A 57671-nucleotide genomic window follows, 5' to 3' on the forward strand; every position below is an offset into this window, starting at 1 on the left:
GGACGGCACGCGCGTGCAGCGCCAGCCGATGATGTTGCGCCCGATGGATGGCCAGGAACTAACCCGGCTGGGCTTTGTGCTCGGTGCAGGGATGTTCATGGCCGCTATCGATTCCGGCCAGGACGCGCATCGTTTCGGTGCGTTTGATGGACTCGCGGTTGCCGTGACAACGGTCTGGGGCGTGGCCCAATTGCTGTTCGGGACCAACGCAAATCCATGGCGGCGCGGCGCGGAGGCGCGGATCATGCTTGGCGAGGACATGAAGGAACTGCCGCGTTCGAAACTCGGAGATCCGGCAGCACGGGCCCTGATCTTCATGTCGACAATGACCAAGTTTCCGGCCGGGATTAGGCCTTTCGGGGATGCAGGCGGGCCCATCCGGCTCGCAGTCATCGATACCATGCGCAGGCGCGTCGTTGCGCAAGCGCCCTGGCTTCTTAGTGGCAAGCATCTGGGCGACATGGATAAGCTTGGATTGCACCAGGTAGGCACCGACCGTATCGAGCTCGATCTGGGCGATCGCTTTATCCTCGATGGTGAAGTGTTCGCGCCCGGTCGATACTGTGTCACGCCAGGTCCGATGCTCAATTTCGTGGTGCCATGAATACGGGGCTAGGCCAGCGCATCGCCGTCCAGTTGCGGCAAGACGTAAGGCCCGAAGTCGCTGCCTATGCCCAGGCCTTGGCGGAAGAAGCAGGCGCAATGGCTGCGTTGTTCTACGGGTCAAATTTGCGCACCGGCTCGCTGGAAGGTGTGCTTGATTTCTATGTGCTGTTGCCGGGTAAGCAACAGGAGAAGATCTGGCCCAAAGTGAGCTATCACGAGTGCGATCTGGGCGGGGCAGTCTTGCGCGCCAAAGTTGCGACATTGAGCTTCGAGCAGTTTGCCAAGGCCTGCCGCGGTGAAAGCCGCGACACCACAATTTGGGCCCGGTTCGTACAGCCGAGTGCGTTGGTATGGCTGGCAGGGGAGCCGTTGGTCGACGGGGTGGTAAATGCCATTGCCCAGGCCGCGAGGACGGCCGCGCGGCTGGCGGTTGCGCTCGGGCCGGACAGCGGGGTGGCCGAAGACTACTGGCGTGCACTCTTTCAGGCGACCTACCAAGCGGAATTCCGGGTCGAAAAAGCAGGGCGAGAGGATTCCATCCTGTCAGCCAATGCGGAGCATTTCGCGGGCCTCTTGCCGTTGGCTCTGGAGGCCGATGGCATCCGCTTCACACAAGAAGGCTCGGTGCTGACGCCCGAGCTCGGCCCAGGGCAACGCAAGGAAATTCGGCACTGGTGGGCTCGCAGGCGCCGCTTTGGAAAGCCGCTCAACCTGCTACGGCTGGCCAAGGCCACCACGACATTCGAGGGTGCGGCCAGCTATGCTGCCTGGAAGGTCGAGCGGCACACAGGAGTGAAGATTGAAGTGACGCCATTTCGGGAGCGTCATCCACTGATGGCTGCTCCAGGGGCGCTGTTCGAAGTGCTTCGGGCGCGGCGCAAAGCCGGGTGATTATCCGAAATAGCGCATCCGTACCCGGATCGACTTTACCCCTGGCCCCACCGAAATACGGGTCTTTTTGTAACTCGGCTTGCCAAGGTTGAAGATGTTGATCGAAGGGTTGTTCGACATCGCACCACCATCTTGGCGGATATCGGTGCTGCCATTGCCGTTGGCATCATGGCGTACGGCGATGCCGTAGATGCCATTCCGGGGTACAGGCATGCAAAAGGTCATCGTGCCAGCACGCGCCGGAGCTTCGATACGGTTGATCCAACGCCCCTTTTCAAGCCAGTCAGCCTTGGTTCCGCGATAGGATTGTACGCGTACAGAACCGGTTGACGACCGAACACCGTCAATCGTGACGAGCACCGATGGCCCGGCACCCGAATGGCACTTGGACATGTCGTTGCCGATTTTCTGGCGATATTGGGCATGCGCCGGCGCCGCGATACCGGATACGGCGAGCGCGAGCAGAGCGGCGGCGGAAAATGCCTTGGTGAAATGTGTCATCTAAAATGTTCCGGCAACAAATATGCTACCGATCCCTGATTGCTGTGATTTGGCGGTTTTGCCCCGCGATATGACGCCTGAATAGGTCAGAGCGGCTGAATTGGCCCTGAATTGCCATGTTCGTTGCCAGACAGCTTTCCTTCAGCGCACGCTTTCGTCGCTCGCGATCCGGCCATTGACGAGTGTCACTTTGCGAGGGGCAAGGTCGGTCAGCGCACCACGGTGCCCGATCGCCAAAATCGTCAGCGTGCCGCGCAGATCTGCCACCGCCCGAGCTACGGACTGGTCTGCATTGGAATCAAGTGCGCTGGTTGCCTCGTCGAGGATCAACAAGGCGGGGTCGCGCAACAGTGCCCGCGCCAGCACAATCCTTTGCCGTTCCCCACCGGAAAGCTGGCGCCCTCCTTCTCCGACGTGACAATCGAGCCCGCCGGGCAAGTCTGCGACGAACCCTGCCGATGCTTGTTGCAGCGCTCTTTCAAGCGCGGCTTCGCTGGCCTCGGCATCGGCCCAGGTCAGGTTTTCCCGGATCGTGCCGTGAAACAGGATGGGTTGCTGATCGACATAGGCGACGCGGCGGCGCCACGATTGACGCAAAGCCGGATCCAAAGCCACCCCATCGATCAACACTTCGCCCTGGTCTGGGCTCAACAGGCCGCCGGCTATATCCGCGAGAGTGCTCTTGCCCGCGCCTGATGGTCCGACCAGGGCGACAAACTCACCCGCCGAGATGGAAAGCGAAACGCTCTGCAACGTGGCGGCATCCTCGCGATGAGATAGGCCCACATTCTCGAAGGCAATCTCGCGCGTGAACTGGGGTGGATGCGCCGCCACGAGCCCGGTGATTTCGGCCGCGCCTTCTGCCTCGCGTATCAGCGTGTCAGCCGCGATCACTGCTGGTGCCGTGTGCGACCACATTTGCCACGCATCGAGGAGCGCACCGAGCTGCGGCAGCGCGCGCGCAAACAGTGCAACCAGCGGCAGGACGAGCAAGGCAGGGTAGCTCCACACCTCGAAGGCCAGCCAAACCAGAATTGCGACGAGCAAGGCCGCGCAGGCTTGGAGCATTCCGCGCGCCCGGGCATTATCGATGGCAAAGCGAAGCCGCACACGTCGCAGCGACTGGAACCCTTCGATCATCTGTTCTTCAGCAAAACGTTCCTTGCCGAAGCTCTTGACCACACGGGCTGCATCCAGGTTTTCCTCCAGGCGGCCGTAAATCACACGGTATTTCTCGCCCATGGCCTGCCCCAGCCCGCGGGCGCGGCGGCGAAGGCTACCGTAGAGCGCAAAAACCAATCCGCCGGCGACAAAGCCCGCCAGGGCCACGATCGGCGAAATCGTCAGAGCAGCGAGGCCAATCGCAAGGATGCCGATCACCAGCCTCACCAGGCCAGCCAGTTGGTCGAGGGCGACAGCTGACCGGTCGACTTCGGAAATTAGCAATGCGCGATTGTCGCTTTGGCGCATCCTTGAAAGAGTGCGCCAGTCGGCCCCCAGCAACGCGGCGAAGGCGCGCTGGCGCAATCCATCGACTATTGCGATATTCTGTTTGAGCGAGAGGATCGTGCGCGCATATTCGGCGGCTGCGCGCAGAATAATCAAGCCAGCAAAAATGGCGAGAATCTCGGCAAGTCCCGGCTGCCAGCCGAGTGCAGCCAAGCCATCCTGGACGGGCGAAAACGCGCTTTGTGCAGAAGTATCGACAATAGCGCCCAATAGAGGGACCAGGAGCACGAAACCGACGCCTTCGGTGATAGCGGCGAAGGCCGAAAGCCCCAGAATGATGGTAAGCCGCCGTTTGTCTGCAAGGCGCAGCAAGATCTGGATCGCATGCCCAATCATTGTGAATGGGAAGCTAGCAGCGCAAAGCAGCTGTGTCCCACTTCTATTTCACGGCCTTGCCCAGCCTGCGTCAGCGATTCTTGCCTTCGATTATTCGCTTGTAACGAGCGGTGAGGACAGCGCCGCCGATAGCGTGGAAGTGCCTCTGCATCGTCGGCAAATCATGGCTTGTGTTGGCGGGCCAATTGTCGATCCTTTCCAATCCGCGCTCAACGTCAATGAGAGCGTCCAATTCCTCGTCTTCCTTGATGGCAGACAGCTCAGCGCGCAGTTCGGGCAGGCGGCGGCTCATCCGCAGGTGCCAATCCGCATGATGCATGCCGTAATTCGTATTGTGGCGCTGATCCTCGGGAAGTCGCCCTTGCGCCATGCGCCGCGCCAGCCATCGTTGCCTCCCGGCACGCACAAATTGTTCGGTCGGGATGCCCGCGCAAAACTCTATCAGGGGGCGGTAAGCCGTGACGTCGCGCATGCGCAGGCCATAGACCTCTTCGCAGGCAGTGTGCATTTCGGGGGCGTAGTCGCAATTGCGCCAAACGAATTCGAGCCATTGCTCGCGCGACCGGAACCATTCGCCCGTCCGGCTATCTCCACGGCGGCGCGCCAGGTCTTCGAGGCAATAGTCCCGTATGGCGTCCTTGCGCAAAAGGCTGAAATCGCGCGACAGGCTTTGCGGCTGGCCATGCACAGCGATACGCGCGGCCTGCCGAAGCTTTTCGGGAAGCAACATAAGAACGGACCGCGCTAGGAACCGGCGTGGCATAGAACGCGTGTCGCCAGGCTGATCACGCAGCATTGCCCATAGCTCGCGTAACTTGCCCTGCTTCAGGAACTCGACATAGGCCCATCGCCCGTCATTGCTGAATGTGTTGTTGCCCAATCCAGCATCGAACAGCCAGTCGCATCCGGCCTGCCGGGCTTGCAGCGCCGGCCCGTCGAAAACGCTCGATATCATGGTCGAAGGCCGGAAGATGCCCGATGCGAGCACAAGTTTTTCCATCAGGGAATCGAAATCGTGCCCGTCATTGTCGCAGAAGTGCGGATTGAGTTGCGGGCGCGTCGCGGCGAAGCCTTCAACCCATGGACGGTCATCGGCAAACAGCCCCTCCGGCGCGTGGCCGCGCCAATCCCGGTGGGGGGTGAATGTGAAGCTCTCGAGAAATTTTCCCGGCTGAAGCTGTTGGAGCATTTCCTCGGCAACCAGAGATGAATCAAGGCCGCCACCCAACAAAATCCCCGGCTTTTGTGAGGGCGCAAGGGAGGCCCGGACGGCGTCCGACAAAAGGCCACTCGCTGCCTCGACATACTCCCGATCATCGGTGAGCCGGACTTCAGGCAGCGAAGCAGGAGTGTACCATTGGTACTGTCTGTCGCACTCGCCGCTCAAATGGATGATCGTGCCCTGCGGGCATTTGTGCAGGCCCTCATACCAATAAGCACCCGGGTCAGGCTCGATCCAATAGAGCATTTCGGCATAGCGACCGGCTGCCAAACGCTTGGGATAACCCGCCGAAAAAATGAGCCTGGGCGAAGCGGAAACCAGCAAGCGCCCCTTCTCGCGCGTCCAGAACAAGGGCGGAGCCTTCCAAGGACTACGACTGATCCGGATGCCTGTTGTGCCTTCGCGGATAATCGCAGCATAGGTTCCTATGATGCGGGTATCTGCCGCGTCCCCCCACGCTTCGACCGCCGAGAGATAAGTGGCTGCATTGCTCGCATCGCGGGGCAGGCCCAATTGTGCCTGAATCTCTTGAGCATTGTCGATCGCCCCGTAGAGCAGCACCCGCGCGTTGGCCTCGATAGGGACATTGCCCGGGCCCCACTGGCACAGGACGGCGCCGTCAGAAGTCAACAATTGCGCGGAGTTCGGGGCGAAGATCTCAGCGCTTGTTCGCCAGCGCCTGACATCGATAGGTGTTCCACCGGATAGCGACAGAGCGGCCGCTATCATACAATTGCGATCACGAAATTGGCGGACCCTTGTTGGCTGCGCCTTGCGTTGTCGATGGGCCAGGGCCAGCCACATCGCCAACCGAGCCGATGTGAATCAGCTCGGGCTTGCGCCATTCCCTTTTGCTCTTTTGCAGACCCATTGTTGTTATCCTGGTCGAATTTACGCAGCAGTCCCGCTGCCAATCCTTTCGCACTTGCACAATATAGCTGAATTGGCGCTGTACGCAATTCTGCGTAGCCGTAGCTAGTAATGTTTGGTTTACCTTTAGTTACGTCCGTTCCCTTCAATGAAGCCTGCCGCGCTGACCTGCGCCAAAAACGCGTCGAGATCCCGGGCGAGCACTTCAGACGCGGCATCAAATTCTGCTTCGAGCTCTTGCAGGATGGCATTTCTGTCGCGCGCACCGTCAATTTTCTTCCAGATCGAGTGTCCCGTTTCTTTGAGCGAGAAGAACTGGCCGTCCTCAAGACTTACGATGACGACTTCGTCATCGACGTCGGTCTCGATAAAGGCAGAGTTGCATTTGCGGATTGCGTTCATGGCCCCGTGCAATATCGCACTGCATCATCGAAGGCAAAGCGCGTTACCGGGCCTCCGCCCGATGTGGATAAGGGGTAAGCGATCCCTGTGCGTGATTCGCGCAGGCCGCTAGGGGTGGGTCTCCTTTTACAGGACGATTGCACGCCAATACGCTCGATATGGCCGAACCGCTCATCTCCCCCTCCATCTTGTCCGCCGACTTCGCGCGTCTGGGAGAGGAGGTGCGCGCGATCGATGCAGCAGGTGCAGATTGGATCCATGTCGATGTGATGGACGGGCACTACGTGCCCAACATCACCATTGGCCCGGCGGTGGTGAAGGCGCTGCGTCCCCACACCGACAAACCGTTTGATGTTCATTTGATGATCTCTCCGGTCGATGCATATCTGGAGGAGTTTGCAGAGGCTGGTGCAGACATCATCACGGTGCATCCCGAGGCCGGGCCGCACACACATCGTACGCTCCAAGCCATCCGCAAGTTGGGCAAGAAGGCAGGTGTCGTGCTCAATCCGGGCACACCGGTTGAAGCGCTCGATTACCTGATGGATCTGGCGGATCTGGTGCTGGTGATGAGCGTCAATCCGGGTTTCGGCGGCCAGAGCTTCATTGATAGCCAGCTGCGCAAGGTCGAGGCCATAAGGAAGCGAATCGATGCGACGGGTCGTGAAATCCATCTCGAAGTCGATGGCGGGGTCAATCCCGAAACGGCGCGACAATGTATTGCGGCTGGGGCTGATGTGCTGGTTGCCGGGTCGGCGACGTTCAAAGGCGGGCCGGGCCAATATGCTGCCAATATCGCAGCGCTGAAGGGACGGTCGGCATGATCGATGCGACCACCTCGCGCGATATAACAGACGCACCTGGCACGTCGGCTGACGAGCAACTCGCGATACCGCTGGATGACGGGCCAGAGCAAAGCTCGCTGCAAGTCTCGGCCGAGCATAAGATTGCCGAGCGCGTGCTTGAGCCATCGCGTGCGCTGGTTCCCACAGACCTTGCTGCGCCCGCGCTGAGTCCTGCCGAACGTCTCATGCGGATGGCATACCGGATCGGTGTTCCGGGCCACACGCTGACTACTCCTTTCAAGAAGCAGGCCGGCAAGCGCTTGATGGCCACTGTCGAAACGCCACTGGCAGGCGAGCGGATGGCCGGCGTCGCGCTGCGGGCCGGGCACTTCCTGGTCTATGGCGTGAAGGCGCCGATCGGGCAGATTGATTTTGGGTCGGCCAGCGCCAAGTTGACGCCTCCGTTTGAGCGCGTGGTGCATGGCTATAGTTGGTTGCGTGACCTGGCCGGTTGTGCCCCGCGCGAGCAGGCTGCACCCGTGGCGCAGCGCATCCACAAGCAATGGCTCGATGCCAATCCGAAGCCGGGCAAGGCGGCGGCATGGGAAGTTGAAAGTGTTGGTCTCAGGCTCATGGCCTGGCTCGTGCACGCTCCGCTCCTGCTAACGGAAGATCCCCTGCGCGCTCGCTCGCTGGCGGCAATGGAAGAAACCGCGCGCTGGCTCGATCGCAATGTCAGCAAGGCTCAAGACCGGATGGGCGAGGTGACCGGCTGGACTGCGATTGTGGCTGCCGGATTGCTGCTTTCTGACGGGAAGCCTCGCCGTCTCTTTGGCGAGTCTGGCCTGGCCAAGGCGCTTGGCGAATTGGTGGCCGAAGATGGCGGTGTCTTGTCGCGTAGCCCATTGGCTCAGATGGAGGCACTGGCGCTGCTGGTCGAGCTTACAGCTTGTTATCGGGCGCGCGACCTTGATCCGCCCGAGGCTCTGGCAACGATGATGGAATTGCTGGTTCCGCCCCTGCTGACACTGATGCATGGTGAGGCCGGTATGGGTAGCTGGCAGGGCGCCGGTGCGGTGTCAGCCGAGAAAGTCGCCGGCCTGATCCGTGCAAGCGGAGTGCGCACACGGCCACTCAAAGATGTGCGCCAATGGGGTTATCAGCGAGCCCGCGCGGGCAAGACGATCCTGCAATTCGATGCTGCGCCGCCTCCGTTGCCACGGCATTCGCGCTCGGGATGCGCCTCGACACTGGCATTTGAACTGTCGGCCAATGACCAGCGGATCATTGTCAATTGCGGCGGCGCCGCCTTTGGCGGTGGCCAGGTGCCGCACCGTATCGAGCAGGGTTTGCGGGCGACAGCGGCGCACTCCACTATGGTGCTGGATGATGCCAACTCCACGGCAGTCCTGATCAAGGGCAAACTGGGTAGCGGCGTCAACGAAGTCGAAATTGACCGCCGCCAGATTGGAACCGGTCGCGGCAGCGCGACGCGGCTGGAGGCCAGCCATGATGGCTATGCTGCGCGCTATGGATTGAATCACCGACGCATCCTCGTGCTGCGCGATGATGGCACCGAATTGCTTGGTGAAGACGTGCTGTTGCCGGCCGGCAAGAAAGGCAAGCGCGGCAAGATCGGCTACGCCATCCGGTTCCATATCGGCCCGCGCATCGAGCTGCGCCTGGCTGAAGACAAGAAAGGCGCCGGTCTGGCGCTGCCTGACGGGACGTATTGGCAATTCCGTGTTGCCGGCGACTTTGCCGGTGAAGTGGCGATCGAGGAAAGCCTGTGGGTCGATGGAAATGGTCGCCCGCAGCCAATCCAGCAATTGGTAATCCAGGGCATGACGTCCCGCAGCGGAGGCGTTTTCTCCTGGCTGCTCAAACAAATGGGGTAATCGCGTGACCGATGTGACGATCAAGCGGGCATTGCTTTCAGTGTCCGACAAAAGCGGTTTGGTCGAACTGGGGCAGGCGCTGGCCGGGCATGGCGTCGAATTGGTCTCGACCGGAGGAACCGCCAAGGCACTTCGCGAGGCCGGCCTCGAGGTGAAAGACATCTCGGATCTGACCGGTTTTCCCGAGATGATGGATGGCCGGGTGAAGACACTCCATCCCAAAGTGCATGGAGGCCTGTTGGCGGTGCGGGATAATCCCGAGCATGCGGCTGCAATGGGTGAGCATGACATAGGCGCGATCGACCTGGTGGTGGTGAATCTCTATCCGTTCGAGGCAACGGTGATGCGCGGTGCCGAGCGGGACGAGATCATTGAAAATATCGATATTGGCGGGCCAAGCATGGTGCGCTCCTCGGCCAAGAATCACGCCTTCGTGACAATTGTTACGGACCCTGCGGATTATGAGGCCTTGCTGGGTGAGATGGTGGATAGCGGCGCGACTTCGCTCGATTTCCGCAAGAGCATGGCCGCAAAGGCTTTTGCCGCCACTGCATCCTACGACTCTATGATCAGCCAGTGGTTTGCTTTTGCCGACCAGGGGCAGATGTTCCCGGACATGCTCGCCATTAATGGCCGCGCTCCTGTGGAGCTGCGCTATGGCGAAAATCCCCACCAGATGGCTGCGCTTTACGCGCCGGTCGGGCCCCATGCGCAGGGTATTGCCCAAGCCGAGCAGGTGCAGGGAAAGGCGCTGAGCTACAACAATTACAATGATGCCGATGCAGCCCTGGAGTTGTGCGCGGAATTCGCCGACGGTGATCCGGCTGTCGTCATTGTAAAACATGCCAATCCGTGCGGTGTTGCGCAGGCGAGTTCGCTGCTCGCTGCTTGGGATGCCGCGCTTTCCTGCGACAGCGTATCTGCCTTCGGCGGTATCGTGGCCGTCAATCGCACCCTCGATGGCCCAACCGCCGAGGCGATTTGCAAGATCTTCACCGAAGTCGTCGTTGCGCCCGATGCCGATGCCGACGCGCGCGAGGCATTTGCGAAGAAAAAGAATCTGCGCCTGTTGCTGACCGGTGACCTACCCGATCCGCGCCGCGGTGGGCTGGCCGTGAAACCCATCACAGGCGGTCTGTTGGTGCAAAGCCGCGACAATGGTGCGATCTCGGAAAGTGACCTCAAGATCGTCACCGATCGCGCTCCGACCGAGCAGGAACTGAAAGACTGTTTCTTCGCCTGGACCGTTGCCAGGCACGTCAAATCGAATGCGATCGTCTATGCCAAGGATGGCGCTACGGCCGGCATCGGCGCGGGCCAGATGAACCGCCGGGACAGTTCCCGCATTGCAGCAATGAAAGCGGCCGAAGCCGCCGAGAAGTACGAATGGCCGCAGTCAAAGACGGTCGGCAGTGCAGTCGCATCGGACGCGTTTTTCCCGTTCGCCGATGGGTTGCTTGCGGCTGCAGAGGCCGGGGCGACTGCCATCATCCAGCCTGGCGGATCGATCCGCGATGATGAAGTGATAGAAGCGGCCAACAAGGCGGGTCTTGCCATGGTCTTCACGGGCATGCGTCACTTCCGCCACTAGACAATAGCGGGAACCACCGCCTTCGGTCCAGATTGTAACCAAACAGGCATCCCCCACGTATTGCCTGTTGCTGACACCTCCATTCACCCCCTCGCAAGCGGTGGGAGAGCATGGATCCAGCACCGGAACAACAATGTCGAAGACCCCTGCCATGCGCCTGTTCAAAGCTGATCTTTATCGCAATTTCGCCATCGGATTCGTGATTGGCGCTCTCGTCATCGGTGTCCAGATGTCGCCGGAAGAGCTCTCGGCGATCCCGCAGGCGATGGCGGCGACGGTTCGATGAAGCGTCGCCTAATCCTGATCGCGGCAGCCGGGCTGGCTCTGGCAGGCTGCAACCAAGCCGCCGAAGCCCGTGAAAACCATGTTCGCGCACCTGCACCTACCGTCACCGCGAATGAACGTGGTGGTCTGAAAACGGCCATTTTTGCTGGCGGATGCTTCTGGGGCATCGAGGGCATTTTCAGCCATGTGAAAGGCGTGAAGAGCGCGGTTTCCGGATACCATGGCGGGACCCGACGCCAGGCCAGCTATCGCATTGTCACGTCTGGCGTTACCGACCACGCCGAGAGCGTGAAAGTGGTCTATGACCCGAAGGTGGTCAGCTATGATGAGCTGGTGCGGATATTCTTCTCGGTCGGCGCTGACCCAACTTTACGCAATCGTCAGGGCCCCGACGTCGGATCTCATTATCGCGCTGCACTGGTCCCGATGAATGGCGAGCAGCGCAAGGTTGCCGCAGCCTATCTCCGGCAAATGGAGCGTTCGGGCGTATGGTCCCGGCCGATCATGACTCGCATAGAAAGCTATAGGGCTTTTTACCCCGCCGAAGGCTATCATCAGGACTTCATGGCGAAGAATCCCAACCACGGATATATCCGCCGCTGGGACGCGCCGAAGGTGCGGGCCTTGCGCGAGTTCTACCCCGAGCATTTCCGAGCGACCTTCAAGCGCGGCTGACCGAGCGGGGATGAGTGGTAATGCCACGCCACCACCGCTATATTGCCGTAGATGAACGCTCACGCCCATACCGAACATGCCGGCGAATCGCTGGTGGATGCCGCCCGATCTGCGCTCGAAGCCAAAGGTGAACGCTGGACCGGTATGCGGTCCGAAGTTTTCGAAGAGCTCGCGCGTCATCAAAGCCCGGCCAGCGCCTACGACATTGCAGACAATCTATCAGCGCGTCGGGGCAGCCGGGTCGCCCCGAACAGTGTGTACCGGATCCTGGACCTGTTTGTGCGCAACAATCTGGCCAATCGGATAGAGAGCGCCAATGCCTTTCTGGCCAATACCCATCCTGGCTGTCGCCACGATTGCATCTTCCTGATTTGCGATGATTGCGGCACCGCCAGCCATCTGGATGACGATACACTAACAGGCGCTTTGCGACAGGCAGGCCGCAAGGCAGGCTTTTCGGATGTCAGGCCGGTGGTGGAGCTGCGCGGATTGTGTGCCAACTGCGCCTGAACTTTTCGGAAAACCCGCATCGAAATCTGGTTCATCGACAAGCAGGTAACGAGGGTGTAACCGCGTTGGCATGAGTGCACGACCAGACACCCCGCTTCTCGATACGATCCACTATCCTGCCGACCTGCGCAAACTGGCGCCGGAACAGCTGCGCCAGCTGGCAGACGAGCTGCGAGCGGAGATGATCAGTGCGGTCGGCACCACAGGCGGCCATCTTGGCTCGGGCCTCGGCGTTGTCGAGCTAACGGCTGCAATCCACTATGTCTTTAATACGCCGGACGACCGGCTGATCTGGGATGTCGGCCATCAATGCTACCCGCATAAGATCCTGACCGGGCGTCGCGACCGGATCAGAACCTTGCGCCAGGGCGGGGGCCTTAGCGGATTCACCAAGCGTAGCGAAAGCGAGTATGATCCGTTCGGCGCGGCGCACAGCTCTACTTCGATATCGGCAGGTCTTGGCTTCGCTGTCGCGAACAAGCTGAACGACAAGCCGGGCAAGGCGATCGCGGTGATTGGCGATGGCGCGATGAGCGCGGGCATGGCCTATGAGGCGATGAACAATGCCGAACAGGCCGGCAACCGCCTGATCGTGATCCTCAATGACAATGATATGTCGATCGCGCCTCCGGTTGGGGGTTTGTCCGGCTATCTGGCGCGCCTGATCTCCAGCAGCGAGTATCTCGGCTTGCGCAGCCTTGCCTCCAAGATGACGGCCAAGCTGAGCCGCCGGGTCCACAAGTCGCTCGGCAAGGCCGAGGAATATACCCGCGGGATGGTCACCGGCGGGACATTGTTTGAAGAGCTCGGCTTCTATTACGTAGGCCCGATTGATGGCCACAATCTCGACCATCTGATTCCGGTCTTGGAAAATGTGCGCGACGCCGAAGAGGGCCCGATCCTGATCCATGTCCGTACGGTGAAGGGTAAGGGTTACGAGCCAGCCGAAGCCAGCGCTGACAAATATCATGGTGTCGCCAAATTCGACGTCGTGACAGGCAAGCAGAACAAGCCCAGCGGTGGTCCGCCGGCTTATCAGAACGTGTTTGGTGAAACGCTGGCCAAGCTGGCCGATACCGATCCGCGCATCTGCGCGATTACGGCGGCAATGCCGAGCGGGACGGGCGTCGACAAATTCGCCAAGGCGCATCCTGATCGTGCCTTCGACGTGGGCATTGCCGAACAGCATGGCGTGACGTTCGCGGCGGGCCTTGCTGCGCAGGGCATGCGGCCATTTGCTGCGATCTATTCGACGTTCCTGCAACGTGCTTACGATCAGGTGGTGCACGATGTCGCGATCCAGAACCTGCCGGTCCGGTTTGCAATTGATCGTGCGGGCCTCGTCGGGGCGGATGGTTCGACCCATGCGGGTTCGTTTGACATCACGTATCTTGCCACCTTGCCCAATTTCGTTGTCATGGCGGCAGCTGACGAAGTCGAGCTGGTCCATATGACCTACACCGCTGTCGAGCATGATGAGGGGCCGATCGCCCTGCGCTATCCGCGTGGTGGCGGGATCGGCCTCGATTTGCCGGAGACGCCTGAGAAGCTGGAGATTGGCAAAGGCCGGATCGTGCGCGAGGGATCGAAGGTTGCCATCCTCAGCCTTGGCACGCGTTTGGAAGAGGCGCGCAAGGCAGCAGATCAGCTGGATGCCAAAGGCCTCAGCACTACTGTTGCCGACCTGCGTTTTGCCAAGCCTCTCGATACAGACTTGATTGATCGCCTGATGAAGACCCACGAAGTCGTCATTACAGTCGAGGAAGGCAGCATTGGTGGTCTCGGTGCGCATGTGTTGACCCATGCCAGCGACACGGGGCTTACCGACGGCGGGCTGAAAATCCGTACCTTGCGCTTGCCCGACAGTTTCATCGAACAGGATTCGCCGGACAAACAATATGACGAAGCGGGCCTCAATGCGCCGCAGATTGTCGATACGGTGCTGAAGGCGTTGCGGCACAACAGTGCAGGCGTGGAAGAGGCGCGCGCCTGACGGGAGCAAGGCCGTGGCCAAGTTTCTCCTGATCCCGCTTATCGCATATTGCCTGATTGTAGCAGCGCTTGTCCTCTCCCAGCGTCATTTCCTCTACCCTGCTCCTCCCGCAGGCGGCGGTGTGCCCATCGGTTTCACGGCGATCGAGTATCCTACCAGCGACGGGCTGACCCTTCGGGCGGGATACCGTGCAGCGGCTCCGGACAGGCCAACGATCGTCTATTTCCATGGCAATGGAGCGGACTGGCAGTCCAGTGTCGTTGCAACCGATCGCCTGGTTCCCGCCGGCTATGGTGTGCTTGCTGCCGAATATCGCGGCTATCAAGGCAATCCGGGCAACCCCAGCGAAAAGGGGCTATACTCTGACGGACGCGCTGCGATTGCATGGCTACAACAGCAAGGCGTCGACCGGAGCAATCTGGTCATGATCGGCAATTCGATTGGCGGCGGTGTTGCAACGCAAATGGCGAGCGAGGGCGCGGCAGCAGCCCTTGTGCTGATTTCTCCCTTCAACAGTCTCAGCCAGCTGGTAGCTGAGAAGATGCCTTGGTTGCCGACATCATTGCTGCTCCGGGATCACTACCGCAACGACCAAAAGCTTGCGGAGATCGATGCTCCAATTCTTATCCTGCACGGGGATGCGGACACTCTGATACCGGTCGGTCACGCCAGGCAGCTGGCGGCGACGAACAACGCGGCGCAGCTCGAGATATTTCCTGGCGCCGGACACGATTTGGCATGGCAGGACAGTGCGGAGCGCCGGGTCCTGGACTTTCTAAACGGGAATGCTGGGAAGCTTACTGCCCTGGAGAACCCGTCGGAATAACCGTCGCCTGAGCGACCGCGACCCGCTTTGGAGCGTCCCCTTCGCTTTCACTCCAGACGTCCGCGCGCACGATGACCTGTTTGCGCCCTGCTTTCACCACCGTTCCCTTCGCGCGCAATTGCTCGCCCACGGCAGGGGCAAGGAAATTGATCAGATAGGAACCGGTCACAACGTCGCCCGCCGCGCTCGCTGCGGCCCAGGCGCAAGCATTGTCGGCCATCAGCCCCACCACTGCCCCATGTGCGAAACCATGATGCTGGGTCAGTTCCTCTCGCAGGGGGAGCAGCAATTCGGATTCGCCCTCCCAGACAGTAATCGGTTCGACCCCAAGCCAGCGGGTGAAGCCGGATTTCCGGACAGCAACCCGTTTCATATATTCGATGGATTGTTCGGGGCTTTGGAAGCGTTCGTGGGGCGTTGACATGGTGATCTCCTAAAGTCTGTAAAACAGACTAATGCATCTTGCCATGTGCCTTGGCAAGCGCGATATGCTGAAGAGCCTATGAAATCCTACACGCCCTCCCGCTCTCCATGCCCGATTGGCCGTGCGTCACGCGTGTTGGGCGATCGCTGGGCGATCCTGATTGTGCGAGAGGCCTTCCTGGGGGCCGAACGCTTCGAGCATTTCATGGATCGGCTGACCGTGAGCCGGGCCTCGCTTACATCGCGATTGACGATGCTGGTGGAGGCCGGTGTGCTGCAACGGGAGCCGCCTACCGGCAAACGGGCGCTGTATCGATTGACGGAGGCAGGACGGGCCTTGGAGCCCGTTTTCGGTGCAATGGCACTGTGGAGTGGGGAGCACTTGTTCCCCGAAGGACAGCCTCCCAAATCCTGGGACCAAGCCTGATCAGCCCATCCAGCGCCATAGGCCTGCCGCCACGTTGCCCAGGGGCATATGCAACCAGGACAATCCGAACCACGCGATTGCGCCGATCAGCCAGGTGACGAATCCAACGCTGGCAAAACCTGAGATGCGCGGCCAATAGCTCGTCTGGCCCTCCCACACATGCCAAGCCTCACCCATCAGTTGCTCTTTCTTCGCATCTTGCAGCTTTGCCCCGACCAGCGCCATTACCAGCACCGCGAGCGAAACCACGACGGTTCGTTCCGTGGGAGCCGCGACAATATGGGCGATGGCCCACAGAGCGAAGGCCCACATCATCGGATGGCGGGTGATGGTGAAAACCCCTTGCGGAGCCGCGCGTGCCGCGTCCTCGGCCCCTGGTGCGCCCAGGGCGGGGTTCTTGGGCGTCATCGAACCAACCAGCAATACCATCGCGATCAGGGTGATCGCAGAAGCAACAATCCAGCTCGGGCCGGTAAAGCCGCCCGCCCATAATACGCTGGGCGTTTCGATCGCGGTGAATGCAAAATACATCCAGACCATCGAGGCCAGCACAATAACGCTGTAGACAGCCTGGAAGCCGGTCTCGCCAAGAATGCCGACCATCGGCGCGCGTAATGGATGCGACATCACGAAATGCGCGCCAACAAAGGTCACGCTTGCAGCGATCAACGATAGCAATGCAGAATCCATCACACCTCTCCCTCAGCGATGAATTTAAGTAGCATATTGCAACTTATCTGCAAGACTTATTCGATATCGAGCAGTTCCACCTTGAACATCAGCGTCGCTCCTCCCGGGATAGGGCCCTTGCCGCGCGGGCCGTAAGCGAGATCGGCCGGAGCCGCGATTTCAATCGTATCGCCCACAGCCATTTTGGGAATCGCAACCTGCCACGCCTTGACCAAGCGCCCGAGTGGGAAGGTAACCGGCTTGCCCGAAGCATAGGAGCTGTCGAACTCGGTCCCGTCGATGAAACTGCCGGTGTAGTGAACGGTTACCCGGTCCCGCAGGCTGGGGCGCTTCCCGGCGCCGCTCCCGGAGATATAGCGCCAGCGCAGATTACGTGCCTCATGCCGCCAGCCATCGCTTTGCTTGAGGCTGGCCAGCGCAGCCTGCTGGCGATTGTGCCACGCGGTGTCCTGCGAATAGTCGGGCGGAGCCTCCTGCGCGAATGCAGCGGCGGCGACCGCGACACCCGCCAGGCCCAGCGACACAAACACGCTCGTGGGAGGTTTACCAGTCATAGGCTTTGGGCAGCTTGCTTTCGTCCAGATTTCTGTAGCGCTCGCGCAGGCGGGTCTGGTGATTGTCACGCGGTTGCTCGACTCCGTCGATGAACACCCGGACGGGCGCAGAAGAAAGCTCCAGCGGATCACCATCCCAGATGACCACGTCTCCGGCAGCGCCCGGTGCAAGCACGCCAAAGCGGCCGCCGAACCCGGCAATCTCGGCCGGTGCGGATGTGATGGTTGCCAGTGCCTGGCCCCACGAGAGGCCGGCTGCCCCCGGGATCTTTCCCAGAGCGACAAAATTGCCTGCAAATTGCGGGGCATTGCGCGGTTGTTCGATCCCGTTGGTCAGCCCGCCAATCGCCACCTTAACCCCGGCCTTCACCATGCGGCCAACATTGCTTTGTGTCGCGGCGAGCTCTTCGAAGCTCTCTGGCAAGTTGTCGATTGGATCGGCAATGACCGGCACGCCGGCGGCAGCGATTTCGTTCGCCACCAGCCAGCCTTCGCTCGCACCCACCAGCACCAGCTTGAGGCGTGAATACTGCGTCTTCAGCTTGAGGGCGTTGCGAATGTCCGAGGCACGCTCGACCGCGAGATACAGGGACTGTTCGCCTGACAAAACCGCCCCCAGTGCCTTGGCATCGGCGGATGTCAGCTGCGCATCATCGCCATCCCACCGGCCGGCTGCATAGTTGCGCGCCTCGCGGAATGCATTGTCGAGCTCGGCATAGGTTGCTGTACGGCTGCTACCCGCGATGCGCGCGCCGAATTCACCCAGCGCCACCATCTGGAACGCACGTGGCTTCACGACCATATCGGGGTCGGCCCCCAGATCGACGATGGCGCCCTGGCCGCCAAAGATCGTGCTGGAAGGGCGCGAGAAGATGCTAGCCCGCGTCACCCCGCCTGCGCGATTGATGGCGATGTGTTGAGAGGAGGGGTTGAGGGCCCGTGTCACATCCAAAGCTGCGCTGAAGGCGCTGCCGCCAGCGGCCTGGTCGTTGCTCGATCCGACCGCGCCCACATCCCACAGGCCAAGCGTGGTTGCTGCAGCAAACATGCCTGGTGTGACCCATGTGCCGGTACCGTCGATGACAGGCATACCCGCCGGGGCCTCGACACCTGCACCAGCGGCAACCACACGGCCACCGCGGACCACAACGCTGGCATTCTGGATCGGCTCGCTGCCGTCGCCGGTCGCGACGGTGGCGTTGGTGATGACGACGTCTTGCGCAGCCGCCGGAACCGCAGCCAAAGCGAAAGCGGAGACTGCAAGGGATAGAACACGCTTCATTTCACGTCTCCTTCACCGGGCTGGCCGAGCTCGAAATCGCTTACCGGGCGGCGCTTCCGGTCCAGTGCATCATACATCAGCGCGCCATCGATCCAGACCTTCTCGGGCCGCGAATAGACACTCAGCGGATTGCCGTTCCACAATACGACATCGGCCATCTTGCCGTTCTCGAGGCTGCCGGTCATGTCGTCGATGCCCATCGCCTTTGCCGCGTTGAGCGTGATCCATCCGATTGCGGTCGCATCGCTAATCTCGATGCCCATCCGGCGACCTGCAGCAAGTGCCTTTGCCGCCTCCTGGTTCAGGCGCTGGATTTCCTTGTCGCTATCGGAGTGGATGACAACGCAGGCGCCTTCTTGCTGGAGCAGGCCTGCGTTCTCGGGAATGCCATCATAGCTCTCCATCTTGAAGCCGTACCAATCGGCCCAGATTGCACTACACACGCCATTTGCCTTGAGCAGATCGCCGATCTTGTAGGCTTCTACAGCGTGGTGGAAGGCCGAAACCTTGTATCCCATCTCCTTGGCCATATCCATCACCAGCGCCATCTCGTCGGCGCGATAGCAGTGATTATGGACGAGGATTTCGCCGTCCAGGACACCCTTGAGGGTTTCTTTGCCCAGATCGCGTTTCTTGCCATCATAGGCTTGGGCATCAAGCCATGTCTGTCGGTTGACTGCAAAATTGCCCATCCGGGTCGATGGCTTGCGTCCGCGGTTGCCGTAGACTCTCTTCGGGTTTTCGCCGCAGGCCATTTTGAAGCCATAGGGCGCCCCGGGGAACTTCATGCCCTGAACCGTCCGGCTATAGACATTCTTCAGCGTGACCGCGCGACCGCCCATCAAATTGGCGGAGCCGGGCAGGATTTGCAGGCTGGTGATGCCACCATTGGCTAGCGCGCGGCTGAAACCGGGATCCTGCGGCCAGACCGAATGCTCGGTCCAGACATCAGGCGTTGTCGGCGCGGTCGCTTCGTTGCCATCGCCATGGGCAGGAACGCTCGGCGAGGGATAGTCGCCCAAATGGCTGTGGATGTCGATGATGCCGGGCGTCACGAACTTTCCGGTGCCATCGATGCTCGTATAGCCTGCAGGGATCGGCAGGCTTGCATCGCCAACACCGACCACTTCGCCATCGGTGAACAGCACAGTCCCATTCTCGATCCGGCCGCCTTTGCCATCAAAAATGGTCGCTCCGACCAGCGCTGTTGGCACGCCCGGATAGCGTTCATAGGTCGACGGGAAGGGCACCCCCGTATCCGCCCGTTCGCCGGATACGCTCGAAGACGCGCTCTTGGTCTCTTTCGCTGTACCGGTGGTTGCAGAACATGCGGCAAGCGCGAGAGCGCCCCCGCAAATCAGAAACGCTCTCAATCGCATAGTCGATGCCCCTACATCATCAGCCGTTTGGACGGATGCCCGCTTCCTGCGCTTCCAGGCCTGCTTCTGCAAGCCCTTCCAGCGGTGCATCATCCTTCAGCGTGTCGAGATGCATCAGCTTCTTCACCAGCGGGCTGACCACCATGACAACCACGCCGATACCGACCGCATACCAGCCGACGGTAGAGTAGACGTCGAGCACCAGCTGCTTGCCGGCTTCTTCGCTCACACCTTCCGCGCCCGTTGCCGCGGCGATCAGGCCAGCAGCAAAGTTGCCGGTGGCCGAAGCGAAGAACCAGGTGCCCATGATCAGCGAGGCCATATGGCCCGGGCTGAGACGGTTCATGGCCGAGAGGCCAACCGGGCTGAGGCACAGTTCGCCAGTTGTGTGCAAGAGGTAGATCAGGAAAATGAAGATCACCGGCGTCGGCACATTCACCCCGACACTTTCCGCGCCCCACACCAGCACCAGGAAGCCGAGGCCGACCTGGATAACCGCGAGGCCGAATTTCATCGGTGTGCTTGGCTCTGCGCCTTTGCGCGCCAGCCCCTGCCACAGCATGGCAAAGACTGGAGCCAGCAGCACGATGTAAATCGCATTGATCGACTGGAACATCGATGCGTTCACTCCGGCGGTATCGACGTGGCGATCAGTGAACAGGTTGAGCGAGGAGCCCGCCTGCTCGAACAGCGCCCAGAAGACGATCGAGACAAGGATCAGGAACATCGCGGCGAAGATGCGGTTGCGCTCTTCAGGCTGCAGCTTGGTCACGGCAATACTGAGCACATAGAGCACCAGGCCGCCACCGAAGACTCCGAGAACGGTGCCTACCAGTTCCTGATACTGGATCGCCGCCCAGCACAGCGCGACCATGGCAAGACCGGCACCATAGATGCCCCATTCCTTGCCGCCTTTGATCTTTGCGGGATCTTTCGGTTCACCCTTGCCGAGCAGCAGGGGCTTGCCGATCACAAAGAAGATCAGGCCAACCAGCATCCCGACCCCGGCGAGGCCGAAGCCGTATTCCCAACCATAGGTCTGGCCAAGATAGCCGCAAATGATCGAGGCGGTCGCGGCGCCGACGTTAATGCCCATGTAGAAGATGGTGTAAGCCGGATCGCGGCGGATGTCGGTGCGTGAATAAAGCTGCCCGACGATTACCGAAATATTGGCCTTCAGGAAACCGGAGCCAACGATGATCAGTGCCAGCGCGAGCCAGAACACGTTGATCATGGGGTCATTCTGACCACCACCGCCTTCAAACGCCATAAAGAAGTGGCCGAAGGTAAGCAGGACGGCGCCAAACAGCACTGCCTTGCGCTGACCGATATAGCGGTCAGCCAGATAACCGCCGACAACCGGCGTAATGTAGACCAGCGCTGTATAGGCGCCATAGATGATCGAGGCCTCACTGTCAGAAAACAGCCAGTGCTGCACGAGATAGAAAATCAGCAGCGCGCGCATCCCGTAATAGGAAAAACGCTCCCACATCTCGGCCATGAACAGCAGGAACAGTCCCTTTGGATGGCCGATCACTTCCGGCTCTGGTCGCGTGACGAGGAAGACCCCGCCCAGCAGGAATGCGGCGAGTGCCACTACGGCAATCCAGAACGCCCACAACTCGTAGAGCGAATCGAAAGTGAAGATAAATTCGTGCATTGGCCTGCGGCCCTCCGACAATTCTTATCGAGCCGCTTGTCCCCCGGCCCTTCCCTGGCGGCGCACCCTAGCGCCGGATTTCGCGATGTGAAGATATTGTTGCAGTCGAAACCACCTTTATCGAGGCTGAAGCGCGTTGCCTGTCCTTGACCTGCCACGCTGTATTATGGCACTGACGCACCTATGAACACATCCAATCGCCCGGTTTACCTGCGTCTGCGGGATATGATTGCCGCCGCCATCATCGATGGACGTTATCGGGAAGGCGAAATGTTGCCTTCCGTCAGAGCCTTCGCCGCCGAACAGGGTGCCAACCCCCTGACAGTCGCGAAAGCGTATCAGCAGTTCCAGACGGATGGCCTGGTCGAAGTCCAGCGCGGTGTCGGCATGTATGTCGTTGACGGCGCAGCGGACAAGCTGAGGCAAGCCGAGCGCGACAGTTTTCTGGCCGAGGAATGGCCTGAAATCATGGCAAAAATTGTCCGACTCGGCATTGATCCGGCGCAGCTGCTTACAAAACAGCCAGCCGAAACTGTTTGACCTCAAAGGGTTAGTCACTTCTCGTATAGATGTTTGCGCAATCTGCGGAATTCTGCCACATTTCCAGCTGTCTAGAGGGCGATTCCACGCCCCTCGGGCTAATGGGGGTGGGCCCGCAACATACTGGCTGCTGCCGCTTGAAGGGGCCGTCGGGAGAGAAAAATGATCCGTTCGGAATTGCTTCAGGAACTGGCGCGCGACAATCCGGAATTGCGCAGCGAAGAGGTCGAACAAGTCGTCGACGTCTTTTTCGAAGAGATCGCCCAGCGCCTCGCTGAAGGGGGCAGGGTCGAATTGCGGGGCTTCGGGGCATTCTCGACCCGAGAACGTGAAGCCCGCAAAGGCCGCAACCCGCGCACCGGAGAGCCGGTCGACGTGCCGGCCAAACGAGTTCCCTATTTCAAGCCTGGCAAGGATATGCGCAACGCTCTGAACGAGTGACGCTGCTCCTTTTGGCGTCTTTTGCCGCCGAAATCCGATTGCCGTTCTGTCGAGCGCAGCGTTGACGCTCGCTCATGGTGTTTCTGCATCTCGGAATATCGCGCCTGCATCGTTGCGGCAGCGGGACGTTTGTGGCTAGGACGCAGCCGGATTGGCCAAAGCGGGTGTGGCGGAATGGTAGACGCCGGGGACTTAAAATCCCCTGATCCTGTGATCGTGTGGGTTCGAGTCCCACCACCCGCACCATCCGATCCCCGGGGTACCAGCAAAATTTACCCGGAATTAGGGCCAACTACATAGGGTTTGGCTATCCCTTTTCTGCCAATTGCGCCGGTACGAAGAGCATCACCTTTCCGTTGATGCCGGAGCCCGCACTACATGGCTATTCCCAGCCCGAGATCTGATGACCTTACGCCGAGCTTGGGGCTCCCGGTGCAGCCGGAGCAGCGCGCTGAACAGCGTTTCACCTTGCTTTTGCGCCAGGCAAAATTGCGCACCCGCTCGGGCGAATTCCTGTGCGTGCTGCGTGATGTGTCGACGCGGGGAATCAGCGTAAGGACTTTCCACGCACTGCCGCCGGACCGTCGCTTTGCCGTAGAGCTTCAGCAGGACAAGCCGTTCCTGATCGAGAAAGCCTGGGAAAATGAAGGCGAAGCCGGCTTCTGGTTCAAGGATCGGGTTGATCTCAACCTGTTGCTGGAAGACGACCCGGCCTTCCCGCGCCGCCAGATCCGTGTCGGGCTGGATATGCCGATCCAGCTGCAAAGCGGCCCAGAGACCGGATCAGCGACGTTGTTCAACCTGTCGCAACAGGGGGCCTGCTTTTCCGCCGACCGCAGTTGGGCGCGAGACCAGTTGCTGCGTCTTGTGTCACCGGCTCTCCCGGAAATTCGCGCCAAGGTGCGGTGGAGACAGGGCGATCTGCACGGCGTTGTGTTCGAAGACACGTTTACATTCCGCGAATTCGCCGCGCTCCTGGGCCGGTTGCGAGGCCTGGCGTAAACACACCTGTGGTCCCCGAAAGTGCGCAGGTTGTTAACTCCTCCCTAACCATTTTCCTTCACTCCCCGGTCAACGAATTCAAACCGGGGGCAAAAATGCACAACTCCACTACTCGCGAACTGAATGTTGATGTTGCAATCGTCGGCGCTGGGCCGGCCGGACTGACGGCAGGATACCTGCTGACCAAGGCTGGCAAGACCGTTGCGATCATCGAAAAGGATGAAACCTATGTCGGCGGCATCAGCCGCACGGTGCAGCATGAGGGATATCGCTTCGATATTGGCGGACACCGCTTTTTCTCGAAGAGCCAGCAGGTCGTCGACCTGTGGAATGAGATCCTGCCGGATGATTTCATCCAGCGTCCGCGGATGAGCCGCATCTATTACGAAGGCAAGTTCTACAGCTATCCGCTGCGTGCTTTCGAAGCTCTGTCGAACCTTGGCATCCTGCGCTCGACGGCCTGCATGCTCAGCTATCTGTGGGTCAAAGCCTTCCCGATCAAGAATGTGAAGAGCTTTGAGGACTGGACCACCAACCAGTTCGGCAAGAAGCTCTATTCGATCTTCTTCAAGACCTACACCGAGAAGGTGTGGGGCATGCCGTGCGACGAGATGAGTGCAGACTGGGCAGCCCAGCGCATCAAGGGCCTTTCGCTCTGGAGTGCGGTCACCGATGGCCTCAAGCGCTCGCTCGGCCTCAACAAGAAGCCGAATGACGGACAGGAAGTGAAAACCCTGCTCGAAACCTTCCGCTATCCGCGCCAAGGCCCGGGTATGATGTGGGAAGCTGCGCGCGACAAGATTATTGCCAGCGGCAATGGCCAGGTCATTATGGGCCACTCTCTCGACCAACTCGCCAGCGATGGCGAAGGCGGCTGGCGCATGACGGCCACTGACAAAGACGGTGCGAAAATTGTCGTCAAAGCGGGCCATGCCATTAGTTCGGCCCCGATGCGCGAACTTGGTGCCCGCCTGCACCCGCTGCCCGAAACCAGCTGGAACGGTTCGAACCTAAAATATCGTGACTTCCTGACCGTCGCATTGATGGTGGAAGGCGAAGACCTGTTCCCGGACAACTGGATCTACATCCACGATGACAAGGTGCAGGTCGGCCGCGTGCAGAACTTCCGCAGCTGGTCGCCGGAAATGATCCCGGACGAAGACATGGCTTGTGTCGGTCTCGAATATTTCTGCTTCGAAGGCGATGGCCTGTGGGCGATGGACGATGCCGATCTGGTTGATCTGGCGACGACCGAAATGAAAACCCTCGGCCTGGTCGATCCGTCCAAGGTCAAAAGCGGCGCTGTTGTCCGGCAGGAAAAGGCCTACCCGGTCTATGACGAAGAATATGCCAGCAACGTTGCGGCGATGCGGGGCGAGCTGGAAGACAAGTATCCTACGCTTCACATGGTGGGCCGCAACGGGATGCACCGGTATAACAACCAGGATCACGCCATGATGACGGCGATGCTGACAGTCGAGAACATCATCGCTGAAGAGCGTGTGTATGACATCTGGTGCGTCAACGAAGATGCCGAGTATCACGAAGCAGGTGACGAAGGCGCCGAGAAGGCGATTCCAGCCCGCGAAGTGAGCGAAGATCAGGCCGCAGCGCTCAATTCGATGCGCGATGTGCCGGAACGGATTGTTGCCGAAGATACTGCAGCCGGAGTCGCTGCTGAAGAGAAAGGCCGTCACGCAGCCTGATCTGCGTGAGGCTGTTGGCAAATGAAGGGGAGGAAGTGGATGCTGGCCTTGGTCAACCGGATGCGGGACGTTGTACTGGTGCGCTATTTGCTCGCCAGTGTGGGTGCCCTTGCCGTTGATGTCGGCAGCTTCCTCGCCTTCCTTTCTGCCGGCATCCCTGCGGTACTGGCATCTGGCATCGGCTATACTCTTGGTATCCTTGCGCATTGGCTGCTTTCGAGCCGGACGGTCTTTAACGGGCGCGTGGCAGAGCGCGGTGCAGAACGTACCAAGCAGAAGGCATTGTTCGTCGGATCGGCGCTCGCCGGTCTTGCGCTGACCACTGCTATCGTCGGTGCCGCGGATGTCTCCGGTTTCGACCCGCGCATTGCCAAACTGGTTGCGATCGGGGCGAGCTTTGCCCTGACCTGGCTGTTGCGCAGCCGCGTCGTCTTCCGCGCCGGGGACTGATTCCGTGACAGATCGCCGTTTGCGCACCGACGAGTATCCGCTGCGCCGGATCCTGCTCGTCTGGCTGGTCGTGTCGATCCTGCTGATCGCCACTGCAGCGCAAAACATCTTTCGTGGCCAGTTTCCCGATCCTGACGACGTGCTTCGACTGGTTCAGGTGCGTGATTTGCTCGCTGGGCAGGAATGGTTCGACCTCAAGCAACACCGGATCGATCCAACCGGATCCGTGCCCATGCACTGGTCGCGCTTGGTAGATCTTCCGCTAGTCTTGATCATAGGGGGCCTTTCCCCCTTGCTGGGCCAGACAATGGCCGAGCAGGTCGGTGTGATCCTCGTTCCTTTGTTGGCCATGCTAGCCACGATGCTGTTCGTGGGGCGGATGGCGTGGCGGTTGTTCGACGTTGAAACCGCCGGCCTTGCGTGCCTTGTTGTCGGCTTTCTTCCTTTGCTTGTTTTCCAGTTCCAGCCGCTGCGCATTGATCATCACGGGTGGCAGATTTGCGCGGTAGTAGCGGCCATGTGGGCGATTGCCGGGCGCGACACCTGGCGTGGTGGAGCACTGGCCGGTTTTGCGATGTCAGCTGGCGTAACCATCTCGCTCGAGCTCATTCCCGTCGCAGCAATCTTTGCTGCTGTGTTGGGGCTGCGTTGGCTGCGTGACCGCAATTCCCGCTTCGGGCTGGTGGGCTTCCTGCAGATGCTGGCCCTCGGGCTGGCCGGGCTATTCCTGCTAACGCGCGGCGTGGGTGATCTCGCGCTCTATTGTGACGCAATTACCTTGCCCCATATCGGTTTCTTCCTGATCGTGGCGCTAGGCGCGACAACCCTGGCCTTGGCGCCACCGTTGCCATGGTTCGCGATTGTTGTCGGGCTGGGCGTCTCGGGTGCAGCCGGTTTGGCATTCTTCGGAGCCGGATCTCCCGGCTGCCTTCGAACGCCTTTTGGCGAGCTTGATCCGCTGGTTTACGACTACTGGTATGTGAATGTCCTCGAAGGGCGTCCGTTGTGGGATCAATCGGCCCTGGTCTATCCGCAGCTTATCCAGATCGCGGCCGGCTTTGCGACCGGATTGCATCTGTGCTTGCAGGCACGGGACTGGAAACGGGGCTGGTGGACGGACTACCTGCTGGTATTCGGAGGCACGATCCTGCTCGGCCTGCTGGTATGGCGCTCGATGGCCTTCGCGTCTGTCCTTGCGACCGTTCCGCTTGGCTATCTCCTGCAACGCGGGTTGCACCGCTTGCGGTCTACCGAAAGCGCCGGTGCCAAGGTCGGGATCGTGGCTGTGCTACTGCTGGTCTTGCTGCCTTCTGCGCCAGTTGTTGCTGGCCAGAAACTGGCTTCGCCGGTCGGCAATTCCGCCATCAAGGGCCCGTTGGCGACATCATCATGCGATTTGTTCAGTAGCGCTGCAAAGCTCTCGGCTCTGGAGGCTGGAACGATCTTCGCACCGCTCGACATTGGGCCGGCCCTGATCCAGCGATCGCATCATGCGGTGGTTGCAACCGGGCATCATCGCGCGGAAGATGCCATGCGCGATGTGATTGCCGGATATATGGCTGCACCGGACGAGACTCTGGACATTATCAGGAAGCATGATGCCCGCTATGTCGTGATCTGCACCGATATTCTCGAGCCCAATCTCTATGCCGATCGCGGTGGCGAAGGAAACTTCTCCTCGCTGCTGGTGAAAGGCCGGGCGCCCAATTGGCTGGAGCCAGTCGTTCTCGACACACCAGGGACATTCAAAGTCTGGCGCGTGGTCGACACGCGGTGATCAGGCCGGGCGGAAATCCATCGCCACACCATTGATGCAATGCCGTTTGCCGGTCGGACGAGGGCCGTCGTTGAAGATATGGCCCAGATGTCCGCCGCAATCTGCGCAATGGACCTCGGTGCGAGGATAGCCGAGCTTGTAATCGCGACTGGTGCCAACAGCGCGAGGGAGCGCACGCCAGAAGCTGGGCCATCCGGTACCGCTATCGAACTTGGTTGAGGAAGAATACAGGGCATTGCCGCATCCGGCACACACGAATGTGCCTGTGCGCTTCTCGTTGTCGAGCGGAGATGAGTACGGCATCTCTGTGCCGGCCTTGCGCAAGATCCGATATTCCTGCGCCGTCAACTGGCTTCGCCATTGCGCGTCGCTCTTGCTGACCGGAAAGCTTTTGGCTTCAGCAGGGGCGATACCACAAGCGGTTAGGGCGACAAGCGATCCACCGGCTCCGAACCAGCCCATCAGGCTCCGGCGAGAGATCGAGTGGGTCATCCGAAACTTCCTTTCCATACGCGCAAAACAACTCTGCCCGCCTCATTATACGTATGAGGCAGGCAGATGGTTACACGGGCGAAAGTGCGTATCGCCTCAGAAGTGAGTGACTTCCACTTCGAGCGTGCGGAAACCTTCGACGAAGTTCGCCCGGACCCGCTCTACGTCACCTGCCACATGCACCCGCATGCGGCGGGCATGCATCTCTTCGAGCAGGACCCGCAGCTGCAGCTCTGCCAGACGTGCGCCGACGCAGCGATGGATGCCATATCCAAAGGCGAGATGCCGCCTTGCGTTCTCGCGCGTCAGGTCAAGCTTGTCGGCATTCTCAAACACGTCTTCGTCGCGATTGGCCGAATTGTACCACAAAACGACCTTGTCGCCTTTCTTGATCTGCTGGCCGAACAGCTCGGTGTCTTCGGAGCATGTCCGACGCATATGTTTCAGCGGAGTCTGATAGCGGATGCATTCCTGAACGGCATTCGGGATCAGGTCCGGCTGCTTTTCGAACAGTTTGCGCTGGTCGGGGAATTTGTCCAGCGCATGGATGATCCCGCTCATCGTGTTGCGGGTGGTGTCGTTGCCCCCGACAATCAGCAGTACCAGATTGCCCATGAATTCCTGCGGGCTCATCTGGTTCATTGCCGGCGAGTGGATCATCATCGAAATGAGATCCTGGCCGGGTTCTTCCTGGGATTTCTTGGCCCATAGCTGCTGGAAATAGGCCGCCATCTCGCGCTGGATGCCGCGCCGGGTGTCTTCCATGCCCTGGCCGGCCAGCATAAGTTCGGTATCGCCCGACCAATCCGACCAGAATGTCAGCAGATCGCGATCTTCCCATGGAAAATCGAACAGGATGGCGAGCATGCCGGTGGTCAGCGGGATCGAGACTTTCTCGACCCAATTGAACACTTCGCCTTTGGGCAAGCCATCGAGGGTTTCCCCTGTGCGCTGGCGGATTTCATCCTCCATCCGCTTCATCTCGGTCGGGGTGAAGGCGGGTGCTACGGTGCGGCGCTGGCCAGTATGCTTGGGCCGGTCCATGGCGATGAACATGGGCAATTCGAAGCGCTCCTGCCCTTCCTCCACATCTTCGTCATCCAGCCTTTCGAGGATCGTGATGCCGCCATGTTCCCAACTGGACGAGAACAATTCGGGGAGCGCCTCTACATGCTGGATCGCCTTGTGGCCAACCACGCTCCAATAGGGGCCGAACGGGCTTTCCGGGATATAATGCAGCGGGCCTTCGGCGCGCATTTCCTTAAAGATCGGCTGCCAGCGATGCTCGGCATAGATGTCACTGCGGCTGGTGTCCCATTTGTGCGGATGCTCCGGCATTGCATCGGGGTTTTCTTCGAAATGCTTCTGCAAGGCCTCGTGCGCGCTGGGCGAACGGGTCCATTCGGTTTTTTCCATTTCACGCGGGGGTGCGATCGTCGCCATCGGGTCTCTCTCCATGTCGCGGGCGAGTCTTTGTACCTTGCCCGTCTCTGATTGCATCCTGCCCTTGTTGACAGGCGTGTCAATAGTAGGTTGCGATATGCGACCGATTCATGCGCTGCCGCGCAACGACGCTACGCGGAGCGCCGACCTGCCAGCCCGAACCAGCGCTTCTTGCCCGTTTTGGCATGGCCGCCGCTGCCTGACTTCATGACCCGCTTGCGGAACAGCGTTGCGCCCGCCTTGACGAAGAGTGTGACGGCGAAGGCTTGCCACAAAAGCGCGATCGCATGCTGGGCGATGCCTTCTTGCAAGGCGGCCCGGGCCAGCATCGCGAACGGAGAGCTGAAAGGAATGATCACCGCGGCCCATTCGAAGGTGGAGCCTTGGTCGGCGATGGCAAAGCTGGCGGCGAAGAACACCAGCAGCTGCAGCATAGTAACCGGCATCGACAAAGTCTGCACTTCGCGCACCGTGCTGGCCAGGCTGCCGATGGCAAGAAACAGAGACCCGAGCAGCAGATATGCCATCGCGAAATAGGCAATGCCCAACGCGATGAAGAGCGGCCAGCCTACGGCTGGGGCGGGGAAGCTGGCCAGGCTGAAGCCGGTCGATTGCGCAATCAATCCGCCAACTGCGCCCCACACGGCGATGCCTACGAAAGACACGCCGAGCATGGCAAACAGCTTGCCGAAGAACACGGCATCCATCGGGATCGAGGCGGCAAGGATCTCGATAATCTTGTTCGCTTTTTCCTCGACCAGGTTGGACAGGACCATGCCTGCCAGCAGCATGGTCAGCAGGAAAAGTAGCACCTGCGCTGCTTGCGCGGTGGCCAAGCGGCCGGAGCGTTCGTTGGCACCGCTCGTGACAACAGTGGTGGTCGATACTTCGGGGTACTCGCTCGGGACATTGCCCAGGGCGGTCGCCGTTATCAGGGCAACGCGCCCCTGCATTCGGCCCAGCTGGTCCTCCGGACCGGTCAGAACCGGCTCTGCCCTTGTGCCGGAAAGGATGGCGGCGATATTGGCCCGCTTCTCTGCCAGTATGGATTGCGGGTCGGCGCCAGGGTCATCCTGAAGCACTGTGAGCGGCGGCAGGCTGCTGCCCAATTGCCCGGCCAACGCCCTGTGGGCTGCAACTACAGAATCCCGTTCGGCCGGCGCCATTAAAACGGCGAGTTCCGGATTGGCGACTTCCTGCTTTACCTGGTTTCCGATCCCGCCGGCCAATCCGCCGACCACAATCGGGAACAGCGGCCCGAGCAGGAAGAACAGAAATGCCCTGCTGAACAGGATCGCCAGGAAATCGCGACGCGCGATGACGAACGCAGCCTGGATCAGGCTCAGGCGAGAATTGGCAGATGGATCCATGCTCATCACAAGCCTCCGTTTCCGGCTTCTGCCTCAAGCGCCCTGGCCGCTGCTTCCCCCGCGATATGGACGAATGCGTCGTGAAGACCGGCACGTTCGATGGAGAGCGACAGAATACCTGCCTCCCCCTCAATGAGGGCGCGCAAAAGCGGTTCGATGCCGCTTTCAGGCAGGGAGAAGTCCCAGAAATCGCCCTCATGCCTTGCATCATCGGGAAGAGCAGCCCGCCAAGCTCCCTCGGTGGCTTTGGTTTCCAGCCGCACCTGTGCCGGGATCCGGTCACGTGCCTGTTCCACGCTGCCAGCATAGGGAACTTTGCCCCCGGCAATTATGGCAACCCCTTCGCACAGCCGTTCAGCGTGATGGATGACATGGGTGGAGAAAATCACTGTTGTGCCGTTGGCGGCGAGGTCCCGGATGAGCCCCTCCAGCTTGCCCTGATTGATTGCGTCCAGGCCTGAAAACGGTTCATCGAGCACCACAAGCTTAGGCTGGTGGACGAGCGTTCCGAGCAGCTGCACGGTTTGCGCCATACCCTTGGACAGCTGGCGGATCTGGCGATCAATCGCATGCCCCATGCCATGGCCTTCGAGCAGTTCTTTGCCGCGCGCCTTGGCGTCAGCCAGTTTCATCCCGCGCAATGCGCCCATGAAACCGATTGCTTCAAAGGCTTTCATCGATGGATAGAGACCGCGCTCTTCCGGCAGATACCCGATCAGTCGGCTGATTTCATGCGGGCGATCATGCCCGAAGACGCGCCGCACGCCCTCGTCGGGATCGATAATCCCAAGCAGCATGCGCAAGGTCGTCGTCTTGCCCGCACCATTGGGGCCCAGAATACCGTAGATCGCGCCTTCGGGCACGGAAATATCGACACCGTCGACGGCCAGGGTGCCGTCAAAGCGTTTGACCAGCCCTTTTGCCTCGATCGCAAGTGGACGCGTGTCGTCGTGCATCACCATGCCGGTATCGATTTCGTTCATGCCATTGCCCGAGAATACAGCTTCGCTTAGCCCATGAGGAGAGTGATCATCCATGCCGGCGCGTTAACTGCCGCCTGTGAACGGGAGCAACCATAAGCGTGGTTAACAGCGCTGCAACAGCTGATCTCAAATTGCGCCTGATTGAAGAGGCGCAGCGGCTTGGCTTTGCGCAGATCGGCTTTGCACCTGCGGCGGATGATCCCGATCGCTCCAGGCGACTGCATGATTGGATCGAGGCCGGACACCACGGATCCATGGGCTGGATGGAAGATCGCGCGGATGTGAGACAAGGTCCGCAATCGATGTGGCCCGAAGCCAAGAGCGTGATTGCTCTGGGCATGGCTTACACACCCAGCGTGGATCCGATGGCGCTCGAGAAGCATCCGGACCGGGCGCGGATATCGGTCTATGCGCAGGGGCGCGATTACCATGATACGGTGAAAAAGGCTCTCAAGGCGCTGGCCCGGTGGCTGGTGGCCGAAGTACCCGAGGCACAGCTCAAGGTCTTTGTCGACACCGCGCCGGTGATGGAAAAACCCCTGGGCGAAGCGGCCGGGCTGGGGTGGCAGGGCAAACACACCAATCTGGTCAGCCGCGAAAACGGCAGCTGGCTTTTCCTGGGCGCGATCTATTGTACGCTACCATTCGAGCCAGATGATCCGCACGATGATCGTTGCGGGTCATGCACGGCGTGCCAAGCGGCCTGCCCGACAGACGCCTTCCCCCAGCCTTATGTCCTCGATGCGCGGCGATGCATTTCTTACCTGACGATTGAGCATGCCGGACCAATTCCGGAGGAATTCCGTGAGGCGATGGGCACCCGTATCTATGGTTGCGATGATTGCCTGGCGGTATGCCCGTGGAACAAGTTTGCCGATGCAGCTGCGCGGCACAAGGCGTTCCTGCCACGCGCGGAACTGATCGCACCCCGCTTGGCTGATCTGCTTGCGCTTGATGATGCAGGATTCCGTGCGCTCTTCTCGGGGTCTCCGATCAAGCGGATCGGTCGCGACCGGTTCGTGCGCAATTGCCTGATCGCGGCGGGCAATAGCGGGGATGCCACGCTGGCCGATGCCGCCGCCGGCTTGCGGTCAGACCCAGACCCTGTCGTGGCAGAAGCGGCGGAGTGGGCCGCGATGCGTCTCGCCTAACCCTTGCCAAACTCGTCATTGTGCTCGCCCAAAAGCGGCGCGTGGCCGAGCGGCCCTGGCTTCCATCCGCTGAAACTGTTGGGTTCCCTCATTTGGAACAGTGGCCCCTCGCTGGGGTGCTCGCCATGCTCGAAGAAGCCGGTTTCGCGCAGATGCGGATCGTCGATGACATCATTGATGTCGGTCGCTGGCATACAGGGGATATTATGCGGGCGCAGGATTTCGAGCCATTCCGCAGTTGTCTTCGCCGGGGTCAGTGCTGCCATGCGCTGATATAGCTCTTTGGTGGCGTGCAGGATGCCCATGATATCCTGGAACCGTTCTTCTCCGGCCAGATCGGGGTCCCCCAGCAAGGCCACAACCTGCGTATATTGTGGCAGTGTATACGGCACGATGCTTATCCAGCCATCCTTGGTCGGGAATGGCTGCCGATCGGGATCGACCTGCCTTGCATAGCCCGCATCATTATTGGGGGGATCGAACGTTTTGCCGTCCAGATGTTCCTTCATCATGAAACTGGCAAAAGCTTCGAACATCGGCACTTCGACATGCTGACCTTCGCCGGTCCGCAGGCGGTGGGTCACAGCGGCCAGGGTGGCATAGGCTGCGTGGAGCCCGGCCACTTTGTCGGCGATTAGCGAAGGCAGATATCGCATGCGCGGGTCGCCATCGACCCGCGGCAATAGCGATGCAGTGCCAGTCGCAGCCTGAATGACATCATCATAGGCCTGCAAACCGGCATAGGGGCCACCTGATCCGAAACCGACGCAATGGACATAGATGATCTTGGGGTTGAGCGCTTTGACAGCTTCGTAGCCGAAGCCGAGCCGTTCGATGGCGGCTTCGCGCACATTGTGGACGAAGATATCCGCCTCGGCCAGAAGATCGCGCATGATCGCGGCATCTGCACCGTCTTTGAGATCCAGCACCAGTGATTTCTTGCCGCGGTTCAGGGCAATGAACCCCGGGCCCATTCCCGCGGTCCGCGCTGGCTTGGCCCCGGGGCGGTAGGCATCACCGGTTGGTCCTTCGATTTTGACGACCTCGGCCCCGAAGTCAGCCAATATCTGCGTGCAATAGGGGCCGAACACGACACTGGTCAGGTCAATCACTTTAAGCCCCTCCAGCATGGGCTTGCCATCACCGGGTGCGATCATCGCGCGTGCCTCCTAGAGCAGTTCCTTGAGCGGGGTTTCGATATCGGCCAGTTGGTTGGCACTCGCTTCATGCCTTGCTTCGACCAGCTTACGCCCCTGGACATAATCCTTGGTGCGGTTGACGCAGTCGAGGGCGATAACCTTGCCTTCACGCAAATAGATGACCGAAAAACTGCGTTCAGCCGGATCGCCGCGCAGCACGGCCTGGTCATAATCAAGCGAAATCCCGACAGTCTGCAGGCGCAGATCATACTGGTTCGACCAGAACCATGGTGTCGCCTCGTAAGGCAATTTCTCGCCAGTGATGGCCTGGGCCACGGTATTGGCCATATCGTTGGCATTCTGCACCGATTCCAGTCGGATCACGGCGCCATCCGCAAAGACATTGGCGTGGGCGGCGCAATCGCCCAGAGCGTAGATATCATCCAGCGTCGTACGGCAATATTCATCGACATCGACGCCGTTTGAGGCTGCTGCCCCGGCAACGATCAGGGGCCCTATGGCAGGCACAATCCCGATCCCGACAATGACCATGTCTGCAGGGATGATTTCGCCATCGTCGAGCTTGACGCCGGTCACCCGACCATCCTTGCCTTCCAGCGACTCCACTTTCGTGTCGACCCTCAGATCGACCCCGCGGGCGCGGTGTTCAGCTTCATAGAATTCCGAAAGGGCCTCTCCGGCCACGCGCGACAGCACCCGTGGCAAAGCCTCCAGAACTGTGACATCGCACTCCATTTTCCGCAGCACTGCTGCTGCTTCAAGCCCGATATAGCCCCCGCCAATCACGACGACGCGTCTCGCTCCGCCTTGCAGTTCGGTCTTCAGATGCTCGACGTCAGACCGGTTGCGGATGGAATGGATTCCATTGAGGTCTGCTCCGGCGCAAGACAGCCTACGCGCATCCCCGCCTGCCGCCCAGATCAGCTTGCGATAGGTGAGTTTGCTGTCGTCGGCGAAGCGGACTTCGTGGGCGACCGGATCAATGTCTGTCACGGCCTTGCCCAGCCGCAAATCGACCCCCTTGTCCTGCCAGAAAGCTTCGGGTCGGATCAGGATCCGCTGGAACGGCTTGTCTCCGGCGAGAAAATCCTTGGAAAGCGGAGGTCGTTCGTAAGGAGGATCGTTCTCGCGCGTTACCAGCGCTATTGATCCCTCGTGCCCCTTTTGCCTCAAAGCGATGGCGGCCTGTGCGCCGCCATGTCCCGCCCCAACGATGCAAATATCTACATGCTCCATGGGGGCGGGGCATGAAGCGACTGCGTCGTTCTCGTCAAGCCCAATAGTGTGGGGCCAATAATTCGCGACTTGCGGTCGTTAGCGGGACAAGACGTTGCGCGCCTGACTGGCGATCTGCGCCAGCATGGCGGGCGCTACAGGGGTATGGGCCTGCGCGCGCGTAATCATGCTGCGGAACTGCCTGATCGCCGCGCGGTTCTCTTCGATCCAGCTGTCGACCACCTTGAACGGATTGTCGACCATCCCCTTGCGACGCGCCAGGCGCTGGAGAAAATCGAACCGCATCTGCTGGAAGTCGCGAGCGAGGCCTGCCACCAGCAAGCGTTCCCAAACGTCCGAAGGGTTCATCAGCGCAGCCGTACCCTGGGCCCAGGCCAGTCCCAATTCTTCGCCCAAGGCCGTGAAAGATGCAGCGAGTTTGCGCGGATCGATGCTTGCGTCGACGGCCAGTTTGGCAAGCCCAACCGCGCCATCGAGATCGAACATATGCACGACCTGGTTGGCGATTTTTTCTGGCGCGCCCGCTTCGGAAAACTCTTGCTTGAGCTTAGCGGAGATCTGGCGACTTTCATTGGCGAGCAGGTTTTCTGTGCCGGTCGAGAGGGCATCGATGCTCGGACGTAATTCGGCAACAACCGCACTGGGCGAGGTGAAGCCGGAACACACCCGCAGAACGTCTGCCATCTGGATGCGCATTGCCACTGCCATGCGGTCAAACAGTGCCAGCCTGGTGGATTCCGGCATGGCGCTGTCGTCGAGCAATTCCCACAGCTCGCGCACATCGAAAAGGCGCTCTGCCGCTACGAAGGCAGTCGCGACGTCGGCCAGGCCGACGCTTTCTTCTTCGGCCAGTTCGAAAGGATGGATCAGCCCCAGTCGGTTGACAATGCGATTGGCCAGATCGGTCGCGATAATTTCGCGGCGCAGGCGATGGTCTTCGATCTGCGCCCCGTATCTCTTCCGCATCGGCGCGGGGAAATAATCGCTCAGATTGCGTTGCAGCGCTGGGTCTTCGGGCAGGTCACTGGCCTCGATTGCATCCTGCAGCGCCAGCTTGGTGGAGGAGAGCAGGACGGCAAGTTCCGGCCGTGTCAGGCCGATGCCGTCACCTGCGCGACGGGTAAGGGTTTCGCTATCGGCAAGGCCTTCGGTGCGTCGATCGAGATCGCCCGCTTCCTCTAGTGTTTCGATCAGGCGCAAATGGGACGCGGTGGCATCCGGACCACCATGTTCGGCGATCGACAGGGCAAGTGCCTGGAGCCGATTGTCCTCCAACACGATATCCGAAACCTCGTCGGTCATATCGGCAAGCAAGGTGTTGCGCTTCTTCTCGGACAGCTTGCCAGCTCGGCGGGCCGCCGCCAGCGCAATCTTGATATTGACCTCGTTGTCCGAGCAATCAACGCCCGCCGAATTGTCGATGAAGTCGGTGTTGATCCGCCCGCCAGCCAAGGCGAATTCGATCCGGCCGGCCTGCGTCACACCCAGATTGGCGCCTTCGCCGACAACCTTCACCCGCAAATCGCGCCCGTCGACGCGCATCGTATCGTTGGCGGGATCGCCGACCTGGATGTTGTTCTCGCGCTCAGCCTTCACATAGGTGCCAATGCCGCCAAACCACAGCAGATCAGCAGGAGTTTTGATGATCGCCGAGATCAGCGCCTCGGGCTCGATATTTGCTTCGTCAATGCCCAACGCATCCCTGGCCGGCTTGGACAGCTTGATCGATTTTGCGCTGCGCGGGAAAATTCCTCCGCCCTTGGAAATCAGCTTGGCGTTGTAGTCTTCCCAGCTTGACCGGGGCAGCTCGAACATTCGCTTGCGCTCTTTCCAGCTGGCCGCCGGATCGGGGTCGGGATCGATAAAAATGTGTCGGTGATCGAATGCTGCGACCAGCTTTATTGCCTTGGACAAGAGCATTCCGTTGCCGAACACATCGCCCGACATATCGCCGCAACCTACTACACGGACTGGCTCTTTCTGGACATCAATGCCCATCTCGAGAAAGTGCCGCTGGACCGATACCCACGCGCCCTTGGCCGTGATCCCCATCGCCTTGTGATCGTAGCCATTCGAACCACCGCTGGCGAAGGCATCGTCGAGCCAGAAATCGCGACTTTCGGCGATCCCGTTGGCGATGTCGGAGAAGCGGGCAGTGCCCTTGTCGGCGGCGACGACGAAATAGGGGTCTTCGCCGTCACGGATCACCACATCACGTGGATGGACGACTTTGCCCTCGACGATATTGTCGGTGATCGACAGCAGTGTCCGGATAAAGACTTCGTAGCTGGCTTGCCCCTCGGCAGCCCAGCCATCTCGATCCCGGCCTGGGTCGGGTAGTTGCTTGGGATAGAATCCGCCCTTTGCACCGCTGGGGACAATAACGGCATTCTTGACCCGCTGGGCTTTCATCAGGCCCAAAATTTCGGTGCGGAAGTCATCGCGTCGGTCTGACCAGCGCAGGCCTCCGCGGGCAACCGGACCGGCGCGCAGGTGGATACCTTCGACCCGGCGGGAATATACGAAGACTTCGCGCCATGGCACCGGCTTGGGCAGGTTAGGAATCAGGGCAGAATCGATCTTGAACGCCATTGCTTCTGCCGCTGCCGGTGCGAACGCATTGGTCCGGAGCATCGCGTCGATGACTGACTTGTAAAGGCGCAGCAGGCGATCATCATTGATCGCGGCAACCTTGGCCAGCCCTGCGCGGATAGAAGCGCTCGCGGCCTCTTCAGCAGCGCTACGGTCTCCATCGAACCCTGGATTATGACGCGCTTCGAACAGGGCGATCAGGGCTTTGGTGACCGAGGGCGCGCGGGCAAGCGCGTCAACAACGGTGTAGATCGTGAAGCCCATCCCGGTCTGGCGGAGATACCGATACAGCGCCCGCAACAATTCCGCATCGCGTGCAGCAAGACCTGTTCCAACGACCAGGCGATTGAACGGGTCATCCTCGGCATGGCCGTTGAGCACATCAGCAATGGCCCGCTCGATGGGCTCGGCCCGCTCCAGGATAGCAGCCTTTGCATTGCCTTCAGGAACCGCAAGCAGGAAATCATGGACGGTCCCGAGGGCGCCATCAGCCAGCGGCGAAGGGATTTCCGTCAGCACCCGGAAGCCGAAATTCTCAAGTGCGGGAACAGCGTCAGAGAGCGACAGGCCGCCTTCATGCTGGTAGATTTTCAGCCGGAGTGCATTTTCCGCATCGCTAGCAAGATTATAGAGGCGTGCATCGCGCGCATCGGCTTCAGCCGCATGATCATCGTCTCCAATATGTTTGGAGAGCAGCCGGATACGGTCGATGTCGATCGCTGCTTCGCGCGCGCCATAGTCGGTGCGATAGGACGGTGGGAATGCTCCGGCAAACCGGCTGGCGAGAGCAGCAGCACGACCCGTTTCGACGATGTTGGAAAGCTCGCTCTCGACGGCTTCGTTCCAGCCGCGCAGCATGTCCTGCATGCGATCTTCGAGAGCGTCTTCATCGATGGTGCCAGACGCCTCGCGGATATCCAGAACAAACCGTAGCATGGCCAGAGTGCCGCCTTCGACTTCCAGGCTCCAGTCGAGCAATTGAGAGCCGGTCGCGCTTTCCAGCATGGCCTGGATTCGGCGCCTGACATCGGTCGACATCATGTCGCGGGGCAACCAGACAAAGGCGAACAAGTGGCGCGCGAGCGGGGCCTCAACCAGGGCCATACGTGGCCGCGGCCGGTCCACCAGACTCATCATTGTCGTGGTGACGCGGCTGATGTCGTCATCGGCAAAGCCGATAATGAGATCGTGCGGCAGGGTGGTGAGCGCATGGACAAGCGCTTTGCCCGCATGCCCCCCAGGGTCGAACTCATGGGCATCCATCAGGCCGCCTAGCTGGGCGCGCAATTGGGGCACCTGCCCGGGCTTGGCTGCCAGCGCGGCGCTGGTCCAGACCCCGGCGTGAATGGAAAGCGACGCGACCTTCTTGCCTTCGAAACGCGGGATGATGAACAGATCGAGCGGAACGCGGCGATGGACATTGGAGAGCCGGTTGGCCTTGACGATCAGAGGGATCCGGCTTGCCTGTTTCCCCGACTTGTCAAACCATGCGAAGGCCCGATCATATGAGGCATCGGCCAGAATTTGCTTGGCGCTCTTGCGGCAAATGCCGAGCAATTCGCTATGGCTCCCATTGCGATGGCGGGTCACGTGTCCAAGCTGGGTCAGCATCCCGTCATTGAGCCAGCGCAGCAGGGCTTCGCCTTCTGCATTTTCGACGGTATCGGCATCGCGGGCCATGATGTCCTGCATCGAAGGCCAGTCGGCCACTGCCGCGCGAACATCGGCCAACGTTGCGCGCAGGGTTTGCTCCAGTTCCCGGCGCTGCTTCGCGTCGACCCGCTCGGTCTCCAGATAGATCATCGACTCGCGTGGGGCTTCGGATTTCTTGCCGGGCAAGCCAGCCAATCGTCCGCGGTCGCTCCGCTCGACTCGCAACACAGGGTGGACGAGCCGGTCAATCGAAAGGCCGCGCGCTGCAATCGTTGCTGCGACCGAGTCGACGAGGAACGGCATATCATCGTTGATGATCGCCACGCGCAGGAAGCGCCGGCCTTCGGTTTCTGAGACCATTGAAATTGCAGCTTCGCCGGTGTCGCGTCGTTCTGCAGCGGCGTATACGAAGCGGGCTGCATCCTTGATTTCCTTGGCGGAAATCGGGTCATCACCGGGCAGCAAGGCTGCGCCCAGCTTCTTTGCCAGAGTGTTCAGGAGCTTCGGATCCGGACCCTTGCTGGCGGCTGCATCACCCTTGGTGCTCATCGAAGGAGCGCTCCCTCTCAAATTCAAACGCGCCACTGCATTACATGATTACCGTATAACGCAGTATTGTTACGCCGTTAGGCTTTTGCCCTATCCCTCGCAAGCTTTGTGGTGCGCGTTGTCTTTACGGTTTCGGACAATCTCTGACCCCATATGTCGGATTTGCGAGCTAGAATGCTGCATGGTTTCGGCTCGCATCCATAGTCAGTTCGAGGGAGCGTAGCCGGGCCTCTGGATCATAGGTGGAACCCGCTGTGACAATCTCGTCGGCACCGGTTCGATCGACAAAGGCCGCTATGGCCTTGCCGACAGTTTCCGGTGCACCGATCGCTGCGGCTTGTTCAAGATGGGCCAGCATCGCCTGCACCTGCGCCGGAAGGGAATCGCGATAGTCGCGGACAGGGGGCGGGAGCTTGCCCGGAGATCCTGTGCGCAAGCGAACAAAGGCCTGGGCCTGGCTAGACGCAAGGTAGCGTGCCTCCTCATCAGTCTCGGCGCACATCACTTGCATGGCGGCCATGACATAAGGTCGTTCCAGTGATGCCGACGGCTGGAAGTCCCTGCGATACACAGCCAAGGCAGCGTCCAGATGATCGGGTGCGAAATGGGATGCGAACGCATAAGGAAGCCCCAGCTTTGCGGCCAATTGCGCACCGAACAGGCTGGACCCCAGCATCCACAAATCAATCTGTGCACCAAGCCCCGGCGTGGCGGCAATCGGCAGCTCCACATCGCCGGTGAGAAGCGCGCGCAGCTCTGTAACATCCTGCGGGAAATACTCCGAAGCAGCGTGCAGATCCTTGCGCAGGGCGCGTTGCAGTTCCGGCCCGGCACCCGGGGCCCTGCCTAGGCCCAGATCGACTCGCCCCGGAAAGAGAGCGTCCAATGTCCCGAATTGTTCGGCAATCTGGAACGGGGTGTGATTGGGCAACATGATGCCGCCAGCGCCGATCCTGATCGTGGATGTAGCATTGCCGATATGCGCAAGCACAACGGAGGTCGCGCCGCCTGCAATCCCTTCCATCGCGTGATGTTCGGCAACCCAGAACCGGTTGTAGCCGTAGCCTTCGCTGGCCCGCGCCAGAGCCGTGCTATCTGCCAAAGCCTCTGCAACAGTTCCACCTTCGCGAACAGGGACCAGGTCGAGTACGGCAAGCTTGGTCATACAAAACCCTCTACAATTGCCAGCAGCCGCGCAATGTCTTCCGGGCGAGAAAGGCGGTGATCGCCGTCCTTTATCAAGGTTGTCGTGACCGATCGCGTTTCCAGCGCCACTGCAAGTCTCAAGCTGACGTCGGAGGGGACATCGGCGTCATCCTGACCATGGACGAGGTGCACTTCGCAGCCAATAGCGATAGGCCGATCCAGCTGGCGATGCGCCTCGGCATCGTGCCAGAACTTTGCGAAGGTCGGCGTCGGTTCCGGCCCGTAAGGATTGTCCTCGAAAACGGTTTCGCCTGCGGCAAGGGCTGCTTTCTGTTCGGCATCGAAGCCCCAGTCGGAAAAATCCGGTGCGGCTGCGATGCCGACCATGCCGGCAAGCCGCTGGCCTAGCTGGAGGCCGACCAGCAGCATCAGCCACCCGCCCATCGATGACCCGATCAGTACGACCGGTCCGCTCTGGCGCGCCTCGATAAGCGCGAGGACCTCATCGCGCCATTGGCTCAGTGTGCCATCGGCGAATGCTCCGTCGCTCCGCCCGCAACCGGAATAGTCAAGCAGCAGGCAAGCCTGGCCATTCTCCCTTGCCCATTCGAACAGGGCTGTCGCTTTACTGCCATCCATATCCGACATGTAGCCGGGTAGAAAAACGAGCGCCGGACTCTTTCCCTCGCATTGGCGAAAGGCGATCCGGCGCGCGTCTGGTAGCGTGTGATACTGGACGTCGTTCATGGACAGGCGTCATGCCTGCTGGAACGGTGCTGTGGCAAGCTCAGTAAGCAGCTGGCAGCACGAAGCTCTCATTTCCGGCGTCGCAGAGCGGTTCGGCGCAGCCTGACAGGGCCAAAACCAGCGCGACAGCGGTTATCAATCGTCTCATTCTCCCTTCTCCCTTTGGAAGATCTCCTCGATCCGCATTGCGAATATATCGGCCAACCTGAACGCAAGCGGAAGCGATGGATCATAGCGACCTGTTTCAATCGCATTCACGCTCTGGCGTGAGACACCCAGCTTGTCCGCCAGATCCTGCTGACTCCAGTCGCGTTCGGCGCGGAGCACTTTGAGGCGGTTCTTCATACCGCGCCCCAGGTGCCATATTCGATCCGGTTGGCGGCGGCTCCGATTCCAAGGCCGAAGAACCAGACGACGACCCACCAATAGGCATCAAGGTGGAAAACGATGTCGGCTGTTTCGAGGAAGCCCCAGATCGATGCAGCGCTCAGGGCGATCCCGGTCGCTACCAGGGACTGCCGGATCACGAGCATGCGCAGAAATTCGTCATCTTCCTCGGCAATAAGGCGTCCGACTGCCCAGATAATCCCGATTATCGCCAGTCCTGGCAGCACTGCCAGAAAGGGGCGAAGCCATGGGCCAAGATCGGCAGCCTTGGTCGCGAATATGAAAATGCCGAATGACACCAGGTAGAGCGACGAAAAGACCGCCACCCGCTTCACATAGCGCTTCTGTGCCACGCCCCGGCCAAGGCAGCCATCTTGTGCAGCATTGAGCTGGCGGTTTGCGGCCCAGATCATTGGCGCTGTCAGAACCAGCGGTGCGAGCATCAAGATCGTCACCGCCGGGCCCTCTATCGCGCCAGTCATCACCAGAGCGATAATCACGCCATAGGATGCGAGCATCATGCCCATCCAGAACATGGGCCCGCGGCCGTTCGTGTTTGCAGCCGATTCCATGATCAGGCGGCCCTTGTGCATGAGTCGCTGCCCGATCCCAGCCATGCTGTCGGGAAGATCGCGAGCAAGGCCATCGGGGCAAACTGGGCGACCTGCTCCGGGACTATGCCGGCGACTGCAAGCAAGGCAATGCCGATCATGGCTGCGGCCAGCAAAAGTGCTTTTGAAATCTGTGTCATGTCAAACCTCCTTTTCTTGATGTAAAGGGTCATTTACATAGCGTGCGTACGATGTCAAGCGTAATTGACAAAATGACAAGGCTTGGCTCCACCTAGCGCGGTTTCTGACTTGGTGACTGTCACAACAGGTTCATTCGGCGTAGCCAAAGCATGACTCGTTTGAAGGAGCTTTGCTTTATGATCAGGACCGACCCGCCAGAGCCAGCCAACCTTCCGGTGCTTGACCGTCGCACGATCTTGAAGGGCGGCTTTCTGGGTGCGGGCCTGGCGGCGGCGCCCCTTGCCGCACAAGGCGGCATCGGCTTCACCCACGGTGTTGCCAGTGGAGAGCCCTCGGCCAGTTCAGTGCTGTTGTGGACCCGCTATGTCGCCGATCAGCCCACCTCCATCCGGTGGGAGGTGCGCGAGGCCGATGCAAACAAGCGCCTGACTAGTGAAGGAGAGGTCACTGCCTCACCCGATCGCGATTGGTGCGTCAAACCCGTCGTGACCGGGCTCGAGCCAGGGCGTTGGTACTACTACCGCTTCTTCGATTCTGCCGGCAATGCATCGAGCGAAGGGCGCACCAGGACTTTGCCTGTGGGGGAGACACCGGAATTCCGGCTGGCTGTGGTGGGTTGCTCCAATATCGGCTTTGGCTGGTTCAACGCCTATGCCCATATCTGCGAAGCAGACGACACCGACCTGGTGCTTCATACCGGCGACTATCTCTACGAGTATGGCGAAGACAATTACCCCGATGCCAGCCAGCGTGTGCCCGGCCGGGGCCTGCAGCCCAATACCGAGATTGTTGCGCTGGCAGACTATCGCGCGAGGTATGCAACCTATCGCCGCGATCCCGATCTCCAACGATTACACCAGCTATATCCGATGATTCATGTGCCGGATGATCACGAGAGCGCCAATGACAGTTATCGCGATGGCGCGCAGAACCACCAGCCGGACACCGAAGGCTCCTGGGATGCCCGCAAAGCTGCATCGCTGCGCGCGAAGAGCGAATGGATGCCGGTGTCCGACGAGCCGTGGGCCGCCTATGAAATCGGTGCGCTAGCGACGCTGTTCCGCCTTGAGACCCGGCTTACGGGAAGGACAAAACCGTTCGATCTGGGCGACATTTTTCGTCGCGGCGGGGGCGATCCGGAAAAGACAGTTGTGGCGCTGCAGGCGTTCCGCGACGACGAATGGCGTGATCCGTCACGCAGCCTGATGGGTGAGGTGCAGGAGGCTTGGCTGGCTAACGGCCTCGCTGCCTCACGCCGCGCTGGCAAAACCTGGCAGGTGCTGCTCCAGCAAGTTGTCATGACCAGTCTGAAGACCTCTCCGAGCATTGCCGCAGGAATGACCGACGCCGTACCCGCCTTCGTGCGGGAACGCATTCTTGCCGGGGTGATGACCAGCACAATTGGCCTGCCCTTCAATATGGATGCTTGGGACGGCTATCCCGCCGCGCGAGAGCGACTGCTCACTTCCGCGCAGGAAGCTGACGCCAATCTCGTTGTACTGGCGGGCGACAGCCACAATGGCTGGGCCTCCGATCTCGCCAATGGCGATGCGCCAGCAGGCATCGAGTTTGCTGGCCATTCCGTCTCTTCACCCGGCGCGGAAGCCTATTTGCCCTGGATTAAACCTGCAGATTTCGCCGAGATGGCAGTGTCGACCAACGATCAGCTCAAATGGGCAGACACCGGCCAGCGCGGCTATATGGCAGTGAAACTGACTCCCGGGCGTGTGACAACCGACTATCGTTTTCTTTCGTCGGTTCGCCAACGTTCGACGCGGTTGGCGGGATCGAAGCGTCTTGCCTCTGACGCGGGTAGTCAAGTCCTCCTCACGTAAGTCTGGCTCGTCGATCCGTCGAGGCAATCGGAACTATCGCATTGTTTCTCCGTTGAATTGATAACACAGGAGACAAGAATGCTTACGAAGATGATCGGCGCCCTGGTGGGTGGAAAACTTGCCCAGAATGCGAAGAATGTCGGCGGACCGACAGGCGCTGCGATCGGCGCGGCCGTGCCGTTCCTTCTCGCCCGAATGAGCATCCCTGCCATGATCGCGATGGGCGTGGGTGGATATGCGGTGAAGAAATATATCGACAAGAAGGACGCGGGTCAGCCTGGGCCGACCAAGACATCGGCAAATGTTGCGTCAATCCCGCAGCCTAAGGCGACCTAAGAAAGTCACAGATACTAGGATCAGGGTCGGCCCGACAGGTCGGCCCTTCTTTTTGCGCGTTGGAAGGCGATAGAGAAGCGCGTATTTCTCTTGGCATGCCCAGCGTCAATACGACATCTACACCAGCGAACACCCCCGCAAGTTTGAGGTAGCCGGCTTTGGTCTGACGCCGCAATTGCCGCCGCCCTAGGCCGGGCAGCGTGCGACAAACCGGTCCGGACATTCTCCAAATCTGATGTCGCCCCTTTGCGTGCGCGTCGTCCTGTGCAAAAGGCGCGCCCGACACGGACGGAAATTTGAACGATGACGGAACTCTTGAAAATCAGCTTGCCCGACGGTTCGGTGCGCGAAATGGAGGCGGGCTCCACGCCTGCGGATGTTGCCGCCGCCATCGGCCCTGGCCTGGCCAAGGCTGCGATCGCGGCCAAGGTCGATCATGGCGCGGGGGCAGAGATACGCGATATCAATCGACCTTTTGAAGGCGATGCCGAGGTGGCGCTGATTACCAGCCGCGACGAGGAGGAGGCGCTGGAACTGGCGCGTCATGACTTTGCCCATGTGCTCGCAGAGGCGGTCCAGGCACTGTGGCCGGGGACCCAGATCACCTTCGGTCCGGCGACGGATGACGGCTTCTACTATGACGTAAAGGCACCGGCGGACCGCGAGCCTTTCAGCATGGATGACCTGCCTGCGATCGAAGACAAGATGCGTGACATCATCAAGGCCGACAAGCCGTTGATCCGTGAGGCATGGAGTCGCCAGCAACTGATCGAAAAGTGGCAGGCCGAGGGCGAGGTGTTCAAGGCGGAATGGGCCAAGGAGCTGCCCGACGATGAAGAACTGACGGTCTATTGGTCCGGCGAGCCGGGATCCGAAGGTGCCTGGCTCGATATGTGTCGCGGCCCTCATCTGGCGAGCACGGGCAAGCTGGATCCGCAGGCGTTCAAGCTGATGCGCGTGGCCGGGGCCTATTGGCGCGGCGACCAGAACAATGCGCAGCTGACGCGCATCTATGGCACTGGCTGGCTCAACAAGAAGCAGCTCAATGCGCACCTCCACCGGCTGGAAGAGGCCGCCAAACGCGATCATCGCAAGCTGGGCCGTGAAATGGACCTGTTCCATTTGCAGGAAGAAGCCCACGGCAGCGTTTTCTGGCACCCGCAAGGATACAAGATCTGGCGCGAGCTGGAGGCGTATATGCGGCGCAAGATGGATGGCGGCGGATACCAAGAGATCAAGACGCCCCAGCTAATGGATGTCCGGCAGTGGACCCAATCGGGCCACTGGGGGAAATATGCCGAGAACATGTTCGCTGTGCCCGACATGGTTCCCGACGTCGATGAAGAGGATGGAAGCGCCTCTCCGACTGTTGCGGACGATGCCGACTGGATGGCGATCAAGCCCATGAATTGCCCAGCCCACGTGCTGGTCTTCAAGCAGGGCATTACGTCTTATCGCGACCTGCCGATCCGTCTGGGCGAGATGGGCTGCTGCCATCGGAACGAACCCCATGGTGCGCTGCATGGCCTGATGCGGGTGCGGCAGTTCACGCAGGATGATGCGCATATCTTCTGCACCGAGGAACAGGTGGTCGAAGAGGTGCGCAAGTTCTGCAAGCTCGCCGACAGCGTCTATCAGGACTTCGGCTTCAGCTATCACGTCAAATTGGCCCTGCGACCCGAGAAGCGGTTTGGCAGCGATGCAGACTGGGACAAGGCAGAACAGGAACTGCGCGATGCCGTGGCCGAGGCGGGCATGGACAATGAAGAATATGGCTGGGAAGAACTGCCGGGCGAGGGCGCTTTCTATGCTCCCAAGCTCGAATGGCACCTGACCGACGCAATTGGCCGGACCTGGCAAGTAGGTACTATCCAGGGCGACCGTGTCCTGCCCGAGCGGCTCGATGCGACCTATATTGGTGAAGACGGCGACCGGCATCGTCCGGTCATGCTGCACCGTGCCATTTTCGGATCCTACGAGCGCTTTATCGGCATCCTGATCGAGCATTTTGCCGGGCGCCTGCCGGTTTGGCTCGCACCTACGCAGGCGGTTGTTGCAACGATTGTTTCCGATGCCGACGCCTATGGCCGCGAGGCGATGGCAAAGCTGGAAGCGGCCGGGATCCGTGTCGAGAGCGACTTCCGCAACGAGAAAATCAACTACAAGGTTCGCGAGCATTCGCTGGCCAAGGTCCCGCATTTGCTGGTCCTGGGTATGCGGGAGGCTGAGGAAGGTACCGTCGCGATGCGGACATTGGGCGAGAAAGAGCAGAAGGTCTTGCCCTTGGATGAGGCAGTCGCATTCCTGAAAGCGGCCGCCACTCCGCCCGATCTCGTCTGACGGACGCCATTGATGGAACTGATTGCGGGCTACACCGCGTTGCAGATTGGTGTGGCACTCGGCGCGGCTTTGGTGGCAGCGTTTATCCGCGGGCTTGCCGGTTTCGGGCTGGCGATCCTGATTGTGCCCGTGCTCGCTCTTGCGCTGACGCCGGTTGAGGCAGTGCTGGTGACCAATTTTGTCGCGCTGTTCCTCGGGCTGCTTGAATTGCAGATGATGCGCCAGCATGCGGAACGCAGCGCGTTGACGATCGGCCTGCTTGTCCTGCTGACGACTGCGCCCGGTCTGATCCTGTTAGCGGCAACGCCGCCCGATCTCGCCCGGCTCCTGATCGCTATGGTGGCATTGTCTGCCTTTGGCGCGGTCCTCTTCCCCGTCCGGCCGGAAACGGTTCCTGGCCCGGTGGCAACGGGTGCTGTCGGAGTAACAAGTGGCTTGCTGACCGGGTTTGCGGGCATGCCCGGTCCGCCCGTCGTACCCTATTATGTCGGTCGGGCTATCCCCCGGCAGGTGGCCAAGGCGTCCATGGTCACAATCTTCACAGTGGCGGCTTTTGCCGGCCTCGCCGCAGGCCTCGCGATCGGGGTCTTGGAATGGCGTTTGCTCGGGCTCGCGCTGCTCCTGTTTCCCACGGTTTTGTTGGGCAACTGGCTGGGTTCGCTTGCCTTCGGCCGGGTTTCGGACGCGGTTTGGCGCGGCTTTACAGGGATCGTGCTAGCAGCGGCTGCCATCGCAGCTCTCGTCAAGCTCCTGCAGTAACCTCTCAGGCGCTTGGCAGCATGCGCCCTGTCAGGATGCGGCCCGCGCTACCTTCGCGAACAATCACGGCATAGGCATTGGCCCCGTCAATCCGCTTGTCCGCAGCGTCGATCATATAGCTCGCGCCTTCGCCTGCCAGTGTGCCCAGGCTTCGCTCGCCTTTGTAGACATTGGTGTAGGTCACACTTCGGCCACCATTCTCGCCGCGTCCGATACGGACCCTTTCGGTCTGGTCGAGCCCCACTAGCTGCACGTTGGCACTGGCCGAGCGTGCACCGGTGATCATAATTTCGGTCGAGCCGTCTTCCTTGTGGGCAAATTCGACCTCTGGCAGATCGGAGAAACGGGCCTGTGCGATAAGTTCGCGCAAGTCGGCCTCGCGCGATCCCACCAACCCTTTTTCGCCATTCACAACGGCTTGCGGCGTATAAACACCGTTGCGCCCGCCTAGTGTACGGCGCGCATAGGCACGTTGCAGGGTCGTGTTTTCTTCTTTGCCCAGCGTGTCAGTCCAACCGAGGCGATCCCAGTACGTTACCGGGCGCTCGATCACGAGCAGATTTGGCTCCTGCGCCAGCCGTCCGGCCAGACGGTCTGCCGGCGGGCACGATGAGCAGCCCTGACTGGTGAAGAATTCGACTACCACTGGCTTCCCTGCGTCCGTTACGGGATTGGCCATCGCCTTCTTGCCAGACATCATCTCGGCTTTGGTGATCCCAGCCGGGACGCTGGCATTGGAGGAATTGTTGAAATGGACCGTCCCCGCGGTGAAGGCCGTAGCGACCAGTCCGGCAGTGATCCAGAGTGCCTTGTTCATGGCGTGAGTTCCTGTCTTTTGTTCGACAGGCTATTCGCCACGAGGCGCCGATCGGTTACGCGCCTATCCCAGAAAAGGGTACCAGCTGCCCGCAGCGACCAGCGCCAGGCCGGATGACCACACGATTGCCGCGCGCGCCATGTCATGCGCGCGAATTGCGATTGCTGTGCAGTCCGATTGGGTCATGCGCCCAGTTTCCTAGACGGGACCTAACAAGCCGTTAAAGCGTGGGCATCTGCTGGCTCGCGCAATGAAAGCCCCCGCCTCCGGCCAACACGGCGTCGGCCCGAAGCCCGATCGTCGCGCGGTCGGGGAACAGGTCTGCGATAGTGGCAACACCGTCATCGTCGTGTGCCGAACCGAAAGTCGGAACGACAACCAGCTTCGATGTGATGGCAAAATTGGCGTAGCTTGCCGGTTCGATTTTGCCTTCGCGCCGGATCAACCCGGGCGAGGGAATGTCGATCACATCGACTCCGAAGGCGAGTGCGCGCGCTTTGGCGTCACGATAGATCTCTTCATTCGGATCATCGCTGCCGGTCGCGATGGGCAATGCGAGGCGATTGGGGCCGACAAAGCGTGCAAGATTGTCGACATGGCCATCGGTATGGTCGTTGATGAGCCCCTCACCCAGCCACAGGATCCGATCAAACCCTAAATCTCTCTCCAATACATGCGCGATGTCGCCGCGAGACTTAGACGGGTTGCGATTGGGATTGAGCAGGCACTGTTCGGTCGTGACAACCAGCCCGGTTCCGTCACTGTCGATAGCGCCGCCTTCCAGGACCCAGTCGCTTGATCGAACAGAAAGGTTGGCATCGCGGGCCAGATCGGCGCCGATCGTTTGGTCGCCTTCCATCAGGTATTTTCCGCCCCAGCCATTGAACCGGCATCGCAACGCAGTGCCGTCCTTCAGTACCAGAGGGCCGGTATCGCGCAGCCAGATGTCGCCATATGTTCGGCGCTCGATTCGCACCGATGCACTTACGAGTTTGCGCGCGCGCGCTTCGTTTGCCGCATTGCGCACCAGCAGGCGGACCTCCTGCCCGCTTGCGCTTACGGCATTCGCGAAACTTGCGATCTGCTCTTGTGCCCGGTGCAGAACACCGGGCCACTCGTCTGCGTCATGTGGGAAGCCGATCCACAACCAATCCTGCTTCGCCCACTCGGGCGGCATAAGGGCGGTCATGGCCCGGCTTCCCCGGATGCTTTCGCTAGCAGCCTTCGCCTGCTGCGCAGCTTTCGTCACGGGTGGCCTTGAACTCGTCACCCTCGACCCAATTGGGCCAGCTGGTGCTCATGCCCAGCATGCGGCCGAGTCGGTAGAACAGCTGCAAATCGCCCATCACGCCAGACCAGTCCCAGCTCTCGTCGAACTCATCCTTCGGACCGTGATAGCGATTGTCGCGATAGTCGGTTGCGATTGCGGCACCGGCTTCGCGGCCGCCCTCGATCAAATCTTCACCGCCATCGACATAGAGCATCGGCACCCCGCGCTTGGCGAAAGCGAAATGGTCGGAGCGGTAGTAATAGCCTGCTTCCGGATTGGGATTGGGCGTTGCTACCCGCCCATCGGCGTCAAGCGCTGCGTTGAGGAAGTCGTCCAGCCGGGATTTGCCCGGGCCAACGACGGTTACATCTTTGGATGGCCCTGCGACAAGGAAGGCATCCATGTTGATGCCGCCCACGGTCTGGCTCAACGGATAGATCGGGTTGGCGGCATAGTAATCCGCTCCAAGCAGGCCGGATTCTTCTGCCGTGACAGCCAGGAACACGAGGCTCCGATCAGTTGCGCCCGCCTTGGCATGGGCTTCTGCCAAGGCAACCAGTGCTGCCGTGCCGGTCGCATTGTCCACCGCGCCGTTACAGATGTTATCGCCATCGGGTGCCGGGGTGCAGATGCCCAGGTGATCCCAATGCGCGGTGTGGATGACATATTCGTCAGGACGCTCGGCCCCAGGCAATACACCGATGACATTCTTGGACTGGAACGTGCGAATGTCGTTCTCGAACGCCGTAGAAATCGTCAGGCCGAGCGGGACCGGAGTGAAATCCGGGCTCTTGGCCGCTTCGGCAAGAGCATCGAAATCTTGCCCAGCCGCTTCGATAATCTGGCGTGCTATGTCTTTCTGTACCCAGCCGTTCATCTGAGTCATCGGCGGGGCATTGTCACCCCGCTGGGCGTAGGCTTGCGGGCCTGACCACGAGCTTTCGACAACGTTCCAGCCATAGGAGGCTGGTTCGGTGTCGTGAATTACCAGAGCAGCAGTCGCGCCCTTCCGGCCTGCTTCTTCATATTTATAGGTCCAGCGACCGTAGAACGTCATTGCCTTGCCGTTGAAAGTGCCGTCGAGCCCTTCGCTGTCGAAATCGGGATCGTTGACCAAGATGACAGCAGTTTTGCCTGCCATGTCGACGCCTTCATAATCATTCCAGTCGCGTTCAGGCGCATCGATGCCGTAACCAACGAAGACAAGCTCGCTATCCTCGACAGCGGTTGCGGCTTCTTCCTGATAGGTCACACCGACCCAGTCCGTGGCAAAATTGAACGACAGGTCGACGCCTTCGCCACTGACGGTGAGCGGAGCAAAATCCCTGCCGGTAATTTCAACCAGCGGCACATCTTGTACCCAGCTGTCGCCATTGCCCGGTTGCAAACCAGCGGCTTCGAACTTTTCGATCAGCAAGTTGACCGTCTTCTCTTCACCCTCGGTGCCCGGCATACGCCCGCCGAATTCGTCGGTAGAGAGCGTGCGGGTAATGTCGACCATGGTCTGCTCGGAAATATCGCCGGGCTCAACTTCTGGGATATCGAGCGCGGCATCGCCTGTCATGGCGGCATCGCAGGCCGTAAGTGAAAGTGCTGCCGTAGCAGCAAGGATCATGCGCTTCATGGAATTTCCCGTCGTGATCAAATGCTGGCGGCCTTCTTGCAAAGGCACGGCGATAGGGCAAGTGCTGGGCCCAAGACCCTTGCTCTGGCGAGGGCGGCGCGGCAGGGCATGGCTATGACTGGTGACTGGCAATCAGCCCTGGACCGAGCGCGGACCCATGCGCCCTTTCTTGCGCGTGCACTGGAGCGCCAACCCGAACTGGCTGAGCTGCTTGCTGCCGGCGAAGCCGAACAAGGGCTTGCCTGGTCCAAATCGCAATCGGTGCAGGGAGCGACGGGCGCGACTCTACGCAAGGAGCGGCTCGCGCTGGCGACCACGCTGGCGGTTGGGGATCTTGCCGGAGCATTTCCGCTGGCAAAGGTGATGGCGGAATTGTCGGACTTTGCCGACCGCGCACTGGACCAGTCGATTCTCGCCGCCATTAGACGCCGCATCGAAACTGACGACAGCAGAGGGTTCATCGCTCTGGCTTTGGGCAAACATGGTGCAGGCGAACTGAACTACAGTTCGGATATCGATCCGATCCTGCTGTTCGATCCGGATGTATTGCCACGGCGCGAGCGCGATGAACCGGGCGAAGCTGCGCAACGCTACGCCCGCGAAGTGGTGAAGCTTCTCTCCGAAGTGACCGATATCGGGTACGTCTTCCGCGTCGATCTGCGCTTGCGCCCGGCTTCCGAAGTGAGCCCTCCGGCGGTATCCTGCGATGCAGCTTTGTCGCATTACGAAAGTTCGGCTCTCGCGTGGGAGCGAGCGGCCTTTATTCGCGCGCGGGCAGCATCAGGGGATACCGCCAGAGGTACCGACTTCCTCGATGCGATACGCCCGTTCGTATGGCGCCGCAGCCTTGATTTCGGGGCCATTGAAGAGATTGGCCGGCTCACCACACGGATCCGGGAAACCTATGCAGGGCCGCAAGTTCCCGGCCCCGGCTTCGACCTCAAAAAAGGTCGCGGAGGCATTCGCGAGATCGAGTTTTTCGCCCAGACCCACCAACTTATCCATGGAGGGCGCAACCCTTCCTTGCGGGTGCGGGGAACACGGGCCGCACTCGACGGCCTGGCCGAACTGCAAATTATCAAGAGCGAAGAAGCTCGGATGCTGGGCGATTGCTATGACCGGCTCAGGGTTCTCGAACATCGGCTTCAGATGGTGAATGACCGGCAGACCCATGCGCTGCCCGAGGAAGGGGCTCTCGATGGCGTAGCCAAACTGGACGGCCTTGCAGGATCTGCAGAGCTGATTGCGGAGGTTGCGCAAATCAGCGAGCGTGTCGGTGCCCGCTTCGATCGGCTGCTGGATACCACGACAAGCCCTGACCGGGTCCATTCGATGTCCGATGTTGCCGCGCATCTGGACGGGGCCGGAGTCGCAGATCCGGGCCGGATAATCAGGCGCGTCGAGGGTTGGCTGGATGGTCGCTACCGAGCCCTGCGCACCCCCAATGCACGCTCCGCATTCAGGGCCTTGTTGCCCCTGCTGGCCGAGGCTCTTGGCAGCGCGCCCGACCCGGATCGCGCCATGTTGCGGTTCGAACGGCTGCTTGAGAACCTGCCAACTGCAATCAATCTGTTTCGTCTGCTGGAAGCGCGGCCAGGTTTGCTGGAGCAGCTTCTGCGCATCCTGGCCTTTGCTCCGCCGCTGGCCGATGAGCTCGGGCGCCACCCTGCCTTGCTTGATACGCTGATTGATCGGACTGCTCTGGATTTGCCTCCTCCGGTGGACGCGCTGGCAAGTCGCATGCGCAGGAGCGATCCGGATACACCATATGAGGTGCTGCTCGACCGGATCAGGATCGTTACCAATGAACAGCGCTTCGCATTGGGCGTGCAGCTCATCGAAGCCGCTCATGATCCTCTGGAGATTGCGGCGGGCCTCTCGCGAGTCGCCGAGGCAGCGTTGACCGTCGCGGTTGAGGAAACCAGCGCTGAATTTGCCGCGACACATGGGCGCATTGATGGGGGGGAACTCGCGGTTCTGGGCCTGGGCAGGTTGGGCGGTGCTGCGTTAACCCATGCGTCTGATCTCGACCTGATCTACCTCTTCACCGGCGACAGCTCCGCAGAATCGGATGGGGCGCGGCCGCTTGGCGCCACGCTCTATTTTAACCGCCTCGCGCAGCGCGTCAGTGCCGCATTGAGTGTGCCGACGGCGGCGGGGGACCTGTATGAAGTGGATACGCGGTTGCGGCCTCAAGGTGCCCAAGGGCCGCTGGCCGTGAGTGTCGAGAGCTTCGCGCGGTATCAGCGCGACAGTGCTTGGACCTGGGAGCATATGGCACTGACCCGGGCCCGCGTGATCGCCGCCACGCCTGCGACGCGGCAAAATCTGGACCCTCTGCTAACCTCTTTGTTGGAACAGCCACGTGAACCCGGACAGCTCCGCTCTGACGTATTGAAGATGCGCGCGGACATGGCGGCTCATAAGGCACCCAAAGGTGCTCTGGACGCCAAGTTGGTGCGTGGCGGACTGGTGGATCTGGAATTTCTTGTCCATTTCCTCCAGCTCAGGGAATTGACGGCATTCGATCCGGGGTTGGCGACCGCATGCAGTGAGTTAATCGACCAGGGATTGTTGCGGCCGGAGGTGGGCGAGGCGCATGATTTCCTGACCCGGATGATAGTGGCGACGCGCCTGCTGGCGCCTGGCGGCGAAATGCCGGAAGGGCGGGCCGCTGAAATACTTGCGCAGGCTTGCAGATGCTCAGGCCCAGCCGAATTGCTGCAGGCTCTGGAGGTTGCAAGGAACAGCGTGGCGACTGCATGGTTCGAAACATTCGAGATTGAACTGGAGACCAAATAATGAGCACACGGCCCCATGAAGGCGATCAGATGCCGGATGTCGCAATGGAAACCCCGGACGGCGGCACGGTGAAGCCATCGAATTTTGCCGACAAGAAGCTGGTCGTGTTTTTCTATCCCAAAGACAACACGCCCGGCTGCACGACCGAGGCGACCGAGTTTTCGGCAGCTAAGGCCGAGTTCGAAAAGGCTGGTTGCGCGATCCTAGGCGTCAGCAAGGATTCGCCCAAGAAGCATCAGAATTTCATCGCCAAACACGGGCTGACGGTTGATCTGGCTACCGATGAGCAAGACGGCGGCTTGTCCGATGCGCTCGGCATCTGGACCGAAAAAAAGATGTACGGAAAAACCTATATGGGGATGGTCCGCACCACCTATCTCGTCGGGCCCGACGGCATGATCGCCCGGGTCTGGGACAAAGTGAAGGTGAAAGGCCATGTGGCCGAGGTGCTGGAGGCTGCGCAGGCGCTTTGACCGGCTCTTTCCCTACCGTTGCGGGTGCTATTCGCTCGGCGCTGCTGACCGCCGAGCCCAAGGCGAAGGCCTTCGCTGCGCGTGATGTTGCCCGCAAGTGGCGTCTAGGGCGTCTTGCCTGGAAATTCGATGTCCCGATGCCTGACACGCCAGCCTGGCCAGAAAGGCCCGATCTGCTTTCGCCAGCCCGAATGCCAAGGCGCGGGCGCGGCGGCTCGGACAAAGGCAGGATCGCGCTGTGGCACGCATTGGCACATATCGAATTTGTGGCGATCGATCTGGCGCTCGACATCGTCGGCAGGTTCGGGGGCCGCTTGCCCCGCGCCTTTACGGACGACTTTCTGTCGGTCGCGGCCGATGAGGCGATGCACTTCGCATTGCTGGACCGGAAGCTTAGAACGTTGGGAAGCCATTACGGCGCGCTACCGGCCCATGCCGGTCTGTGGCAGGCAGCGCAGGAAACCAGCGGTGACGTCATGGCGCGTCTCGCGATTGTCCCGATGGTACTTGAGGCCCGCGGCCTCGACGTCACGCCTGCGACTTTGGAAAGGATCCGGTCGCAAGGGGACGAAAATGGCGCCCGAATCCTTCAACGAATCCTTGACGACGAAATCCGGCATGTCGGCTTTGGGACAAAGCACTTCGTCGCGCTTGCGCGGGAAAATGGGGAATCACCCCAGAATCATTGGAAAAGCTTGGTTGCGAAGCACTTCCGAGGGGGCATTAAGCCGCCGTTCAACGACTCGGCGCGTCTTGCTGCCGGTCTATCGCGAGACTTCTACGACAGTATTGCTTCATAAAGATTTCGCCCGATAACCCACCCTCACATCAGGCGCCGCCAGCTTTTGGCGTCAAACAATGGGTTGCCGCAACCACAAAGAGGGTTGCGAATATAAGGACGGGTTCTTGATCGCATTCCCGAAAATTCTGACGCGGGGCCTCGCTTTGGGCGCTGCCTTCGTCACTCTGGCAGCATCACCGGCACAGGCGAATACCAGCGCTGCCGTGGCCGCCGACATCACCAAACCGGTTGAAGAATCTGCGTCGCCGCTTGGTACAGGCGATGACCAGTTTCGCGAATTGTTCGCCAAGTGGGAAAAGCTTGACGAGGGCGCCGGATCACCTGCACCAACATCCAGCATCTCGGTTCCTTCGCGGATGCCGCTCGAAGGCGCTGCGCTGACCAGCGGGTACGGCATGCGCACGCATCCCGTTCTCGGCGGTCGCCGTCGTCACAAGGGCGTCGATCTTGCTGCGCCGACGGGGACTCCTGTCTACGCAACCGCTGATGGATTGGTTGAAATGGCCCAGTGGTTTTCCAGCTATGGCAAGTTCATCAAGATCGGCCACGGCAATGATCTTGAAACCCGTTTTGCGCATTTGTCACGGATCGCAGTGACGAAGGGCGCAATGGTCAAGAAGGGCGATTTGATCGGTTATGTCGGCTCGACTGGCCGCTCGACCGGCCCGCACCTGCACTATGAAGTCCGCATCGATGGTGTTGCCGTGAACCCGATGCCCTATATGGTTGAAAGCGAAGCGCAGGCTGCGTTCGCACTCGCCACTGGCCGTGGCGGCCAGGGCGGGAAGTAAGCCTCTTACAGTTTATCCGCCTGGAAGCGGATATGGACGCTTTGGAGAGGGTGTCCTGATTTGGGCGACGGAGGTTATCTCCGTCGCCTTTTTCATGCGCCAAGCCGGAATTCCTGAATCCTCTTGCTCCCGACCAGTTGCTGTTTAAGACTTTCCCTCATTGGGAGAGAAATCAATGCATCCGATTCAGCACGCGCAAAACCGTCCGGATCATCCGGCGATCATTATGGCGGGCAGTGGCGAAACTGTGACCTACGGAGAGATGGAAGCCACGGCCAATCGCTTCGCCCATTTGCTCAGGGCGCGCGGGTTTGGCCCCGGCGATACGTTTGCGGTCTTGATGGAAAACACCGCGCACTACCTCCAGCTGGTCTGGGGTTCGCAGCGTGCCGGGACCATGTTCGTGCCGATCTCTACCCGGCTTACTGCTCCGGAAATCGCCTATATTCTGAAAGACAGTGAAGCGAAGCTGCTGATCAGTTCGACGATGTTTGCCGATGTGCTTGCGGCCCTGCCTGGCGAGGGCGCCGATATGGGCACGCTGGTTCTCGGCTCTGGGGGAGAGGACGACCTTGAAGCGGCCCTCTCTGCACAGCCGGCGGACCCGATCGCAGACCAGACCGCCGGAATGGTGATGCTATATAGCTCGGGGACGACTGGCCGTCCCAAAGGCGTGCGCCCGGCTCCGCCTGAGGATCCGGATGTGCAGGCCGTCAATCCGCTGATGGGGCTTGCGGTAATGGGTGCCGGAATGCCGGCCGATGGCAGCATGGTCTATCTCTCGCCAGCTCCGCTCTATCATGCCGCCCCGATCGGCTGGTGCAGCACGGCGCAACGCCTCGGCGGCACAGTGGTTGTGATGGAGAAATTCGATCCGGATTCCGCGCTGGCCGCAATCGAGAAATACAAGGTCACCGATAGCCAGTGGGT

53 protein-coding genes and 1 tRNA gene (2 of these 54 cut by a window edge) are annotated in these 57671 nt (G+C 60.4%); 28 read left to right on the top strand and 26 right to left on the bottom strand.

Features of this window, described 5'->3' with window-relative positions; genetic code table 11:
- Positions 1-604, top strand: the 3' portion of a protein-coding gene (locus tag ABD653_RS09820) for a diacylglycerol/lipid kinase family protein (protein WP_160778508.1). The gene continues 377 nt to the left of window position 1, outside the view; the window shows 604 of its 981 coding nt (coding positions 378-981); the start codon falls outside the window, past its left edge; its stop codon occupies positions 602-604.
- Positions 601-1497 (top strand): hypothetical protein, encoded by an 897-nt coding sequence (locus ABD653_RS09825; RefSeq protein WP_160778509.1) that lies wholly within the window; start codon positions 601-603, stop codon positions 1495-1497. Before ABD653_RS09820 ends, ABD653_RS09825 begins: the two co-directional genes overlap by 4 nt.
- Here the strand turns inward: ABD653_RS09825 and ABD653_RS09830 are convergent, their stop codons facing one another.
- From ABD653_RS09830 to ABD653_RS09845, 4 genes are all read right to left on the bottom strand, one after another.
- Positions 1498-1998: a DUF2141 domain-containing protein gene (locus ABD653_RS09830; RefSeq protein ID WP_160778510.1), complete on the bottom strand. Its 501-nt coding sequence runs from the start codon at positions 1996-1998 to the stop codon at positions 1498-1500.
- Positions 1999-2139: 141 nt separating this feature from the next.
- Complete coding sequence (locus tag ABD653_RS09835; protein WP_160778511.1) at positions 2140-3843, bottom strand: ABC transporter ATP-binding protein; 1704 nt, start codon at positions 3841-3843, stop codon at positions 2140-2142.
- 70 nt (positions 3844-3913) lie between these two features.
- Positions 3914-5695 (bottom strand): asparagine synthase-related protein, encoded by a 1782-nt coding sequence (locus ABD653_RS09840; RefSeq protein ID WP_160778512.1) that lies wholly within the window; start codon positions 5693-5695, stop codon positions 3914-3916.
- A 366-nt stretch (positions 5696-6061) separates the two neighbouring features.
- Positions 6062-6337, bottom strand: coding sequence for a PqqD family protein (locus tag ABD653_RS09845; protein WP_160778513.1), 276 nt, complete (start codon positions 6335-6337; stop codon positions 6062-6064).
- A 158-nt stretch (positions 6338-6495) separates the two neighbouring features.
- Here ABD653_RS09845 and rpe point away from each other — a divergent pair, with 158 nt between their 5' ends.
- The 8 genes from rpe to ABD653_RS09885 all read left to right on the top strand — a co-directional run bounded on the left by rpe (position 6496) and on the right by ABD653_RS09885 (position 14900).
- Entirely contained in the window at positions 6496-7161 is a 666-nt protein-coding gene (rpe, locus tag ABD653_RS09850; RefSeq protein WP_160778514.1) for a ribulose-phosphate 3-epimerase, read from the top strand.
- Positions 7158-9020: a heparinase II/III family protein gene (locus ABD653_RS09855; protein ID WP_160778515.1), complete on the top strand. Its 1863-nt coding sequence runs from the start codon at positions 7158-7160 to the stop codon at positions 9018-9020. The genes rpe and ABD653_RS09855 overlap by 4 nt, the downstream gene beginning before the upstream one ends.
- 4 nt (positions 9021-9024) lie before the next feature.
- Entirely contained in the window at positions 9025-10611 is a 1587-nt protein-coding gene (gene purH / locus ABD653_RS09860) for a bifunctional phosphoribosylaminoimidazolecarboxamide formyltransferase/IMP cyclohydrolase (RefSeq protein ID WP_160778516.1), read from the top strand.
- 133 nt (positions 10612-10744) lie between these two features.
- On the top strand, positions 10745-10897 hold the full coding sequence (locus ABD653_RS09865; RefSeq protein WP_199801306.1) for a hypothetical protein: 153 nt from the start codon (positions 10745-10747) through the stop codon (positions 10895-10897).
- Positions 10894-11571, top strand: a complete 678-nt coding sequence (msrA, locus tag ABD653_RS09870; RefSeq protein ID WP_160778517.1) for a peptide-methionine (S)-S-oxide reductase MsrA — start codon at positions 10894-10896, stop codon at positions 11569-11571. The genes ABD653_RS09865 and msrA overlap by 4 nt, the downstream gene beginning before the upstream one ends.
- Positions 11572-11622: 51 nt before the next feature.
- The gene (locus ABD653_RS09875) at positions 11623-12081 is read left to right on the top strand and encodes a Fur family transcriptional regulator (RefSeq protein ID WP_160778518.1); all 459 of its coding nucleotides are present in this window, start codon (positions 11623-11625) and stop codon (positions 12079-12081) included.
- Positions 12082-12151: 70 nt separating this feature from the next.
- Entirely contained in the window at positions 12152-14074 is a 1923-nt protein-coding gene (gene dxs, locus ABD653_RS09880; RefSeq protein ID WP_160778519.1) for a 1-deoxy-D-xylulose-5-phosphate synthase, read from the top strand.
- A gap of 13 nt (positions 14075-14087) precedes the next feature.
- The gene (locus ABD653_RS09885) at positions 14088-14900 is read left to right on the top strand and encodes an alpha/beta hydrolase (RefSeq protein WP_160778520.1); all 813 of its coding nucleotides are present in this window, start codon (positions 14088-14090) and stop codon (positions 14898-14900) included.
- On the opposite strand, the gene ABD653_RS09890 is transcribed toward ABD653_RS09885, so the two are convergent.
- Positions 14872-15324 carry a PaaI family thioesterase gene (locus tag ABD653_RS09890; protein WP_160778521.1) on the bottom strand — a complete coding sequence of 151 codons (453 nt, stop codon included), beginning with the start codon at positions 15322-15324 and terminating at the stop codon, positions 14872-14874. The genes ABD653_RS09885 and ABD653_RS09890 overlap by 29 nt on opposite strands.
- 78 nt (positions 15325-15402) lie before the next feature.
- Between ABD653_RS09890 and ABD653_RS09895 the strand changes: the two genes are divergently transcribed.
- Positions 15403-15750: a winged helix-turn-helix transcriptional regulator gene (locus tag ABD653_RS09895; protein ID WP_160778522.1), complete on the top strand. Its 348-nt coding sequence runs from the start codon at positions 15403-15405 to the stop codon at positions 15748-15750.
- Here ABD653_RS09895 and ABD653_RS09900 read toward each other — a convergent pair whose 3' ends face one another.
- Genes ABD653_RS09900 through ABD653_RS09920 form a run of 5 tightly spaced genes read right to left on the bottom strand, consistent with a single transcriptional unit; the run spans position 15751 to position 21315 of the window.
- Positions 15751-16440, bottom strand: coding sequence for an NnrU family protein (locus tag ABD653_RS09900; protein ID WP_160778523.1), 690 nt, complete (start codon positions 16438-16440; stop codon positions 15751-15753).
- A 56-nt stretch (positions 16441-16496) separates the two neighbouring features.
- Positions 16497-16994 carry an FKBP-type peptidyl-prolyl cis-trans isomerase gene (locus ABD653_RS09905; RefSeq protein ID WP_160778524.1) on the bottom strand — a complete coding sequence of 166 codons (498 nt, stop codon included), beginning with the start codon at positions 16992-16994 and terminating at the stop codon, positions 16497-16499.
- Complete coding sequence (locus tag ABD653_RS09910; protein ID WP_160778525.1) at positions 16984-18276, bottom strand: amidohydrolase family protein; 1293 nt, start codon at positions 18274-18276, stop codon at positions 16984-16986. The genes ABD653_RS09905 and ABD653_RS09910 overlap by 11 nt, the downstream gene beginning before the upstream one ends.
- Positions 18273-19655: an amidohydrolase gene (locus tag ABD653_RS09915; protein WP_160778526.1), complete on the bottom strand. Its 1383-nt coding sequence runs from the start codon at positions 19653-19655 to the stop codon at positions 18273-18275. The genes ABD653_RS09910 and ABD653_RS09915 overlap by 4 nt, the downstream gene beginning before the upstream one ends.
- A gap of 19 nt (positions 19656-19674) precedes the next feature.
- Complete coding sequence (locus ABD653_RS09920) at positions 19675-21315, bottom strand: peptide MFS transporter (RefSeq protein ID WP_160778527.1); 1641 nt, start codon at positions 21313-21315, stop codon at positions 19675-19677.
- 183 nt (positions 21316-21498) lie between these two features.
- Here ABD653_RS09920 and ABD653_RS09925 point away from each other — a divergent pair, with 183 nt between their 5' ends.
- From ABD653_RS09925 to ABD653_RS09955, 7 genes are all read left to right on the top strand, one after another.
- A complete protein-coding gene (locus ABD653_RS09925; RefSeq protein WP_160778528.1) occupies positions 21499-21855 on the top strand; it encodes a GntR family transcriptional regulator in 357 nt (118 codons plus the stop codon).
- Between the two features lie 162 nt (positions 21856-22017).
- Positions 22018-22296: an integration host factor subunit beta gene (locus ABD653_RS09930; RefSeq protein ID WP_160778529.1), complete on the top strand. Its 279-nt coding sequence runs from the start codon at positions 22018-22020 to the stop codon at positions 22294-22296.
- Between the two features lie 160 nt (positions 22297-22456).
- A tRNA-Leu gene (locus ABD653_RS09935) sits at positions 22457-22542 on the top strand.
- A gap of 132 nt (positions 22543-22674) precedes the next feature.
- Positions 22675-23298 carry a PilZ domain-containing protein gene (locus tag ABD653_RS09940; RefSeq protein WP_160778530.1) on the top strand — a complete coding sequence of 208 codons (624 nt, stop codon included), beginning with the start codon at positions 22675-22677 and terminating at the stop codon, positions 23296-23298.
- Between the two features lie 95 nt (positions 23299-23393).
- Positions 23394-25004, top strand: a complete 1611-nt coding sequence (locus ABD653_RS09945) for an NAD(P)/FAD-dependent oxidoreductase (protein WP_160778531.1) — start codon at positions 23394-23396, stop codon at positions 25002-25004.
- A 21-nt stretch (positions 25005-25025) separates the two neighbouring features.
- Positions 25026-25454, top strand: coding sequence for a GtrA family protein (locus ABD653_RS09950; RefSeq protein WP_234032134.1), 429 nt, complete (start codon positions 25026-25028; stop codon positions 25452-25454).
- Positions 25455-25458: 4 nt separating this feature from the next.
- Positions 25459-27231 carry a hypothetical protein gene (locus ABD653_RS09955; protein ID WP_160778532.1) on the top strand — a complete coding sequence of 591 codons (1773 nt, stop codon included), beginning with the start codon at positions 25459-25461 and terminating at the stop codon, positions 27229-27231.
- Here ABD653_RS09955 and msrB read toward each other — a convergent pair whose 3' ends face one another.
- The 4 genes from msrB to ABD653_RS09975 all read right to left on the bottom strand — a co-directional run bounded on the left by msrB (position 27232) and on the right by ABD653_RS09975 (position 31519).
- Entirely contained in the window at positions 27232-27723 is a 492-nt protein-coding gene (gene msrB / locus ABD653_RS09960; RefSeq protein ID WP_160778533.1) for a peptide-methionine (R)-S-oxide reductase MsrB, read from the bottom strand.
- 96 nt (positions 27724-27819) lie between these two features.
- A complete protein-coding gene (locus ABD653_RS09965) occupies positions 27820-29166 on the bottom strand; it encodes a cytochrome P450 (RefSeq protein WP_160778534.1) in 1347 nt (448 codons plus the stop codon).
- A 131-nt stretch (positions 29167-29297) separates the two neighbouring features.
- Positions 29298-30542: an ABC transporter permease gene (locus tag ABD653_RS09970; RefSeq protein ID WP_160778535.1), complete on the bottom strand. Its 1245-nt coding sequence runs from the start codon at positions 30540-30542 to the stop codon at positions 29298-29300.
- Positions 30542-31519 carry an ABC transporter ATP-binding protein gene (locus ABD653_RS09975; protein ID WP_234032256.1) on the bottom strand — a complete coding sequence of 326 codons (978 nt, stop codon included), beginning with the start codon at positions 31517-31519 and terminating at the stop codon, positions 30542-30544. The genes ABD653_RS09970 and ABD653_RS09975 overlap by 1 nt, the downstream gene beginning before the upstream one ends.
- A gap of 98 nt (positions 31520-31617) precedes the next feature.
- Here ABD653_RS09975 and queG point away from each other — a divergent pair, with 98 nt between their 5' ends.
- Entirely contained in the window at positions 31618-32670 is a 1053-nt protein-coding gene (gene queG / locus ABD653_RS09980; protein WP_160778537.1) for a tRNA epoxyqueuosine(34) reductase QueG, read from the top strand.
- Here queG and ABD653_RS09985 read toward each other — a convergent pair.
- From ABD653_RS09985 to ABD653_RS10020, 8 genes are all read right to left on the bottom strand, one after another.
- Complete coding sequence (locus ABD653_RS09985) at positions 32667-33827, bottom strand: CaiB/BaiF CoA transferase family protein (protein ID WP_160778538.1); 1161 nt, start codon at positions 33825-33827, stop codon at positions 32667-32669. The genes queG and ABD653_RS09985 overlap by 4 nt on opposite strands.
- Before the next feature lie 12 nt (positions 33828-33839).
- Positions 33840-35066, bottom strand: a complete 1227-nt coding sequence (locus tag ABD653_RS09990; protein WP_160778539.1) for an NAD(P)/FAD-dependent oxidoreductase — start codon at positions 35064-35066, stop codon at positions 33840-33842.
- Between the two features lie 78 nt (positions 35067-35144).
- On the bottom strand, positions 35145-39860 hold the full coding sequence (locus ABD653_RS09995) for an NAD-glutamate dehydrogenase (protein WP_160778540.1): 4716 nt from the start codon (positions 39858-39860) through the stop codon (positions 35145-35147).
- 169 nt (positions 39861-40029) lie between these two features.
- Positions 40030-41025 (bottom strand): LLM class flavin-dependent oxidoreductase, encoded by a 996-nt coding sequence (locus ABD653_RS10000; protein WP_160778541.1) that lies wholly within the window; start codon positions 41023-41025, stop codon positions 40030-40032.
- Positions 41022-41753, bottom strand: a complete 732-nt coding sequence (locus tag ABD653_RS10005) for an alpha/beta fold hydrolase (RefSeq protein WP_160778542.1) — start codon at positions 41751-41753, stop codon at positions 41022-41024. The genes ABD653_RS10000 and ABD653_RS10005 overlap by 4 nt, the downstream gene beginning before the upstream one ends.
- Positions 41754-41897: 144 nt before the next feature.
- Positions 41898-42098 (bottom strand): helix-turn-helix transcriptional regulator, encoded by a 201-nt coding sequence (locus ABD653_RS10010; protein ID WP_160778543.1) that lies wholly within the window; start codon positions 42096-42098, stop codon positions 41898-41900.
- The gene (locus ABD653_RS10015; RefSeq protein ID WP_234032135.1) at positions 42095-42733 is read right to left on the bottom strand and encodes a hypothetical protein; all 639 of its coding nucleotides are present in this window, start codon (positions 42731-42733) and stop codon (positions 42095-42097) included. Before ABD653_RS10015 ends, ABD653_RS10010 begins: the two co-directional genes overlap by 4 nt.
- Positions 42715-42891: a hypothetical protein gene (locus tag ABD653_RS10020; protein ID WP_160778544.1), complete on the bottom strand. Its 177-nt coding sequence runs from the start codon at positions 42889-42891 to the stop codon at positions 42715-42717. Before ABD653_RS10020 ends, ABD653_RS10015 begins: the two co-directional genes overlap by 19 nt.
- 177 nt (positions 42892-43068) lie before the next feature.
- Between ABD653_RS10020 and ABD653_RS10025 the strand changes: the two genes are divergently transcribed.
- From ABD653_RS10025 to ABD653_RS10040, 4 genes are all read left to right on the top strand, one after another.
- A complete protein-coding gene (locus tag ABD653_RS10025; protein ID WP_160778545.1) occupies positions 43069-44727 on the top strand; it encodes an alkaline phosphatase D family protein in 1659 nt (552 codons plus the stop codon).
- Between the two features lie 78 nt (positions 44728-44805).
- Positions 44806-45063, top strand: a complete 258-nt coding sequence (locus ABD653_RS10030) for a hypothetical protein (protein ID WP_160778546.1) — start codon at positions 44806-44808, stop codon at positions 45061-45063.
- A 303-nt stretch (positions 45064-45366) separates the two neighbouring features.
- Positions 45367-47403 carry a threonine--tRNA ligase gene (gene thrS, locus ABD653_RS10035; RefSeq protein ID WP_160778547.1) on the top strand — a complete coding sequence of 679 codons (2037 nt, stop codon included), beginning with the start codon at positions 45367-45369 and terminating at the stop codon, positions 47401-47403.
- 12 nt (positions 47404-47415) lie between these two features.
- A complete protein-coding gene (locus ABD653_RS10040) occupies positions 47416-48162 on the top strand; it encodes a sulfite exporter TauE/SafE family protein (protein WP_160778548.1) in 747 nt (248 codons plus the stop codon).
- Between the two features lie 4 nt (positions 48163-48166).
- Here ABD653_RS10040 and ABD653_RS10045 read toward each other — a convergent pair whose 3' ends face one another.
- The 4 genes from ABD653_RS10045 to ABD653_RS10060 all read right to left on the bottom strand — a co-directional run bounded on the left by ABD653_RS10045 (position 48167) and on the right by ABD653_RS10060 (position 51873).
- Positions 48167-48979, bottom strand: a complete 813-nt coding sequence (locus tag ABD653_RS10045) for a DUF1223 domain-containing protein (RefSeq protein ID WP_160778549.1) — start codon at positions 48977-48979, stop codon at positions 48167-48169.
- 63 nt (positions 48980-49042) lie between these two features.
- On the bottom strand, positions 49043-49165 hold the full coding sequence (locus tag ABD653_RS10050; protein WP_267904691.1) for a hypothetical protein: 123 nt from the start codon (positions 49163-49165) through the stop codon (positions 49043-49045).
- Between the two features lie 34 nt (positions 49166-49199).
- Positions 49200-50168: an agmatine deiminase family protein gene (locus ABD653_RS10055; RefSeq protein ID WP_160778550.1), complete on the bottom strand. Its 969-nt coding sequence runs from the start codon at positions 50166-50168 to the stop codon at positions 49200-49202.
- Between the two features lie 25 nt (positions 50169-50193).
- Positions 50194-51873 carry a M28 family metallopeptidase gene (locus ABD653_RS10060; protein ID WP_160778551.1) on the bottom strand — a complete coding sequence of 560 codons (1680 nt, stop codon included), beginning with the start codon at positions 51871-51873 and terminating at the stop codon, positions 50194-50196.
- Between the two features lie 114 nt (positions 51874-51987).
- Between ABD653_RS10060 and glnE the strand changes: the two genes are divergently transcribed.
- The 5 genes from glnE to ABD653_RS10085 all read left to right on the top strand — a co-directional run.
- Positions 51988-54675, top strand: a complete 2688-nt coding sequence (gene glnE, locus ABD653_RS10065; protein WP_234032257.1) for a bifunctional [glutamate--ammonia ligase]-adenylyl-L-tyrosine phosphorylase/[glutamate--ammonia-ligase] adenylyltransferase — start codon at positions 51988-51990, stop codon at positions 54673-54675.
- Complete coding sequence (locus ABD653_RS10070) at positions 54675-55148, top strand: peroxiredoxin (RefSeq protein ID WP_160778553.1); 474 nt, start codon at positions 54675-54677, stop codon at positions 55146-55148. The genes glnE and ABD653_RS10070 overlap by 1 nt, the downstream gene beginning before the upstream one ends.
- Entirely contained in the window at positions 55145-55948 is an 804-nt protein-coding gene (locus ABD653_RS10075) for a ferritin-like domain-containing protein (RefSeq protein WP_160778554.1), read from the top strand. Before ABD653_RS10070 ends, ABD653_RS10075 begins: the two co-directional genes overlap by 4 nt.
- Before the next feature lie 106 nt (positions 55949-56054).
- Positions 56055-56741 carry a M23 family metallopeptidase gene (locus ABD653_RS10080; RefSeq protein ID WP_234032136.1) on the top strand — a complete coding sequence of 229 codons (687 nt, stop codon included), beginning with the start codon at positions 56055-56057 and terminating at the stop codon, positions 56739-56741.
- A gap of 175 nt (positions 56742-56916) precedes the next feature.
- Positions 56917-57671, top strand: the 5' portion of a protein-coding gene (locus tag ABD653_RS10085; RefSeq protein WP_160778556.1) for an acyl-CoA synthetase. It continues 784 nt past the right edge of the window; 755 of the gene's 1539 nt are visible here — the first part of the coding sequence; it begins with the start codon at positions 56917-56919; the stop codon falls past the right edge of the window.

Origin of the sequence: Parerythrobacter jejuensis (genome assembly GCF_039536765.1) — a bacterium.
GTDB lineage: Bacteria > Pseudomonadota > Alphaproteobacteria > Sphingomonadales > Sphingomonadaceae > Parerythrobacter > Parerythrobacter jejuensis.

Coding starts and splice junctions, on each gene's coding strand:
- ABD653_RS10005 (WP_160778542.1), bottom strand. CDS start 41,753: ATGAACGACGTCCAGTATCACACGCTACCAGACGCGCGCCGGATCGCC.
- ABD653_RS09945 (WP_160778531.1), top strand. CDS start 23,394: ATGCACAACTCCACTACTCGCGAACTGAATGTTGATGTTGCAATCGTC.
- msrB (WP_160778533.1), bottom strand. CDS start 27,723: ATGACCCACTCGATCTCTCGCCGGAGCCTGATGGGCTGGTTCGGAGCC.
- ABD653_RS09890 (WP_160778521.1), bottom strand. CDS start 15,324: ATGTCAACGCCCCACGAACGCTTCCAAAGCCCCGAACAATCCATCGAA.
- thrS (WP_160778547.1), top strand. CDS start 45,367: ATGACGGAACTCTTGAAAATCAGCTTGCCCGACGGTTCGGTGCGCGAA.
- ABD653_RS09825 (WP_160778509.1), top strand. CDS start 601: ATGAATACGGGGCTAGGCCAGCGCATCGCCGTCCAGTTGCGGCAAGAC.
- ABD653_RS10010 (WP_160778543.1), bottom strand. CDS start 42,098: ATGAAGAACCGCCTCAAAGTGCTCCGCGCCGAACGCGACTGGAGTCAG.
- ABD653_RS10000 (WP_160778541.1), bottom strand. CDS start 41,025: ATGACCAAGCTTGCCGTACTCGACCTGGTCCCTGTTCGCGAAGGTGGA.
- msrA (WP_160778517.1), top strand. CDS start 10,894: ATGAAGCGTCGCCTAATCCTGATCGCGGCAGCCGGGCTGGCTCTGGCA.
- ABD653_RS10055 (WP_160778550.1), bottom strand. CDS start 50,168: ATGACCGCCCTTATGCCGCCCGAGTGGGCGAAGCAGGATTGGTTGTGG.
- ABD653_RS10025 (WP_160778545.1), top strand. CDS start 43,069: ATGATCAGGACCGACCCGCCAGAGCCAGCCAACCTTCCGGTGCTTGAC.
- ABD653_RS09990 (WP_160778539.1), bottom strand. CDS start 35,066: ATGGAGCATGTAGATATTTGCATCGTTGGGGCGGGACATGGCGGCGCA.
- ABD653_RS09895 (WP_160778522.1), top strand. CDS start 15,403: ATGAAATCCTACACGCCCTCCCGCTCTCCATGCCCGATTGGCCGTGCG.
- ABD653_RS09965 (WP_160778534.1), bottom strand. CDS start 29,166: ATGGCGACGATCGCACCCCCGCGTGAAATGGAAAAAACCGAATGGACC.
- ABD653_RS09865 (WP_199801306.1), top strand. CDS start 10,745: ATGTCGAAGACCCCTGCCATGCGCCTGTTCAAAGCTGATCTTTATCGC.
- ABD653_RS09900 (WP_160778523.1), bottom strand. CDS start 16,440: ATGGATTCTGCATTGCTATCGTTGATCGCTGCAAGCGTGACCTTTGTT.
- ABD653_RS09925 (WP_160778528.1), top strand. CDS start 21,499: ATGAACACATCCAATCGCCCGGTTTACCTGCGTCTGCGGGATATGATT.
- ABD653_RS10015 (WP_234032135.1), bottom strand. CDS start 42,733: ATGCACAAGGGCCGCCTGATCATGGAATCGGCTGCAAACACGAACGGC.
- ABD653_RS10050 (WP_267904691.1), bottom strand. CDS start 49,165: ATGACCCAATCGGACTGCACAGCAATCGCAATTCGCGCGCATGACATG.
- ABD653_RS09995 (WP_160778540.1), bottom strand. CDS start 39,860: ATGAGCACCAAGGGTGATGCAGCCGCCAGCAAGGGTCCGGATCCGAAG.
- ABD653_RS10030 (WP_160778546.1), top strand. CDS start 44,806: ATGCTTACGAAGATGATCGGCGCCCTGGTGGGTGGAAAACTTGCCCAG.
- ABD653_RS09920 (WP_160778527.1), bottom strand. CDS start 21,315: ATGCACGAATTTATCTTCACTTTCGATTCGCTCTACGAGTTGTGGGCG.
- ABD653_RS09940 (WP_160778530.1), top strand. CDS start 22,675: ATGGCTATTCCCAGCCCGAGATCTGATGACCTTACGCCGAGCTTGGGG.
- ABD653_RS09950 (WP_234032134.1), top strand. CDS start 25,026: ATGAAGGGGAGGAAGTGGATGCTGGCCTTGGTCAACCGGATGCGGGAC.
- ABD653_RS10060 (WP_160778551.1), bottom strand. CDS start 51,873: ATGAAGCGCATGATCCTTGCTGCTACGGCAGCACTTTCACTTACGGCC.
- ABD653_RS09975 (WP_234032256.1), bottom strand. CDS start 31,519: ATGAACGAAATCGATACCGGCATGGTGATGCACGACGACACGCGTCCA.
- ABD653_RS09845 (WP_160778513.1), bottom strand. CDS start 6,337: ATGAACGCAATCCGCAAATGCAACTCTGCCTTTATCGAGACCGACGTC.
- ABD653_RS09970 (WP_160778535.1), bottom strand. CDS start 30,542: ATGAGCATGGATCCATCTGCCAATTCTCGCCTGAGCCTGATCCAGGCT.
- ABD653_RS09875 (WP_160778518.1), top strand. CDS start 11,623: ATGAACGCTCACGCCCATACCGAACATGCCGGCGAATCGCTGGTGGAT.
- ABD653_RS09835 (WP_160778511.1), bottom strand. CDS start 3,843: ATGATTGGGCATGCGATCCAGATCTTGCTGCGCCTTGCAGACAAACGG.
- rpe (WP_160778514.1), top strand. CDS start 6,496: ATGGCCGAACCGCTCATCTCCCCCTCCATCTTGTCCGCCGACTTCGCG.
- ABD653_RS10045 (WP_160778549.1), bottom strand. CDS start 48,979: ATGAACAAGGCACTCTGGATCACTGCCGGACTGGTCGCTACGGCCTTC.
- ABD653_RS09985 (WP_160778538.1), bottom strand. CDS start 33,827: ATGATCGCACCCGGTGATGGCAAGCCCATGCTGGAGGGGCTTAAAGTG.
- ABD653_RS09830 (WP_160778510.1), bottom strand. CDS start 1,998: ATGACACATTTCACCAAGGCATTTTCCGCCGCCGCTCTGCTCGCGCTC.
- dxs (WP_160778519.1), top strand. CDS start 12,152: ATGAGTGCACGACCAGACACCCCGCTTCTCGATACGATCCACTATCCT.
- ABD653_RS09930 (WP_160778529.1), top strand. CDS start 22,018: ATGATCCGTTCGGAATTGCTTCAGGAACTGGCGCGCGACAATCCGGAA.
- ABD653_RS09905 (WP_160778524.1), bottom strand. CDS start 16,994: ATGACTGGTAAACCTCCCACGAGCGTGTTTGTGTCGCTGGGCCTGGCG.
- ABD653_RS10070 (WP_160778553.1), top strand. CDS start 54,675: ATGAGCACACGGCCCCATGAAGGCGATCAGATGCCGGATGTCGCAATG.
- ABD653_RS09910 (WP_160778525.1), bottom strand. CDS start 18,276: ATGAAGCGTGTTCTATCCCTTGCAGTCTCCGCTTTCGCTTTGGCTGCG.
- ABD653_RS10020 (WP_160778544.1), bottom strand. CDS start 42,891: ATGACACAGATTTCAAAAGCACTTTTGCTGGCCGCAGCCATGATCGGC.
- ABD653_RS10040 (WP_160778548.1), top strand. CDS start 47,416: ATGGAACTGATTGCGGGCTACACCGCGTTGCAGATTGGTGTGGCACTC.
- glnE (WP_234032257.1), top strand. CDS start 51,988: ATGACTGGTGACTGGCAATCAGCCCTGGACCGAGCGCGGACCCATGCG.
- ABD653_RS09855 (WP_160778515.1), top strand. CDS start 7,158: ATGATCGATGCGACCACCTCGCGCGATATAACAGACGCACCTGGCACG.
- ABD653_RS09915 (WP_160778526.1), bottom strand. CDS start 19,655: ATGCGATTGAGAGCGTTTCTGATTTGCGGGGGCGCTCTCGCGCTTGCC.